Here is a 47,796-nt window from a genome sequence, read left to right as displayed (position 1 = left end):
CGTCTCGTCCGCGGCGCTGGGCAAGCTCGCCAGGCGCGGCTGGGTGGACGACAACTGGCGCCGGCGCCGGCGCCGGAACCACGACCGGCACCGGCGACCGGCACTCGCCGCCGTCGCCCGTCCGGCCAGGCGGCAGGGCGGCCTCCCTGTGGAGGCTGAAGTCCTACCTGCGCCCCTACGCCACCCGCATGGTCGTCATCTGGATACCGGCCTTCGCCGCGGTCGGGATCGGCATCGTCATCCCGCTGATCGGCCGGGAGATCATCGACGGCCCCGTCGCCCGCGGCGACAGCGCGGGCGTGCTCCCCCTGGCCCTGCTGGCGCTGGCCCTGGGCGTGATCGAGGCCGCGCTCGTCTTCATGCGGCGGTGGATGCTCGCCGACGCCGTCCTGGGCCTGGAGACCAGTATCCGCGACGACCTCTACGCCCACCTGCAGCGGTTGCCGATGGGCTTCCACGCCGCCTGGCAGTCGGGGCAGTTGCTGTCCCGCGCCACGACCGACCTGTCGGCGATCCGCCGCTTCCTCGGCTTCGGCCTGCTCTTCCTGGTCATGATCACCGTTCAGATCGTCACGGTGACCGCGCTGCTGCTGCACATGTACTGGCCGCTCGGCCTGCTCGTGGTCGTCTCGACCGTGCCCATCGCGGTGACCTCGCTGCGCTTCGAGCGCCGGTACATCACCATCTCCCGCAGGGTCCAGGACGAGCAGGGCGACCTCGCCACGGTCGTCGAGGAGTCCGCGGCCGGCATCCGGACCGTCAAGGCCTTCGGCCGCGCGCGCTACGTCTCCGGGATCTTCGAGGAGGGTGCCCGGAAGGTGTACGGGACGTCGATGGAGAAGGTGGGCCTGTCGGCCAGGTTCTTCACCTTCCTGGAGGTCATCCCGAACGTCACCCTCGCCCTCGTCCTGCTGCTCGGCGCCCTCGCGGTCGGTTCCGGCACCCTCACGCTGGGGACGCTGGTGGCCTTCGCCACCCTGATGCTCCAGCTCGTCTGGCCCATCTCGGCGCTCGGCTTCATCCTCACGATGGGGCAGGAGGCGATGACCGCGGCGGACCGGGTGATGGAGGTGCTCGACACCGAGCCGGAGATCGTCGGCGGGACGGGGACGATCGAACGGCCCCGCGGGCACCTGCGCTTCGAGGGCGCGGAGTTCCGCTTCCCCGGCGCCGCCGAGCCGGTGCTGCGCGACGTCCGGCTGGAGGTGCGGCCGGGTGAGACGGTGGCCGTCGTGGGCGCGACGGGCTCGGGCAAGAGCACGCTGGTCTCGCTGGTCCCCCGGCTGTACGACGTCAGCGCCGGGCGGGTCACGATCGACGGTGTCGACGTGCGCGACCTGCCGTTGCCGGTGCTGCGCTCGATGGTCGCCACCGCGTTCGAGGAGCCGACCCTGTTCTCGATGAGCGTCAGGGAGAACCTCACGCTGGGACGGCACGACGCGAGCGAGGAGGAGATCGCCGAGGCGCTCCGGGTCGCCCAGGCCGGGTTCGTCCACGAGCTGCCCTGGGGGCTGGAGACCAGGATCGGCGAGCAGGGCATGTCGCTGTCCGGCGGCCAGCGGCAGCGGCTCGCGCTGGCCCGCGCGGTCCTCAGCCGTCCCAGGATCCTGGTGCTGGACGACACCCTGTCGGCGCTCGACGTCGAGACCGAGGCCCTGGTCGAGGAGGCGCTGCGGCACGTGTTGCGCGAGGCCACCGGCATCGTCGTCGCCCACCGCGCCTCGACCGTGCTGCTCGCCGACCGGGTGGCCCTGCTGCTGGACGGCACGATCGCGCACGTCGGCCGCCATCACGAGCTGATGGCGAGCGTGCCCGAGTACCGCGCGCTGCTGTCGGCCGACCCGGACACCGAGGAGGCGCTGCGATGAGCAGGACCGAACCACCCGCGCGGGTCGGGACCGGGGACGGAACGGGAACGGAGACCGAGAACGGCAACGGCAACGGCAACGGCAACGGCAACGGTGACAGGCTGAACGGTCCGAACGGGCGGAGCGATCGCAACGGGCGGGGGGAACCGAGGAACGCGCGGGACGGCCGGAACGGGCGAACCCCGGACGGGAACGGCCCCGGAGACGCGGCACGGGAGTGGCGCGGGGTCGCCGCCGAGGATCAGGACGAGCTCACGGAGCAGGTGTCGTTCCTGCTGCGCAGCAGGTCCCGGCGGCTGCTCGGCGACCTGCTGAGCCCGTACCGCAGGCAGATCGTCGTGCTCGTCGCGATCATCGTGGCCTGCAACGTCGCCTCGCTCTCCATTCCCTACCTGGTCAAGGTGGGCATCGACGCGGGCATCCCGCCGATGGTGGCGGGGTCCGGGCCGGGGACGCTGGTCACGGTCGTGTCGGCGATCCTGGTGGCCGCCGCCGTCCAGCTCGTGACCCGGCAGGTGTTCCTCAGGATGGCCGGGCGCATCGGCCAGGGCATCCTGCTGGAGCTGCGGCGGCGGGTCTTCGGCCACTTCCAGCGGCTGTCGCTCTCCTTCCACGACGGCTACACCTCCGGCCGGGTCGTCTCCCGGCTCACCTCGGACATCGACGCGATCTCCGAGATGCTGCAGTCGGGGTTCGACGACCTCGTCACCGCCGTGCTGACCCTGGTCGGCACGGCCGTGCTGCTGCTGACGCTGGACGTCCACCTCGGCGTGGTCGCGCTGCTGCCGTTGCCGGTGCTCGCGCTGTTCACCCGCTGGTTCCGCAGGCAGTCGAGCATCATCTACCGCCGGACGCGGGAGACGGTGGCGCTGGTGATCGTCCACTTCGTGGAGTCGATGACCGGCATGCGCGCGGTGCAGGCGTTCCGCAGGGAGCCCCGCAACCAGGCGATCTTCTCCCGGCTCAACAACGACTACCGGGACGCCAACCTGCGGAGCATGCGGCTGATCGCGGTCTTCTCGCCGGGCGTCAAGCTCATCGGGAACGTGACGATCGCGGCCGTGCTCCTGTACGGCGGCACGCTGGCCATCCAGGGCGAGGTGACCGTGGGCGTGCTGGCGGCGTTCCTGCTCTACCTGCGCCAGTTCTACGAGCCCATGCAGGAGATCAGCCAGTTCTATAACACGTTCCAGTCGGCGGGGGCGGCGCTGGAGAAGCTCTCCGGGGTGCTGGAGGAGCGCCCGGACGTGGCGGAACCGGCCGCGCCGGTCGCGCTGGACGAGCCGCGCGGCAGGATCGAGTTCCGCGACGTGGAGTTCTCCTACCTGGACGGCACCCCGGTGCTGCCCCGGCTGGACCTGGTCGTCCCCGCCGGGCAGACGGTGGCGCTGGTCGGCACCACCGGGGCGGGCAAGACCACGCTGGCCAAGCTCGTCTCCCGGTTCTACGACCCGGTGGCCGGGCGGGTGCTGCTGGACGGGGTCGACCTGCGCGATCTCGGCGAGGAGACCCGGCACGCCGCGATCGTCCTGGTGACCCAGGAGAACTTCCTCTTCAGCGGCTCTGTGGCGGACAACATCAGATTCGGCCGGCCGGACGCGAGCATGACCGACGTGGTGGCCGCGGCCCGCGCGACCGGCGCCGACGCGTTCGTCTCGGCGCTTCCCGAGGGGTACGACACCCAGGTCGGCAAGCACGGCGGCCGGCTGTCGGCCGGGCAGCGGCAACTGGTCGCGTTCGCCAGGGCGTTCCTGGCCGATCCCGCGGTGCTGATCCTCGACGAGGCGACGTCCAGCCTGGACGTCGCCGGCGAGCGGCTGGTGCAGCGGGCGATGCGGACCGTCCTGGCCGACCGGACGGCTCTGATCATCGCGCACCGCCTGTCGACCGTCGAGATCGCCGACCGGGTGCTGGTGATGGACGGCGGCAGGATCGTCGAGGACGGCCCGCCCGGCGAGCTGATCGGCGGGGCGGGCCGCTTCGCCGACCTGCACCGCGCCTGGCTGGAAAGCATCTCCGAGCACGGCGACGTGCCCGGCTGATCCGTTCTCCGGGCCGGTGCGCCGGACGCCCCGGGCACGGTGACGGCCCGGCCGGTCCGTCCCGGGACCCGGACGACGGGAGCCCGGGAGCGGCGGCCGGGGATCTCGTGCCCGGATTCTCCGCCGGCGCTGAACCTCCGCGGCGGAACCCGCGTATCTCACGGTGGAACGGCACGATCGATCCTTCCCACCCGAGCGAAAGGGGTAGTGATCCCGATGAGCACCCGGCGGTCGCGCAGACGACGGTCCCTGGCCGCCACCCTGCTGGTCTCCGCCATACTGACCGCCGGGTGCTCGTCGGCGGCCGTGACGCCCGCGCCCGCCGTCCAGGCCATGGGCGTGGCCGCCGGACGCGGCGACGCGGACGTCCGTTTCTCCCAGGAGATGATCACCCATCACCGCCTGACGATCCGGCTCGCCGCCCTGGTGGAGGGCCGGACCGGGAATCCGTACGTGCGCGACCTGGCGGCCGCCCTGACCCGGGACGAGAGGGCCGACATCGAGCTGATGTCCGGCTGGCTGCGGTCGTGGGGGGCCGAGGTGCCGCAGGACGCCGGGTACGCCGCGCACGCCTCGCACTCCGCGCACGACATGCCGGGCATGCCGTCGGCCGCGCAGATCTCCTCCCTGGAGAGGCGCTCGGGGGCCGCCTTCGACAGGCTGTGGCTGACCGTGCTGGGCAGGCACCTGGGCGGCGGCGTCCAGATGTCCCAGGTCGTGATCGCGCTGGGCACGCACCGGCCGACCGCCCGGCTCGCGGACAGGCTCGTCACCGAGCAGCGCGCCAGGATCGCGGAGATCACCGAGAAACTCGCCTGAACACGGCGCCGCGGCGCACGGCCGGAAGCGAGCCGGACGAGGCCGAGCGGAACCGGGGCCGGACAGGCCGAACGGGCGGGCCGGACGGGACAGGGCCGAACAGGGCCGGACAGGGGTAGACAGGGCCGGGCCGGACGCGCCCTCGCCGTGGCGAGGAGGCGTCCGGGACGGAAGGGGCGCCGGAGCGCCCGCCGGCTCAGCCGACGGACCCCGCGGTCTCCTGCTCGGCGGCGCGGCGCCGCTCCTCGGCCTCGATCGCCTCGGCCGTCTCGTTGTCACGGTCGCGGCGGTACTCGCGCACCGAGTAGGCGATGGCGCCGGCCCAGATGACGGCGATGGTGATGTAGGCGATCGACTGGACGGCTCCGGAGGCGTCGATCCAGTCGCTGCGCAGCAGGGTGCGCACGTTGGTCAGGATGATGACGCCGCCGACCGCGGAGCCCAGGATGCGCGGCGGGATGTGCCGGACCAGCCAGGCGGCGATGGGGGCCGCGATGACGCCGCCGATCAGCAGGACGGCCACCCAGGCGAAGTCGATGTTCTCCGAGCCGATGCCGAAGAAGAAGCCGACGCTCGCGGCGATGGCGACCAGGAACTCGCTGGCGTCGATGGAGCCGATCACCTTGCGCGGGGCCAGGCGGCCGCTGGCCAGGATCGCCGGGGTGCCGACCGGGCCCCATCCGCCACCGCCGGTGGCGTCGACGAACCCGGCCACCAGGCCGAGGGGCGCGAGGAAGCGCTTGCGCAGCGGCTTGCCCAGGTTGCCCCGCGGGAGCCCGAACGCGGTGAAGCGGATCAGGACGTAGAGGCCCAGGACGAGCAGGATGATCGACATGACCGGGGCGGCGACCTCGGTGGACAGGCCCGACAGGAAGGTGGCTCCCGCGAACGCGCCGATCGCGCCGGGGATACCGATCTTGCCGACGACCTTCCAGTCGATGTTGTTGAAGCGCCAGTGGGAGACGCCCGAGGCGAGGGTGGTGCCGATCTCGGCGAGGTGAACGGTGGCCGAGGCTGCGGCGGGGTTGGTGCCGATGGCCAGGAGCAGCGTCGTCGAGGTGACACCATAGGCCATGCCCAGGCTGCCGTCGACGAGCTGCGCGGCGAAGCCGACAAGACCTAAGAGGATGAGCGCACGCACGACGCCCCCCTTCCTGTTTTTCCTACTGTGCTGATAGGGATTATCGTGATTGAAGCGTACGGCCCCGTCAAGTCACGTTTCAAGCAGGCGTCTCACGTCATGGACAACCCCGTCCCGGCGGACGGCCGGTAGGCGGTTCGCAAGCGGGCCGCAACCGGCCCCTCGTACAACGGGTCCCGTTCCCGTACGGTCCATCAGGCGGGTCCGCCGTCGTTCACGCCGGCCCGTCCATGAACCCCCGCCCGGCGCAGCCTCTCCCCCGCCGGCCAGGGGCCACGCGTCCCGGGGGGAGACAGTGAGAGAGACATGCCCAGCCCTGCCCCCCTGGTCGCCGGTGCGGCGATCCTGTTCGCGGTCCTGACCCCCGGTGCCGCGTCCTCCGGTCCCGCCTCCCCGTTCCTGACCCCGGACGCCGCCGCGTCCGCCGTCCCCGCCCTCCAGGCCGCCCGCACCGCCGCCCCCGCCTCCGCCTCCGGGGTCCAGGACACGTCCGCCGCCCGGTCCGCGGGTGCCGGTGCGGCGTGCAGGCCGGGCGGCGGGCCCGACCTCGCCGGCAGGGACCTCACCCGGGTCGCACTGCCCGCCGACCTGTCCTGCGCCGACCTGCGCGGGGCCCGGCTGGACGGCGTGGTCGTGCGCAGCGTGCTGACCCGCGCCGACCTGCGGGGCGCCTCGCTCAGGGGGGCCCGGCTCCCGCAGGCCGAGATGGCCGGGGCCAGGCTGGGCAAGGCCGACCTGACCGAGGCCGAGCTGTACTACGCGAACCTGCGCGGCGCCGACCTGCGCGAGGCGGTCATGGACGACTCCCTGCCGTACGGGTCCCACTTCGAGGGCGCCGACCTGAGCGGGGCCTCGATGGTGCGCGCCAAGACCTACGGCGCCCAGTTCGACGACGCGAAACTGGCCGGCGTCGACCTGACCGACGCCGACGCCTACGGCGTGGACATGCGCCGGGCCGACCTCACCGGCCTCAAGGCGGCCAAGGCCCGCATGTACGACTCCACGCTGCTGCGGGCCGTGCTCAAGGACGCCGATCTGCGCGGCACGCAACTGCGCCAGTCGGCGATGAACGGCGCGACGTTCAAGGGCGCCGATCTCACCGGGGCCGATCTCGGCGACGTCACGGGCGCGCGCCTGGAGGGCAGCGAGGGCGTGCCCAAGGCCCTGCCTGCCCCCGACCCGGCGTGCGAGCCGGGCAGCGGGCAGCGGTACGCGGGCTGGGACCTGACCAGGGTCGCCGAGTTCCCCCGCGACCTGAGCTGCGCCGACCTGACCGGTGCCAGGCTGGAGGGGGTCGACCTGGGCCCGGTCAAGCTGGACCGGGCGATCCTGCGTGACATCGTGGCCACCGGGGCGACGATCCGCTACGCCAAGGGGGCCGACCTGCGCGGCGCCCTGCTGGAGCACGCCAAGCTCGGCAGCGCCGAGCTCATGGGCGCCGACCTGACGGGGGCCCGCATGTCCGGGGCACAGCTCGGCAGCGCCAAACTCGCCGGGGCGAACCTCACGAGGGCCGAGCTGTCGGGGGCGGCGTTCGGCAGCGCCGACCTGACCGGCGCCAGACTGGTCGGCGCCGACCTGCGCGACACCGAGTTCGGCAGCGCCAGGGCCGACCGGGCCGACTTCACCGGCGCGAGGATGGAACGGGCCGACCTGTCCAGCGGCGAGTTCCGCGGCGCGATCTTCCGGGGCGCGAAGCTGGGCGGCGCCGACGCGCGGTTCAGCGAGATGCGGGGCGCCGTCTTCGTGGACGCCGAGGTCACCGGCCTGAAGGCCGATCGCGCCGAGGGCATCGACCTGTCGGGGTCGTCCAGCAGGATGGCGACCGGCTGGGTGGTCTTCCTGTCCCTGACGGGGCTGGTGGTCCTCTGGGTGGTGTTCAGGGTGATCGCGCGCGGCCGCCGCCGGGCGAGGCTCGCCAGGGCCGAGCTGGCCGAGCAGGCGGTCCGCTTCGAGGAGGGCCGGGCGGCCCGGGAGGAGAACGTGACGCGGCTCGGCGAGGAGATCGACCGCCTGGCCGACGAGGGCGGGGAGGTCCTCGACTGGAACCGGGCCCTGGACTGCTACGACGCCGCCAAGGAGGCACTGGCGGCCGCGCGCGACCACGCGGACCTCAAGGCCGTGGACGTCACCGTGGCCCGGGGCCGCAACGCCCTGACCCGGCCCCGGGCCGGGTAGGCGCCGAGGCGTCGCGGCGACGGGCGGGGCCCGGTTGTGAAAGGGGCGGCGGCTCGCGCATGATCGGGGGAGAGCCGGTCGTGAGCAGGCCGGCCGTCCCCGGCCACGTGCCATCCCCGACCAAGTGAGTGATATGACACTTCATCGGAACATCGACCCCGGCCTCGCCGTCGCCGTACGGGAGGGGGCGCTGCCCGTCGTCGACCTCGAAGGCGTGGCGGTGGAGGACCTGCCCGGCCTGCGCCTGCGGATGAGCGAGGCGTTCGCCGCGATGGAGCCGCTCCCGCCGGACGAGCGGGTGACGGTCGAGGACCGTACGGTGCCCGGGCCGGACGGCGCCCCCGACGTCCGGCTGCGGATCTACCGCCCGGCCGGCCGCGAGGGGGTCCTTCCCGTCCTGTACTGGATCCACGGCGGCGGCATGATCTTCGGTCAGGTCGAGATGGAGGACCCGCGCCTCAACCACTACGTCGCCGAGCTGGGGTGCGCGGTCGTCTCGGTGAACTACCGCCTGGCGCCCGAGCATCCGGATCCGGCGCCGGTCGAGGACTGCTACGCCGGGCTGGTGTGGACCGTCAAGAACGCCGCCGAGCTCGGCGTCGACCCGGCGCGCGTCGCGGTGGGAGGGATCAGCGCCGGTGGGGGTCTCGCCGCGGGGACCGTGCTGCTGGCGCGTGACCGCGGCGGCCCGGCCGTGGCGTTCCAGCTGTTGATCTGCCCGATGCTGGACGACCGCAACACCACCCCGTCCAGCCGGGAGTTCACCGACGCCGTCGTGTGGAACCGGACCGCGAACCTGCTGGGCTGGAAGGCCCTGCTGGGCGAGCGGGCGGGCGGCCACGACGTCTCCGCGTACGCGGCACCGGCCAGGGCGGCGGACCTGTCGGGCCTGCCGCCGGCCTACGTCGACGTCGGCGAGCTGGAGGTCTTCAGGGACGAGTGCGCCGACTACGCGCTGCGGCTGGCGCAGGCGGGCGTCTCCACCGAGTTCCACCTCTACCCGGGGGCCTTCCACGGCTTCGACGGGCTGGTCCCCGGAGCGGAGATCAGCCGCCGGGCCGCCGCGGAGCGGCTGGTCGCGCTGCGCCGGGCCCTCTTCGGCTGACGGGCGGGAGCGGGCGGCCCGCGTTCGGCGGGCCGCCCGCTCCGGTGGTCACCAGCGGTCGTGTACCCGCGGGCGGATCAGCTCGTCGTAGATCTCCCGGACGCCCCGCAGGGTGGCCTCGGGCAGCGGGCCGGCCTCGGCGGCGGCGGCGTTGGCGCGGGCCTGCTCCGGGTTGCGGGCGCCGGGGATGACCACCGAGACGCCGGGCTGGTCGATGATCCAGCGCAGCGCGAACTGCGCCATGGTCATGCCGTGCGGCACCAGCGGGGCCAGGCGGCGCACCGCCTCCAGGCCGGTGGCGAAGTCGACGCCGGAGAAGGTCTCGCCCACGTCGAAGGACTCGCCGTGCCGGTTGAAGGTGCGGTGGTCGTCGGCGGCGAAGACGGTGGACTCGTCGTACTTGCCCGACAGCAGGCCGCTGGCCAGCGGGACGCGGGCGATGATGCCGACCCCGGCCTCCACGGCGGCGGGGAGCACCTTCTCCAGCGGCTTGAGCCGGAAGGCGTTGAGGATGATCTGCACGGTGGCCACGCCCGGCCGGGCGATGGCGGTGAGCGCCTCGTCGCAGGTCTCCACGCTCACCCCGTAGGCGGCCACCCGGCCCTCCTGGACCAGGGTGTCGAGGGCGTCGAAGACCTCGTCGGAGGAGTAGACCGGGGTCGGGGGGCAGTGCAGCTGCACCAGGTCGAGGGTGTCGACGCCGAGGTTGGCGCGGGAGCGGTCGGTCCAGGCCCGGAAGTTGTCCAGGGTGTAGGCCGAGGGCTCCTGGGGGACGCGGCGGCCCATCTTGGTGGCCACGGTCAGGCCCGGCCTGTCCTTGATCAGCCGCGAGACGAACTGCTCGCTGCGCCCGTCGCCGTACACGTCCGCGGTGTCGACGAACGTCACCCCCGCGTCCACGGCTGCGCCGAGGGTCTCCAGCGCCTCGTCCTCGCCGACCTCACCCCAGTCGGCCCCCAGTTGCCAGGCGCCGAGTCCGACGACGCCGACGTGCTTTCCCGTCCTGCCCAGCTCACGCTTGTCCACATCGGCGATGGTAGCCCGCGTGCCGTCCCCGGACGGCACCGCCCCGGCGCGGCACCGCAGTAGGGTCGGACGCGCCGGGTCCGCCCGGCCCGGGGTTTCCTTCGCGAACCGACACGGGGACGGTGAGGTCATGCACGCGCTCGACGTTCTCGGCGACCCGGTCAGGCGCCGGATCCTGGAGCTGCTCGCCGACGGCGAGCGGGCGGCCGGCGAGATCAGCGCCGTGGTGCAGGAGGAGTTCGGGATCTCCCAGCCCGGCGTGTCGCAGCACCTGCGCGTCCTGCGTGAGAACGGGTTCGCCACCGTGCGCGCCCAGGGGACGCGCCGCCTGTACGCCGTCGATCCCGCCCCGCTGCGGGAGGTGGACGCCTGGCTGGACCGCTACCGGCACTTCTGGACCCAGCACCTCGACGCGCTGGGCACCGAGATCGCGCGCGGACGGCGGGCGCGGCGCGCCGGGCAGGCCGCGGACCCGCCCCCCTCCGGTGGCCCCGTGCCCCCGACGCCGGCTCGTAAGACCGGGGGCGACGCCTCCGCCGACGTCCTCGACGACACCCGCTCGTAACGTAACGCGAGACGCCGTCTCTATTGACGGAATCAAAGGGGCGGTCTAGCGTGGTGGGAGAACCACGAGCCGCAGGAGAGACGCCATGACCCAGGAAGCCGTGCCAGGCTCCGGGTCCGTCCTGTCCGGCCGTAGGGATCCGATGCGGGTCAACCCGCCGCGCAAGGGCCTGCGCCCAGGTACCGCCGCCGGGGATCCGCAGACCCCCTTCTGACTCCGCCGCGGCGGCGGGTGCCGCCGCGCGGACGTCCGCGCGACCCCTCCCGCCGTCTCCGGCCGGAATCACGCACCGCCCAGGCGGGCCCTTCCTGAGACGACCCCGAGCATTCGGAGCGCATCGACCATGACCACAGACATCTCCATGTCCCCCATCACCGGACCCTCCGCCTGGCGCGGCGACGAGCTGGCCGGATCCACCGAGTGGATCTATCTCCTCGGCGACGCCGAGCGCGAGGAGCTGGAGGCCGTCGGCCGCCGGTTCGTCGAGGACGACCCCGACCTGCGCACCGTCTCCGCCGAGAGCTACCCGCTCACGGTCTCCCACGCCATGATCGACGAGTGCGCGCGGCAGATGGACTCCGGCCGCGGCTTCGTGCTGGTGCGCGGCCTGCGCACCGACGAGTACGGCGACAGGCTGGCCGGCGCGATCTTCTTCCTGATCGGTCTGCACCTGGGCACGCCGATGGAGCAGAACCAGCTCGGCGACGTGCTCGACCACGTCATCGCGACCTCCAACAAGACGCTCGACGACGCGGGCGCGCTGCCGTCCCGGGTGCGCGACCGGCTGCCCTTCCACTCCGACAGCTCCGACGTGGTCGCGCTGATGTGCCTGCGCGCGTCCAAGGAGGGCGGCTCCAGCAGCCTGGTGAGCGGCACGACGATCTACAACGAGATCCTGCGCCGCCGCCCCGACCTCGCCCCCCTGCTCTTCGAGCCGTGGCACTGGGACTGGCGCGGCCAGGACCCCGACGCCCCCGCCGACACCTACGTCTCCCCCATCTGCAGCTACGTCGACGGGACCTTCAGCACCTACGCGGGCAGCTCGATGATCTTCTCCGCGCAGAAGTACGACGGCGTGCCGCAGCTGACCGACGCGCAGGTCGAGCTGCTGCACCTCTACGACGAGATCACCCAGGAGCCGGGCCTCGCGCTGGACATGGACTTCCAGCCCGGTGACGTCCAGTGGCTGCTGAACTACGCCGCCCTGCACTCGCGCACCGGCTACGTCGACTGGCCCGAGCCCGAGCGCCGCCGGCACCTGCTGCGGCTCTGGCTCAAGCGCGACGTGGGCCGCCCGCTGGTGGACGGGTTCGGCAAGAACGTGGTGAAGGAGCGCGGCGAGGAGGCCAGGCAGCCGCTGCCGGGCGGCAACTTCAGGATCGCCGAGGCGGTCGTGCCCAACATGGACTGGGGCAACTGACCCCGCGGATCGCACCGGAACGGCCGGCGGGGCTCCCCGCCGGCCGTTCTCGCGTCCGCGCGCCTCGCGTCCGCGCGCCTCGCGTCCGCGCGCCTCGCGTCCTCGTGCCCCCGCCCTCCCCGCCCCGGTACGCCCGCGTCCGCGAGTCCCGCGTCCTCTCGCCCCCGGCGCGGCCCCCGGGCGCACGCTGACGGCCTCGCACGCCACCGCCGCCCGTAGACGCCAAAAGCCGACAAAAACCCCTTAGAGGGCTTTTGTCGGCTTTATTGGCTCCACCGGGCGGTCAGGCGGCGGGTCCTCTCACGCCGGAGGGTCGAGCTGCCGCCGCACCTCGCCGCTGTCCCAGTAGTCGACGCGGTGGGCGATCAGACCGTCGGGACCGACCCGGAACCTGAACACCCCGCGCACCCGCACCTTCCCGGCCCCGGGCGCGGCCGGGCGGAACGACATCAGGTACGCCAGGGCCGCCCGGTCGTCCTCGACCACCAGGTCCTCGACGTCGTAGCGCAGGTCCGCGAAGTCGGCCAGGAAGACCGTGAGGTTGGCCCGGTAGCCCGCCCTGCCGGTGACGTTCCGCCCCATGGCCGAGGTGTGCTCGTTGACGAAGTCCTCGCTCACGCGGGCCGCGATCGCGTCGGCGTCGTGCGCGTTGAGCGCCTCGACGTACCCGAGGACCGCGGCCCGGGTGCGGCCCGCGTCCGGACCTGTGTCCGGACCTGTGTCCGGACCGGCGTCCGGACCGGTGTTCGGCGCGGTGTACGACGCGGTGTCCCGGTCGGCGTTCAGGAGGGGGTCGCCCACAGCCTGCGTACCGTGTTGAAGACCTGCTGGTTGTGCGAGATCTCCACGACGTTGCCGTCGGGGTCCTTGAGCGCGCAGATGTAGCCGACCGGGTCGGGCATGTCGCGCGGCTCCCAGTGCAGGCAGCCCATCTCGCGGGCCCGCTCGGCGATGCCGTCCACGTCGGTGCGCTCGGGCACCTCGATGCCCAGGTGCGCGAACGGCGTCAGCAGCCCGAGCTGTCCGCCCTTGTCCTTGTTGAACGAGACCAGGACCAGGACCATCGGGGTCTCGGCCTGCTTGGCGTTGGACAGCCAGGCGCTCTCGCCGTCGGCGTCGCGGAACCGCTCGACCACCACCAGCGGGGTCAGCGAGGTGTAGAACGCGATCGCCTTGTCGAGGTCGCCGGTGGGCAGCGCGACGTGCGTCCAGCGTGCCTGGGTGAGATCACTCATGGTTTCCTCCATTTGTTCTGTTTATACCTATATGTCATTCAGAGTCCGGACGTGTCAGGTCGAACCCCGTGCGAAGGGTTGCCCCAGGGCCCTGGGTTCGCGGTGCTGGTTGGCGAAGAACAGCATCGCCAGCAGCGCGAGCAGGTAGGGGGCGACCACGAGGAGCTGGGAGTTGAGCGTCAGGCCCAGGGCGGGCAGCGCCAGGCGCATGGCGTCGGCCAGGCCGAACAGCACGCAGCCGAGCAGGGTCCGGCCCAGCCGCCAGGCACCGAAGATCACGGCCGCGATGACGATGTACCCGCGCCCGGCGGTCATGTTCTGGTTGAACGAGCCGACCTCGCCGACCGCCAGGTACGCGCCGCCGAGCCCGGCCAGCGCGCCGCACCACAGCAGCGCCTGGCGGCGGCGCAGGTTCACCCGGATGCCGGTGACGTCGGCCGCCTGCGGCTGCTCGCCGACCGCCCGCAGTTCCAGGCCCCACCTGCTGCGCTCGACCAGCCACCAGGTCAGCGGGATGATCACGATCAGCAGGTAGACCGGCCAGCGCTCCACGAACAGCGGGGCGCCGATCAGCGGGATGTCGCGCAGCCAGGGGATGCTGACCTGCGCGACCTGGTGGGAGTCGAAGGAGCTGATCGTGATCAGGAAGCTGGTCAGCCCGAGCACGAGGGCGTTGAGCACCAGGCCGACCACGAAGGTGTTGATCGCCAGCCGGTGCGAGAGGTTGCCGTGCACGAAGCCGATCACCAGCCCGATGACCACGCCGGCCACCAGCCCGGTGGTGGCGCTGCCGGTGGCGCTGGCCACGGCGATCGAGCCGAACGCGGCGCTCAGCATCATCGCCTCGAGGGAGATGTTCATGGCGCCGGCCCGCTCGGCGAGGTACTCCCCGCACGCCGCGAACGCCAGCGGCACGGTGAGCCGGATCCCGCTGGACAGGATGGTGGAGATGTCCTCTGTGCCGATCACAGGGCGGCCCCCTCGGCGACGGGCGCGGGCCGCTGCTCGGCGCGCGCGGTACGGAGTCCGGACCGCCTGCGCCGGAGCGCGGCGACGACGACGGGAGGGGCGACGAAGGCCAGCACGAGCAGGGCCTTGACCACGTCCACCAGGAACGGGGGCACGCCGGTCGCGGCGAGGAAGCCGCCGCCGGAGCGCAGCACGCCGAAGAGCAGGGCGACCGGGACGGTGAGCAGCGGGCGGTTGCGCGCGACCAGGGCGACCAGCAGGCCGTCCCAGCCGATGTTCATCGCGACGCCCGGCTGGAGCCGGTGCACGCCCACCGGGCTGGTCAGCAGCACGGCCCCGGCCAGGCCGGCGAAGGCGCCGGAGATGGCCAGCGCCACCCCGCCGAGGGCGTTGATGCGCACCCCGGCGTGCTTGGCGGTGAGCGGGTTGAGCCCGAGCATGGTGAGCCGGAAGCCCCAGCGGGTGCGGGCGATCGCCACCGCGACGATCACGGCGCCGGCCAGCCCGAGCAGCAGTCCGCCGTTGAGCTGGAGGTTCGGGTACTCCCCCACCGAGCCGAGCAGCGCGCCCGCGGGCAGCGGGTTGGACTGCGGGGAGACGATCGCGTCGCCGACCCGCGACTCCTGCAGCAGCCACGGGGTGTTCACCGAGAACGCCACGAGCTGCTGGGCGATGAAGATCATCAGCAGTGTGCTGACCACGATGTTGACCCCGCGGAGCCGGTACATCAGCGCGCTGAGCGCGGCCCACGTGCCGCCGGCCAGCGCGGCGGTCACCAGCACGACGACCAGCAGCAGCGGGCCGGGGAGCGCCAGGCGCAGCCCCACCCAGGCGCCGAACAGGGCGCCGACGAGGACCTGGCCCTCCTGTCCGATGTTGAACACGCCCGAGCGGGCGCTGACGCACGCGCCCACGGCGACGAGCAGCAGCGGCGCCGCGTACAGCAGCGTGGAGGTCCAGGCCGTCCAGTCGGCCATGCTGCCCTGGAAGAGCGCCTGCACCGAGGCGAGGGGGGACCCGCCGGTCGAGGCGATCAGCAGCGAGGCCAGGGCGAGCGCCACGATCACGGCGGCGACGGTGGCCAGGGCGGTCTGCCGGCCGGCCGCGCCCGGGGTGAGGAGGGCGAGCAGGCGGCGCCCGGAGGCGTCCGGGAGAGCGGGGCGGGATTCGTTCACGCGGCCACCCCGCCCACCAGCATGCCGAGCCGCTCGGCCGTGGCCTGCCCGGTGGGGAGCACGCCGGCGATCCGCCCCGAGGAGATCACCGCGATCCGCGAGGCCAGGGCCATGACCTCCTCCAGTTCGGTGGATATCAGCAGCACGGCCACCCCTTTCGACGCGACGTCACGCAGTCGCACGTACATGTCCTCGATGGCGCCGACGTCCAGGCCGTGGGTGGGCTGCGCCGCGACCAGGACGGCCGGGTGGGCCGAGAGCTCGCGGGCCAGCACGACCCGCTGCTGGTTGCCGCCGGACAGGCTGCGCACCGGCGTGTCCACCGACGGGGTGACGATGTTGAACTCGGCCACCAGGCGGCGGGCCACGGCGTGCGCCTTCCTGCGGCTGACGAAGCCCCGGCCGCTGACCGCGTCCAGGGACTTCATGACCAGGTTGTCGGCGACGCTCATGTCCAGCACCACGCCCGAGCTGTGCCGGTCCTCGGGCACGATGCCCAGGCCGGCGGCGTGCAGCGCGCCCGGCCGGTTCAGGTCGACCGGGGTCCCGGAGACCTCGACCGACCCCTTCTCCGGGGTCAGCAGTCCCGACAGCAGGTCGCCCAGCGTCGCCTGGCCGTTGCCCTCGACCCCGTACAGGCCGACGATCTCACCGGGCGCGACGTCCAGGCTGAGGTCGCACAGCACCGGCACGCCCTCGAGGGTGACGGTCAGGTCGCGCAGTCGCAGCGCGGGCACCGCGGCCGCCTTCCCGTCCCCGTCCGTGCCGCCGGACCGGGCGGCCTCAGGCCCGCCGGCGCCGGGGTTCTCGACCGGCAGCATGCCCAGCGCCGCGGCCTCGGCCCCCAGGGAGACCTCCCTGCCGACCATCTGCCTGGCCAGTTCCTGCGGGCCGGTCTCGGCGGTGGCGCTGTGGAAGACGACCCTGCCCCTGCGCAGCACGGTCACCCGGTCGGTGGCCGCGGTGATCTCCGCCAGCTTGTGGCTGATCAGGATGACCGCGCGGTTCTCCGAGCGGACCACCCGGCGCAGCACGCCGAACAGCTCCGCCGACTCCGCCTGGGTCAGCACCGAGGTCGGCTCGTCGAGGATGAGCACCGAGGGGTCGCGGCGCAGGCACTTGATCAGCTCGACCCGCTGCCGCTCGCCGGCCGAGAGCCGCGAGACCCGGGCCAGCGGGTCGATCGGCAGGCCGTAGCGGGCGGAGACCTCCCGCACCTGCTCGCAGGCGGCGGCCCTGTCGATCCTGCCGGTGTCGCCCAGGATGACGTTCTCCCAGACCGTGAGCGGGTCGATCAGGCTGAAGTGCTGGTGCACCATGCCGATGCCGAGCGCCACGGCCTCCTGCGGGCTGGTGATGTCGACGGCGCCGTCATGGTGCAGGATGCTTCCGGCGTCCCGGTGGACCAGGCCCAGCAGGATCTTCATGAGCGTCGACTTGCCGGCCCCGTTCTCCCCGAGCAGGCCGTGGATCTCGCCCTGGTGCACGGCGAGGTCCACGGCGTCGCAGGCGACGACCGGACCGTAGCTCTTGCTGATTCCCCGCAGCCGCAGCGCGGGCGCCGAGGGCGGGGTCAGCTCCCTCGCCCGTTCGTCGTCCGTCATCTCAGGAACCGAGCCTCTTCACTTCCGCCTTGGTGTCGATCTTCTTGCTGCCCACGTCGGCGATGAAGGCCTCCAGCTTCTCCTTCTGCTCGGGGGTGGGCTTGCAGATCTTCACCGTGGGGAACGGGTCGACGCCGAGCGTCCAGACCTTCTCCACGCCCATCTGCAGCTTCGCCTCGGAGAAGTCCTCCAGGGCGGCCCTGAAGTAGTCGCCGGGGCTGAACAGCACCGAGATGTCGAAGACCGGTTTGGTGGAGGCGCAGCGGTCGGTGCCCGGGGTGAGGGTGAGCACGTCCTTGCTGTTGGCCAGCTCCGCCGAGGCGTCGGTGGCGCCGCCCAGGTAGGGGTAGATGACCTTGACGCCCTGGCTGATCTGGGCCTGGGTGGCCTCCTTGGCCTTGGCCGAGTCGTTGAGGTCGCCGGTGTAGGTGGTCACCATGGTGCCGTTCGGGATCACCAGCTTGATGCCCGCCCTGAACGCGGCGGCCGCGTTGGTGGTGAAGTCGGCCTCGGGGCCGGTCACGAAGCCGGCCTTGGTGTGGCCTGCGTCCTTCATGACCAGGCCGGCGGCGTACCCGGCGGCGAGCATGCTCTGGTCGGCCTCGTCGGTGGAGAGCACGATCTTCGGGGTCTGCTGGATGTTGTCGGACGAGGGCACGTACCAGGCGGTCTTCGCGCAGACCGGCTCCTCCGAGGCCGGGATCGCGTCCCGCAGCTCCGAGGCGCCCAGCGCCACCATGTCGACCTTCTGCTGGCACAGCGCCCGCGCGGCGTTCAGCGCCTCGCTGGTGTTGACGCTGCCGCGCTTGATGATCGTCCAGCCCTGCGCGGTGGCGAACTCCTGCGCGGTGTCGACGAAGCTCTGGTAGTAGCCCTTGTCGTTGATGTCGCCGGGGCTCAGCACCCCGATGACGACCTTGCCGTCACCGTTGACGTCGGGCTGGCCCGCGAGCACGGTGCCGCCGTCGGTCTTGGCGCCCGCGTCGCTCGGGGCGGCGGCCGGGGCCGGCGCCGTGGCGTCGTTGCTCGCGCAGCCGGCCAGCGCCAGCGCGCTCAGGCAGGCGGTCAGTGCGGCCGTGGCCCGGCCCCTTCGATAGTATGCGGCCATGACGATCCTCTCGATCTGATGCACGCGCGCCGCCCGACGGCGCGCAAGGGGGGAACGAACTTTGTCGCCGGCGGGGATGCGGGCTTTGCCGAGCCCCTCCCCCGCCCGCGAGGCGGGTCAGGCGAGCACCTCCTCCTCGCCGGCCGGCAGGTCGGCGTAGGCGACGCGTTCCTGGTGGAAGACGGTCTCCTCGGTCGCCGCGACGAACCAGGGGAACCCCATCCGCCCGACGGCGTGCACCTTGGTCGGGTCGATCCTGCCGGGGGAGGACATGATCGATTCGTCCGCGGTGATGCAGACCACCTCGGCGATCACGATGTGCACCCCCGAGAAGCAGGAGGTCGGGTCGCCCCGGTCGATGACCTCGCGCACCCGGCACTCCAGGTGGGCCGGGCTGTCGGCCAGCGAGGGCGGCGCCACGACCTGTGACGGCACGGTCCGCCAGCCCACCAGCCCGGCCTCGTCCACGCCGGCCGGGTACTCCCTGGCCACCGTCTCGATGTGCTCGGCCAGGGCCGTGGTGGTCACGTTGATCACGAACTCGCCCGAGGCGCTGATGTTGACCCAGCTGTCCTTGGGCTCGTCGGTCGCCTCCCTGACCGTGCCGATGGTGACCGCGACGAGCGGGGGCTCGCCGCAGATCGGCATGTAGTAGCTGAACGGGGCGACGTTCACGGCGCCCAGGGCGTCCAGCGTCGTGATCATCGCGATCGGCCGCGGTACCACGAGCTGGGAGAGCAGCCCCTGCTTCTGCGCCGGCGTCCGGTCGGCGAGGTCGATGATCATCCGCGTACTCCCTGGATGTGTTCCTCCGCGGGCAGGGCCTGCCAGCGGTGCGGGACCTCGATGCCGGTCCGGGCGAGCAGCGCGGCGGAACGTCCCCGCGCCTCCTCGGCCAGGGCGTCGAGGTCGACGGTGGTGATCCGGCGGTCGCGCACGACCACCCGGCCGTCGACGAGGACGTCGCGGACGGTGTGGCTGGGGGCGCCCCAGACGAGGTGGGTGGCGAGGTCCCCGCGGGGGATCCAGGCGGGGTCGCGGGTGTCCATCACCACGAGGTCGGCGGCCTTGCCGACCTCGATCGAGCCGATCAGGTCGCCCATCCCGACCGCGGCGGCCCCGTCGATCGTGGCCAGGGCGAACGCCCGGTCGGCGCCCAGGACGGGCCGCGTGTCGCGGTCGCGCTCCAGCGCGGCCAGCAGGCGGGCGGCGCCCAGCAGGTCGGGGGCGTCGCCGGCGTTGTGCGAGTCGCAGCCCAGGGCGACCCTGCCGCCCCGGTGGACCAGCTCGGCGTGCCGGCCGGCACGGGCGTAGCCCTGACCCAGGCGCAGGTACGCCCCGGGGCAGGAGGCCACCGCGGTGCGCGTCTCGACGAGGGCGTCGAGCTCGGCGTCGTCCAGCCAGACGGCGTGGCCGAGCACCAGGTCCGGCCCCAGCACGCCGAGATCGCGGAAGTGCAGCACCGGCCGGGTGCCGCAGCGGCGGGCGTAGGCGTGGACGTCGGCCTCGCCCGGCGAGATGTGCCAGGTCAGGCCGACCCCCAGGCGCGCGGCCAGCTCGGCGGCGCCGACGAACAGCTCGTCGCTGGCCAGGTCGTGGCCGACCAGCGTGACCCAGCCGGTGACGGTCCCGCCGGGCGGCAGCGCCCGTACGGTCTCCTCCTGCAGGGCCAGGGTCTCGGCGGCGGGCAGCGCGTGGACGGCGCCGGGCACGTCCCAGCCCCAGCGGCCGACCCGGGCGCGGACGCCGGCGGCGCGCAGGCCCGCGGCGACCCGCAGCGGGTGGGCGACCGTGCCCGGCTCCAGCAGGGTGGTGACCCCGCGCAGCAGCGACTCGGCGGCGGTCAGGGTGGCCGACAGCTCGTCGTCGTCGCCGGTGACCTTGCCGTGCAGCGGGACGATCCAGTCGAAGATCGACTCCTGGGAGTCGATGTCGTCGGGGATCATGCTGCGGACCAGCGGGTCGGCGGTGGTGTGCTGGTGGGCGTTGACCAGGCCCGGGATGACGACGCAGCCGGTCGCGTCGAGCTCGGGGGCGCCGGGGAAGGCCTCCCGCAGCACGGCGGCGGGGCCGATCGCGGCGACGCGTCCGCCGGCGACGGCCACGGTGGCACCGGTGATCACCTCGCGGCGCGGTGACATCGTCACCACGTCCCCGCCGACGATCAGCAGGTCGGCACCGGGACGTTCGCGTCCCGCCTCGCCCGGTCCGGGGAGAAGGCCGTCCCGCCCGGGGGCCGGGTACGCGCGCGGCGCGGTCACGGCCGCACCAGGACCCTGCCGACCAGGTCGCGCGAGCCCTCCAGGTCGAAGGTCTCGTACAGGTCCTCCAGGCCGCACTCGGCGGCGCGGACGACACGCAGGCCGCCGGCGGCATAGGCGGCGAGCATGGCGGAGAAGTCGGCCGGGGTGTAGGCGCCGGCTCCCAGCAGGCGGATCCCGCGGTGGTACATCTCGGCGAGGGAGAGCGTGACCTGGTCGCCGCCGGTGTTGCCGAAGGTCACCAGGCGTCCCCCGATCCGCAGGCAGTCCAGCGACCGGCGCCAGGTGGCGGCGCCCACGTGGTCGAGGACGACGTCGGCGCCCCGGCCGCCGGTGTGCTCGCGGACCGCCTCGGCCAGCGGCTCGTCGTTGCGCACCAGCAGGTCCGCTCCGAGCCCGGCCGCCACGGCGAGCTTCTCGTCGCTGCCGGCCACCGCCACCACCCGGGCCCCGGCCCGCGTGGCGAGCTGGACCGCGGCGATGCTCACCGAGCCGGCCGCGCCCTGGATCACCACGACGTCACCGGCGCCGACCGCGGCGACGGTGTGCACGGCGTGCCAGGCGGTGCTCCACGGCGTGGGCAGGCAGGCGGCCTCGTCGAGGCCCACGTGCCCGGGGACCGGGTGCGCCAGGTGGGCGGGGACCGCCACGAACTCGGCGTAGCCGCCCGGAACGTTCCCGCCGATCACCCGCAGGCCGGCGCAGTGGCCGCTGTCGCCGGCCAGGCAGTGCGGGCAGGTGCCGCAGCCCAGCGTGGGATCGACCACGACCCGGTCGCCGGTCCCGGCCGTGGTGACCGCGCTCCCGGTCGCCGCCACCGTCCCGGCGATGTCCATGCCGGCGATGTGCGGCAGGCTGAAGCCGGGCAGGATGCCGGGGCCGCGGCGCTGGAGCAGGTCGAGCCGGTTGAGGGCGCACCCGTCGACCTGGACGACCACGTCGAGCGGGCCGGGCTCGGGATCGGCGACCCGCTGGACGCTCACCGCCTCCGGACCGCCGAAGGCCGTCTGGACCAGTGCTCGCACGCTACCCTCCAAGCGATCGTAATTCACGATGGCGTCTCGCATTGTGATTCTGGGCCGCAATGCGTCGTACTCTGCCTCCGCTCCGGGGACCTGTCAATGCCTCCGGAGCCAACTGCTCCTCGCGTCACACGCTTGTTACATCCGCGTCGTCGGCGCCAAATATCCGCAGGTTGGAACGGTCCCACAGGACCGCGGCCGGGCGAGGACCCGGGCTGCGGCCCCGCCGAGCGCCCGCCGGGAGTCGCGGGAGCGGCCCGGGGCGCCCCCTGGCACCCGGACCCTCCGGACGCTCGGGCGCCCGGAGGCCCTCCGGCCTCGGGGCGCTCGGGCGCGTCCCCGTCCGGCGGCCCCTCAGCGCGGGGGCGTCCCGTCGAGCAGGCGGATGGCGACCGCCTTCTCCTGGGTGTACTCCCGCATCGCCGCGTACCCCCCGCCCCGGCTGAACCCGCTGTCCCTCTGCATGTTGAAGGGGAAGCCGATGACCCCGGCGTCGGCGAACTGGTTGACCGACACCTGGCCGGAGCGTACCTCCTGCGCCAGGCGCAGCGCCCGTGAGACGTCACCGGTCCAGACGCAGGCCAGCAGCCCGAAGTCGGTGTCGTTCATCATCTCCAGCGCCTGCCGGTCACCGGAGAACTCCTGGACCGCCAGCACCGGCCCGAAGACCTCCTGCCGCGACAGCCGGGAGCGCGGGTCCACGCCGTCGAAGAGCGAGGGCTGGACGAACCAGCCGCCGCCCTCCCCCTCGGGGGCGGGACCGCCCCCGGTGACCAGGCGGGCCCCCTCGGCCGGGGCGCTCTCCAGGAAGCCCAGCACCCTGCGGTACTGCGCCTCGTTGACCAGCGGCCCCATGTCGAGATCGGCGTCCCACGGGCCGATCCGGACGGCCCGCATCAGGGCGGCCACCCGCTCCACGACCTCGCCGGCGACGGAGGACTCCACCAGCAGCCTGGAGCCGGCGTAGCAGTTCTGCCCGGCGTTCTCGGTGATGGAGCCGACGATCGCCGGGACGGCGACGTCGAGGTCGGCGTCGGCGAAGAGCACGTTGGGCGACTTGCCGCCCAGCTCCAGCTTGACCGGGATCAGGTTCTCGGCCGCGGCCCGCATGATCGCGCGCCCGGTGGTCGTGGAGCCGACGAAGCTGATGTGGTCCACGCCGGGGTGGGAGGTGAGCGCGGCGCCGGTGTCGGCGCCGACCCCGGCGAGCACGTTGAGCACGCCGGGCGGCAGGCCGGCCCTGCGGGCCAGCTCGGCGAGGGCGAACGGCGCCAGCGGCGCCACCTCCGAGGGCTTGAGCACCACCGTGTTGCCCGCCGCCAGGGCCGGCGCCACGTTGGCCGCGGTGAGCACCATGGGAACGTTCCAGGGGATGATGACCGCGCAGACGCCGTACGGCTCCTGCAGGGTGTATCCGAGGTAGTCGGGGGTCCGGGTGGGCAGCGTGACACCGGTGAGCTTGTCGGCGGCGCCGGCGAAGTACTCCACGATGCCCTGGGTGATGAAGACGTTCGTCCGGCCGCCCGACAGCGGCTTGCCGACGTCCATGGCCTCCAGCCGGGCCAGGTCCTCCACGTGCTCGCCGATCAGCTCCGCCCAGCGGTGCAGCAGCCTGCCGCGCTCGGAGGCCGAGGTCGCGGCCCAGCCGGGGAAGGCCCGCCGGGCCGCCGCGACGGCGTCGCCGACGTCGTCGGCGCCGGCGCGGGCCACCGTCTGGATGGTCCGGCCGGTGGCCGGGTCGACGACGGGCAGTTCGCTGGCGTCCCGGGCGGCTGTCCACTCGCCGTCGACGAGCTGCTGGGCGGGTGGGATGAGGAGTTCGGCCATGATGGGAATCCTTGACCCCTTCCGTTCTGCATGTCAAGATGCCATCTCATTTTATGAAAACACTTGGGGGGTCCGTGCGTATCACCGCAGCCGTTCTGGAGACCGCCGGGGGGCCCTTCGTCCTCCGGGACGTCGACCTTTCCGAACCCCGGGCCGACGAGGTGCTGGTCCGCCTGGTCAGCACCGGCATCTGCGGCACCGACCTGGAGTTCGCCGGGTTCTTCCCCACCCCCGCCGTGCTGGGCCACGAGGGCGCCGGGATCGTCGAGCGGGTCGGCTCGCGGGTCACGTCGGTCTCCCCCGGCGACCACGTGGCGATGAGCTTCACCTCCTGCGGCGCCTGCCCGGCCTGCCTGACCGGCGCGCCGGCCTACTGCCGCGACTTCGACGCCCTCAACTTCGGCGGCCGGCGGGCCGACGGCTCCTCGGCGCTCTCCCTGGACGGCGCCCCGGTCAACGCCCACTTCCTGGGACAGTCCTCCTTCGCCACCCACGTCGTCGCCCCCGAGCGGGCGGTCGTGCCCGTCGACGCGAGCCTGGACCTGACCCACGTCGGCCCGTTCGGCTGCGGCCTGCAGACCGGCGCGGGCGGGGTGTTCAACGTGCTGCGCCCCGGCCCCGGCTCCTCCGTCGCCGTCTTCGGGGCCGGCGCGGTGGGCGTGGCGGCGATCATCGCGGCCTCCCTCAGCGGCTGCTCGGTCGTCGCCGCGGTCGACGTCAACCCCGCCAAGCTGGAGGCGGCCCGCTCCTACGGCGCGACGCACACGGTCGACTCCTCCGCGACCGACCCGGCCGCCGCGCTGCGCGAGATCGCCCCGCACGGGTTCGAGTTCACCGTCGACACCACCGGACGCCAGGAGGTGCTGCGCACCGCCGTGGAGGCCCTGGCCCCGCTCGGCCGGTGCGGCGTGATCGGCGTGGGCCCCAGCCAGGACATCAGCCTCGACTGGCGCAGCGTCCTCAACGGCCGCACCGTCACCGGCATCATCGCCGGCTCCAGCCTGCCGCAGGTCTTCCTGCCCCGGCTGCTGGACCTGTACGCCGCGGGCCGCTTCCCGGTCGAGAGGATGATGACCGCCTACCCCTTCGAGCGGATCGGCGACGCGATCGCCGATCTGCGCGCCGGTACGACCGCCAAGGCCGTCCTGACCTTCTGACCTCGGATTATCCTCTCGCGACGCTGTGATGTCGCTGCGACATGCGAGACATTGTCTCGTGATCCGCATCGGGTTAGACTTCCCGGACCCAGAACACCCAGTGGCGCGGCTGGGCAACACCGCGCATCGTTCGTATGGATATGGGGCCTGTGCGCCATGACCCAGCAGACTGAGTTCGACCACCACTCCGCGGCCTGCACCGCCGACCCGGTCGACTACTACCGGTCCTTCCGCGAGCAGTGCCCGGTCGGCAGGACCGCGGCCCACGGCGGATTCGTCTACACGACCCGCTACGCCGACGTGGCCAGGATCGCCCGCGACGACGACGTCTTCTCCTCCTCCCGGGCCTCCTCGGGCGTCGACCGCGTCGCGATCGTCATCCCCAGCGGGCCCGGCCTGGAGCAGTACCCGATCGAGCTGGACCCGCCGCGGTCCACCGGGTACCGCGACCTGATCAACCCCCTGCTCACCCCGGACGCCGTCGAGACGCTCCGGCCGATGATCGCCCGGCACGCGACGCGCGTCGTCGACGCGTTCATCGAGCACGGCTCGGCCGACTTCGTCCGCGACCTGACCAACCCGCTGCCCGCGGCGGTCACCCTGGACTGGCTGGGCTTCCCCGAGGAGGACTGGGCCCGCCTGGCCGGCCCGATCCACGACATCTTCGCCGCGCCCGCCGACAGCGACCGGGCCCGCCGGGGCGCCGAGGGCCTGGCCTACATGGAACGGCGGATCCGCGAGATCGTCCGGGAGCGCCGGGCCGAGCCCACCTCGGACGCCACCAGCGTCCTGGCCGCGCAGACCGGCCCCGACGGCCTCCCGTACGGCGAGGACGAGCTGGTCTCGGTGATCGGGCTGCTCATCGCGGGCGGCGTGGACACCACCACCTCGCTGACCGGCTCGGTGCTGGTGCACCTCGGCCGCCACCCCGACCAGCTCCGCCGCCTGATCGACTCGCCCGACCTGCTCGACTCGGCGACCGAGGAGTTCCTGCGGGCGTTCGCCCCCTCGCAGTCCATGGCGCGCACGGCGCGCGCGGACACCGAGATCGGCGGCTGCCCGGTCCGGGCCGGCGAGCGCGTGCTGATCCCGTGGGTGGCCGCCAACCACGACCCGGCCGTCTTCCCCGACCCGGCCGAGGTGCGCCTGGACCGCGACGCCGCCCGCCACCTCAGCTTCGGCATCGGCACGCACCGCTGCGCCGGGGCGCACCTGGCCCGCGCCATGTTCCGCGAGATGATCACCCAGGTGCTGACCCGGCTGCCCGGCTTCCGGGTCCTGGAGGAGGGGCTCGTCGCCTACCCCACCCGGGGCAACCAGTCCGGCTGGGACGCGATCCCGGCCGTCTTCCCCGCCGGTCCCCGGATCGGTCCCGGCACGGTACCGGGCTCCCTGTCCGGCGCCGTCGCGGCGCCGCTCTTCGGGCAGGCCGCCTCCTTCGAGGCCGTCGTCGTCGGGGCCGAAGCGGTCGCCGACGGCGTGCTGGCGCTGACGCTGGCCAGGGCCGGCGGCGGGGACCTGCCCGCGTGGGAACCCGGCGCGCACCTGGAGTTCCGCCTGCCCTCGGGCCGCGTCCGGCAGTACTCCCTCTGCGGCGACCCGGCCGAGCGGGACCGCTACCGGGTGGCGGTCCTGCGCGAGGAGAACGGCCGCGGCGGCTCCGCCGAGGTGCACGAGATCGCCCGCGAGGGCGTCGTCGTCGGCGTGCGGGGACCGCGCAACCACTTCCCGCTGGTACCCGCCGACGACTACCTGTTCGTCGCCGGCGGCATCGGCGTCACGCCGATCCTGGCCATGGCGCGGGCCGTCGCCCACCGGGGCGGCGCGTTCCGCGTCCTGTACGGCGGGCGCTCCCGCGCGACCATGGCCTTCCGCGAGGAGCTGGCCGGGTACGCGGGCGACCGCGCCGAGCTGGTCCCCCAGGACGAGCTCGGCCTGCCCGACCTGGACGCCGTCCTGGCGCCGGCCGGTCCGGGCACCGCGATCTACTGCTGCGGCCCGGCCGGGATGATCGAGGCGGTCGAGCGGGCCTGCGAGCGGCTCGGCCTGACCGAGCGGCTGCACGTGGAGCGCTTCGCCGCCGGGGACGACCTGGAGACGGTCTTCGACCCGGCGGCGAACACCGCCTTCGACGTGCACCTGGCCAGGACCGGGCGGACCGTGCGGGTCCGGCCCGACCAGCGGCTCATCGAGGCGGTCCGCGAGGCCGTCCCCGGCCTGTCCTACGACTGTGAGAAGGGCTACTGCGGGGCGTGCGAGACGCGGGTGCTCGCGGGCACGCCCGAGCACCGCGACTCGCTGCTCACCGCGGAGGAGCGGGAGGCCGGGCGGACGATGATGATCTGCGTCGGCCGCTCCTGCTCACCGCGTCTCGTCCTGGACCTGTAGGGGCCGGTCCTCGGCCTGTACGGCCTTCGGGGGGCACCGTACGATGCGGCCATGCCGAATCTGGGACCGACCGAGTTAGTGATCATCCTTCTGCTGATGGTGATCCCCCTTGTGCTGGTGGTGGCGGCCGTCAGGAGGGCCTCCCGCAGGTCCTCCGCGGCGTCCCACGGGGCGCCGGGCGCGCCGCTGGGGACCGCCGCACCGGCCCCGGGGGACCTGCGCGAGCTCGTCACGCTGCTGACCCGCCAGGGGAAGAAGATCGAGGCGATCAGACAGGTGCGCCGGCACACCGCGCTCGGCCTGGCCGAGGCCAAGGCGGTCGTCGACGCGGTGGACGCGGGGCACGACATGTGGGGCCACCCCCTGATGGCCCGGTTCCGGCCCGTCGACCCCGCGATCCCGCCCTCCGCCGGCGCGAACGGGGCCGGCGACCTGGCGAGCCGGGTGCGCGCGCTCAAGGCCGCCGGGCGCGCCGAGCAGGCGGTCCACCTGGTACGCGGCGAGACCGGCATGGGCGAGCGCGAGGCCGTGCTGTTCGTCGAGGCGCTCTGAGGCCGGGCCGCCGGAAGGCGTCGCCGCGGTGAGGCGTCCCCCCGGCGGGCAGGACCGGCCGGGGCAGTCGCGCCACCCGCGGGACGAGCGGGGCCGTCGCGCCGCCGCGCAACGAACGGGGCCGTCCCCGGCGCCGTCCCGGAGACGGACGTCGGCGACGGCCCCGGGGGGCCGCGGTCGTTCAGTCGCCCAGCGGCTCGACGTAGCGGCCGTCGAAGTGGAGCGAGCTCCGGCTGGCGAGGCCGCTGTAGGCGTAGTCGACCGTCACGAGGGCCACGTGCTCGCCCACCTTGAACTCGACGGGCTTCTTGCTCAGCAGCAGGCGGCTCTCCTCCACGACCTGGCCGTCGAGCTTGACCACGATCTTGCCGGTCATGGAACTGTGCTCGACCTCGATGTCGCGCTCCTGCCCGTCGACGTCCAGGCGCCAGACGTTGTTCGCTTCGCTCATGCTCGCTCCCATGTTCTCGCCGGATTACGGCCGCCACCGCGGCCCGCATCTGGACGGTCCCTTACCAGCTTTGCCGGACTTATACCTTCCATCAGGCAATGAGTCCGCGCCGGAACGCGACGAGAACCGGACGGGAACGCGGCGGGAACTCGGCCGGTGAGCCCGTCAGGCGGCCGTGCCGAGCATCCCGTTCGGGTCGAGGACGAACTTGGACGCCGCGCCCTGGTCGAAGTCCTCGTACCCCTTGGGCGCCTGCTCCAGCGGGATCGGCACGGCGTTGACCGCCTTGGCGATCTGCACCCTGTCGTGCAGGATCGCCTGCATCAGCCGGCGGTTGTAGCGCATGACCGGGGTCTGGCCGGTGGTGAAGGAGAGCGACTTGGCCCAGCCCAGGCCGAACTGCAAGGAGAGCGACCCGTGCTTGGAGGCCTCGTCGTGGGCGCCGGGGTCGCCGGTCACGTACAGGCCGGGGATGCCGAGCGCCCCGCCCGCGCGGGTGACCTGCATGAGCGTGTTGAGCACGGCGGCGGGCTGCTCCTCCCCGGACCCGGCGCCGTGACCGCGCGCCTCGAAACCGACGGCGTCGACGGCGCAGTCGACCTCCGGCTCGCCGAGGATCTGCTCGATCTGGTCCGGGAGTTCCCCCTGGGACACGTCCGCGGTCTCGCAGCCGAAGCTGCGGGCCTGCGCCAGGCGCTCCTTGTTCAGGTCGCCGACGATCACCGCGGCGGCCCCGAGCAGGAGCGCCGAGACGGCCGCGGCCAGCCCGACGGGACCGGCGCCCGCGATGTAGACGGTCGATCCCGGCCCCACCCCGGCGGTGACGCAGCCGTGGAAACCGGTCGGGAAGATGTCGGTGAGCATGGTCAGGTCGAGGATCTTCTCCATCGCCTGGTCCCGGTCGGGGAACTTCAGCAGGTTCCAGTCGGCGTAGGGCACCAGGACGTACTGGGCCTGCCCGCCGACCCAGCCGCCCATGTCGACGTAGCCGTACGCCGAGCCGGGCCGGTCGGGGTTGACGTTCTCGCAGATCCCGGTCTTGCCCTCCTTGCAGTTGCGGCAGCGGCCGCAGGCGATGTTGAAGGGCACCGAGACGAGGTCGCCCACCTTGACGAACTCCACGCCGGGGCCGACCTCGACGACCTCGCCGGTGATCTCGTGGCCGAGGATCAGCCCGTGCGGCGCGGTGGTGCGGCCCCGGACCATGTGCTGGTCGCTGCCGCAGATGTTCGTCGCGACGGTCTTGACGATCGCGCCGTGCGGGACCTTGCGTCCCACGTTGGCCGGGTTGACCCCCGGCCCGTCCTTGAGCTCGAACTCGGGGTAGTCGATGTTCTCCACCGTCACCTTGCCCGGCCCCTGGTACGAGACGGCCTTGTTGCTCGGCATGACGCTCTCCCTTTCCCTCGTGGTGCCCTTCCGCGCGCGGTCGCTGCCTGCGGGGGGTGAGGGGGGGTCCGTGACGACCGAGTCCGGGCCGGGAACGATCGTTCCCGGGCGTGGTGCTCCACGCGTGGTTCTCCCCGTTTTCACTACGTTTTCCACTTTATACCTGGCGTTTTCGGCGACGCGCCTGGCACTCAGGGGGTCCGGCAACGCCTCAGGACGCCGTCGAGCCGCTCGGTGAACCCTTTCCGGTCGAGGTGTTCCAGGAGCGGCACCGCGACCCTGCGGCTGGTGCCGAGGGCCTGCCGGGCCTGGCTGACCGTGAACGGCTGCGGCAGCCGGGCGAGCACCCGCGCGGCCAGGGCGTCCGCGCCGGGCAGCAGCACGACCCCCTCGGCCACCCGCAGCAGCGCCCCGGCCCGTACGGCCGCGGCCACCTCGCGGGGGCCCAGCCCCAGCCGGGCCAGGCGGTCGGCCTCCGGCGCCCGGAAGGGGCCGGAGGCCAGGTCGGCGCCGAGACGTTCGACGGCGCGGGCGACCGGTGCGGGAAGCCCGCCCCGCCCGGCCGTCACCCGCCCCCCGGCCAGGGCGAGCGGCGGCCGGACCAGCGCCGCGACCAGCCCGCGTTCGGGCAGGCCGAGCTCGTGGCGGACCGCCTCCACCGGCATGCCCGGCTCCAGCGGGTGCGCCGCCGCGTACCGCCGCACCACCTCGGGCAGCCGCTCCCCCAGCCCCGACCAGTACGCCGGGTCGGCGTGCCAGTCGGCGCAGACCGGCCCGGTCTCCGGGGACGGCCCCAGGGAGCGCAACTCACCGGCGCGCAGCAGCAGGTGGGTGCGGAGCAGCGAGGCCGCGTCCGGCGGGGCCTGTTCCAGCTCGGCCGCCCGTTCCCGTGCCGCGCCCCGGCGGCGCAGCTCCGGCGGCCGGGGGTCGAGCACGCGGGCCCCGGCCAGCACCCGCACCTCGCCCCGGCTGCGCCCGGGGTCGCGCAGCAGCAGCACGTCGCCGGCGTGCAGGGGCAGCGGGCGGGCCAGGCGGAGCCGGGCGATCCGCCCGCCGAGCGGCCGCACGGTGCAGACCACCGCGGCCGAGCCGAGGTGCGCGGTCAGGCGTCCCGGCAGGTCCGCGGCCCCCCACTCCTCGCCGGGGCCCTCGGAGGCCGGGTCCGGGGGCGAGGGGGTGTCCTCCCCCGGACTCCCCGGACTCCCCGGACTCCCCGGACTCCCCGGACTCCCCGGACGCCCCGGACGCCCCGGACGCCCCGGACGCCGCGTCGCCTCGCGGCGGGGGACGGCGGACCCGACCGGGCCCAGGCGCACGTCGACCAGGTCGGTGCGCGTCCACGCGCCCGGGGTGACCAGGGCCGCGCCGCGTTCCACGGGCCCCTGGCAGCGCAGGTTGAGCGCGACCCTGGCCACGCCGTTCACCGAGGTCACCGGCTCCTTGAGGCACTCCAGTGCCCGGACGCGCGCGGGGACGTCGCCGAGGAGCAGCTCGTCCCCGGCGGTGACGGTGCCCGCGGGCAGCGTGCCGGTCACCACCGTCCCGCTGCCGCGCACGGTGAACGCGCGGTCGATCCAGAGCCGTACCGGCGCGGCGGGGTCGGCGACGGGCAGGGCCGCCACCAGCCGGTCCAGCGCCCGCCGAAGCTCGTCGAGGCCCTGGCCGGTGCGCCCGCTCACCGCCAGCGTCTCGACCCCGGCCAGGCCGCCCGCGGCCAGGCGGTCCCGTGCCGTCCGGGCCGCGGGGGCGGGGTCGGCGAGGTCGGCGCGGGTCACCACGAGCAGGCCGTGCCGCACGCCGAGGGCCTCCAGCGCCACCAGGTGCTCCTCCGACTGCGGCATCCACCCCCCGTCCGCCGCGACCACGAACATGACGGCGGGAGCCGGGCCGGCCCCGGCCAGCATCGTGGCCAGGAAGCGTTCGTGGCCGGGCACGTCGACGAAGGCCAGCCGCTCCCCCGAGGGCAGCGTCGTCCAGACGTGTCCGAGCTCGATCGTCAGGCCCCGCCGCCGCTCCTCCTCCAGCCGGTCGGGTTCCATCCCGGTCAGCGCCCGCACCAGCGTGGACTTGCCGTGGTCGACGTGCCCGGCGGTGGCGACGACGCGCATCAGGCGCCCGTTCCCGGAGCCGCCGCCGCCAGGACCGCCCGCGCCACGTCGCCGTCGGCCCCGGCGGGCACGGCGCGCAGGTCCAGCAGCAGCCGGCGGCCCTCCACCCGGCCCACCACCGCGGGGTCACCGGTCCGCAGCGGGCGGGCGAACCGCTCGGGCAGGCTGACCGCCGCGCTCGGCAGCGTCACCCCGGGCGCCCCGCCACCGCCGACCGCGGCCTCGCTGGGCACGGCGCGGGCGTCGATCCCGGCCTCGGCCAGCCGCCGGGCGAGCGCGGCGGCGCGCTCGCGCAGCACCTCGGGGTCGGCGCGCAGCGCCCGCGTGACCGGGGGTTCGGGGCCGCGCAGGGTGGCCTCCAGCGCGGCCAGCGTCAGCTTGTCCACCCGCAGCGCGCGGGCCAGGGGGTGGCGCCCGCACGTCTCGACCAGGTCGCGACGGCCCAGCAGCAGCCCGGCCTGCGGCCCGCCGAGCAGCTTGTCGCCGCTGGCCGTGACCAGGGCGGCCCCGGCCGCCAGGGCGCTCGCCGCGTCGGGTTCGTCGGGCAGCAGCGGCTCTCGCGCGAGCAGGCCGGAGCCGATGTCGGCCACCACGGGCACGCCGAGGCCGGACAGCTCGGCGATCTCCACCGAACCGGTGAAGCCCTCGATCCGGAAGTTCGACGGGTGCACCTTGAGGACGAACCCGGTCTCGGGGCCCACCGCCGCGCGGTAGTCGGCGTAGGAGGTGCGGTTGGTGGTGCCCACCTCGCGCAGCCTGGCCCCGGTGGAGACGAGCAGGTCGGGGATGCGGAACCCGTCGCCGATCTCCACCAGCTCGCCCCTGCTGACCACGATCTCCCGTCCGGCGGCGAGCGCGGTGGCCACCAGGACGAGCGCGGCGGCGTTGTTGTTGACCACGTGCGCGGCCCCGGCGGCGGGCACGGCCCGCGCGAGCGCCTCCAGCGCGCCCCGTCCCCGGCGGGCGCGGGCACCCGTGGCCAGGTCGAACTCCACGTCGGTGGGACCGGACGCGGCGAGGGCGGCCGCCCGCGCGGCGTCCGACAGGGGGGCGCGACCGAGGTTGGTGTGGACCAGCACCCCGGTCATGTTGATCACCGGTCGTGGGCTCGCCGGATACGGCGGCAGCGCCGCCAAGGCCGCGTCCGCCACCTCGTGCGGGCCGAGCCCGCCCTGGCGTACGCGCTGCTGGGCCGAGGTCACGGCCTCCTTGACGACGGACCGGCCGAGCCGCTCCGCCGCCGCGACGAGCCGGAGGTCGGCGAGCACGGCGTCGGTGCGCGGCACGAGCCTTCGTGAGTCCACACCTCGAAAATAGAACGCGGACCGGCGGGAATCGAACCCGCCGGGCCGCGATCTCCGGCCCGGCCGGTTCCGGGCCCGCCGGACACGACGCCGGAACCGCCGGCGCCGGGCTCGTCCGGCACGCCGGGCGGACACCGTCGGGACCACGTCGGGACCACGTCGGGACCACGTCCTGGAACGGCTCCCGTGATCCGTCGGGGGACGGACGCCGGGAAGGTCCTACACCGTCTCCGGTGAGCGGGGACCGGGTGCGTCACGCCCGGGGCCGGGGAGGGTCCTCGGCGTCCGGCGCAGGGTGAACGCCCCGAGCGCGCCGTGCAGGAGGCTCGCGATGACGGCGACGGCGTGCAGACCGGTGACGAAGGCGGTCCTCGCGTCGCCGGTCGCGACGGGCGCGAGACCGGGGATCCGGAGTGTCTCGTCGAGGGTGCCGGCGAGGCCGGGTCCCTGGAGCCGGAAGATCAGGGCGGCCAGCGAGCCGAGGAGCGCGATGCCGAGGGCGTTGCCGATCTCGTTGGCGGTCTCGGCGATCGCCGCCGCGGACCCGGCGCGTTCGGCGGGAACCGCGGCGACGGCGGTGTCGGCGACGAGGCTGAAGGAGATGCCGTAACCGACGCCGGTGACGACGGTGGACGCCGCGTACCAGCCGATCCCGCCGGAGACGCCGGTGGGCAACAGCAGCAGCAGGCCCGCGGCGATGAGGAAGTGGCAGGTGACGAGCGCCGCCCGGGTGCCGGCACGCGCGACCAGCGCGGGTGTGACGACGCAGGTGACGGTGAGCACGGCGGCCCCGGGGAGCGCGACGAGGGCGGCGTCCAGGACGGGCAGATCGAGGACCGACTGGAGGTAGACGCCGCCGAGGTAGGCCGTCGCCGACCACGCGGCCAGGGGCAGCAGCCCGGTGACGGCCGCGATCGTGAACACCCGGTCGCGGAAGAGGCGGAGGTCGATCAGCGGGTGTTCCAGGTGGAGTTGCCGCCGGACGAACCATCCCAGGACGACGACGCCGGTCACCCCCGTGGCCGCCGGGATCGTGACCCCCCCTCCGGCGGCGGCGTGCTTGACCGCGTGGACGGTCAGCAGGATGCCCGCGGCGGAGAGCAGAACGCTCAGGACGTCGACGCGGCCGGCGCGGGTGGCGCGGACCTCACGGAGCAGGATCGGGGCGAGGACCAGGAACAGCAGGACGACGGGAAGATTGATCAGGAAGACCGATCCCCACCAGAACCTGCTCAGGAGCTGTCCGCCGACGACCGGGCCGACCGCGAACCCGGCGGCGAAGGTGGCCGCGAAGATCCCGATGGCCCGCGCCCGCCGGCGCGGGTCGGGGAACAGCTCGCCGAGTACCGCCAGCGCCGACGGCAGCAGCGTGGCACCGGCCACGCCCATCAGCGCCCGGAAGACGATCAGCGCTTCCGGGCCAGGTGCGAACGCCGCTCCCGCCGAGCCGGCGCCGAACACCGCCGCGCCGGTCATCAGCAGCTTCAGCCGGCCGTACCGGTCGCCGATGCCGCCGAACGCGATGAGCAGGGACCCGACGGCGAACCCGTAGACGTCCAGGATCCACAACGCCTGGTCGGCGGTCGGTGACAGCGCCTCGGCGACCTTGGGCATGGCCAGGAACAGGACGGAACCATCCATCGCGACCAGAAGGACCGGGCCGAGGACCGCCAGCAGGCCGAGCCGTTCCCGCGTACCGGGTGAGTGAGGGACACGCCGTTCGTTCATGCCCCCGACGGTGCCGCGCCGCCCGGCCGGCGACCAGGCCCGCGTCATGGGTACACCTCGCGGGGACACCCGGGCAGGGGCCGTCGCGCATACGCTCACGGTCATGGAGTTGGAGAGCCTTGGGACGTACCTCAAGAGCCGCCGTGACCGGGTCACGCCCGCCGACGCCGGACTACGCGCCTACGGCACCGCCCGCCGCGTACCCGGCCTGCGGCGTGAGGAGCTCGCGCAGCTCGCCGGCGTGAGCGCCGGCTACTACACGCGGCTGGAACAGGACCAGGCGGGTACGGCCTCCCGGCAGGTCCTCGGCGCGCTGGCCGGCGTGCTCCGGCTCGACCCGGCCGAGACGGCCCACCTGCACAACCTCGCCCGCAGGCCCTCCGCGTCACGCCTGGCCCGCCCCCGTCCGGAAAGACCGCACCCACGGGTGCTGGCGCTCCTGTCGTCCCTGAGGGAGACCGTGCCGGCCGTCGTGCTCGGCCGCCGCGGCGACGTGCTGGCCTGGAACCGCACCGGGCACGCCCTCGTGGCGGAACACGTCGGCTTCGACGCGCCCCAGGATCTCGCGCGGCGGCCGTCCGTCCCCCGGATGTTCTTCCTCGACCCCCTCACCCGCGACCTGCACCGGAACTGGGACGAGCTCGCCGGCGTCCATGCCGCCTACCTGCGGTTCACCGCGGGCAGGTACCCCGCCGACGCCCGCCTGGCCGAGCTGATCGGCGAACTCGCCATGCGCAGCGGTGACTTCGCCACGCTGTGGGCCACGGGTGACGTCGCGGACTGCACCGTGGGCACCATGCGCCTGCGGCACCCGACGGTCGGGGCGCTCGACGTCGACTACCAGGTGTGGCTCCAGCCCGACAGCCCCGACCACCGGCTGGAGGTCTACACGCCCGCCGACGGCGCCTCGGCCGACGCGCTGCGGCTGTTGTCCGTCCACGTCGCCGCCGGCGGACCCGCCCGGGACGCCTGAGCCCGGTTCGGGGGGGCTCGGTCACGGGAGTGCGTCCGCCGTCCGCGTCCGGCCGGGCGGCCTCGGAGAGGTTCGGGGCCGGCCGTCCTGATCTTCAGGGTTTCATTCGCCCAGGACCAAGTATCTCCTGGTCCTCGCGGGTATTCCTGATATCGGGAAGCCAGGAATATGACGAACGATCCTTCACGTGTCCTTGTCCTGGGCGGGGCCGGCAAGACCGGCAGCCGTGTCGCCTCCGCGCTGCGCCGCCGCGGGACATCCGGACGCCGCGGCCGAGAAGATGGTCGCCGTCCTCCGCCACATCCGCCTGGAGCGCGGCCGGGAGCCGACCGGCGGGGTCCCGGAGGTGCTGGGCCGCCCACCCCTCGACTTCGCCGGCTACGTCGCCCGGACCGAGTTCGGCACCGGCTGACCGGCGATCACGGAGGCGCGTGAAGTAGATCCACAAAGGATAGTCTGCAACGAATCTATCTGCTACGGTCTTTTCTACTCCCTTCCGGAGCAGGAGACGGTCACGGTGCGTACCGGGACTTCCCCCACGACCCGCCCTCGTCGGCACCTTCCGATCGCACCGACCCGCGCCCACCGGCGCGGCCACCGCGGCGCCGACGACGGTTCCGGGTGGCGGCATCGTGAACGTGTCGATGCCGGTGGTTCACCCCGAAGCCGCCTGATCACCACAGGCGGCCCGACGAAACACAGTGCAGACAGGAATCGATTCGGATGACCGAGCCAACCGCCACGAACGAGAACGACCAGGTCTCCGGCCCCGCGCCGCGGGTCCTCACCGACGGGGAACTGGTGAGCCTGCTCGGCGGGCAGCGGTTCGGCGTGCTGGCGACGGTGAGACGCAGTGGCCACCCCCATCTGTCCACCGTCCTCTACGACTGGGATCCCGGCGAGCGAGTCATACGGATCTCCACGACGAACGACCGCCTCAAGGCACGTCTGGTACGCGACGATCCCCGCCTCGCTCTGCATGTGAGCGGGCCGGACGTCTGGTCGTTCGCCGTCGCCGAGGGTGATGCGGAGGTGTCGGAGATGACGACCACGCCCGGGGACGCGGTCGGCAGGGAACTTCTGGCCCTCACTCCGGGTTTCGAGAACCCGGCGCAGGAGGCGGCGTTCCTCGGGCAGACGGTGAGGGAACGACGCGTGGTGATCAGGCTGCGGGTGTCGCGCCTGTACGGAACCGCCCTGGACATCCCGGCCGAGGACCGATAGGGCGTGGCCGTGGGTCGTCGGCAGGGAAGACGCCCGGGAGTAGGGCCGAACACGAGGGCCTGGCCTACCGTCACATCCACCGCCACCACCTCGCCGCACCATGCGCGCATCGGTTGATCTTAGATCCGTTCCGGACTCCCTTCCCCCTCCGGTTCGCCTCGGCCCGGAGAAGGTGACGACGTGTTCCACGCGAGGAGGCTCCGACGGTGCCCCGCGCCCGGCACCACGCGTCACGCGGGTGGCGGAGGTGGACGGGAATCGAACCCGCCAGGCCGGGAGACCCGGCCTCGTCGGTTTTGAAGACCGCGGGGGCCACCAGGCACCCGGACACCTCCGGGGGAGAACATACTCCCCGGCGGGTATGGGCACCGAGGCGGCATGCCGGACGGCGGTGTGCCCGGGCCCGTCAGGGGTGATGTGGCATGACGGACACCGAGGCGGGGCGGCGCCCTCCTCTCACGGCGGGCGGCGCGGTGCGGCTGACACGGTACGCGCACGGCGGCGGCTGCGCCTGCAAGATCCCTCCCGGGGAGCTGGAGGCCGTGGTCGCGGGCCTGCTGGAGGAGCCGGGCGGAGCGGGGACGCGGGGCGGGCCTGACGGGCCTGACGGTTACCGGCCGTTCAATGCCGAGCTGGTCGTCGGACTGGACGACGGCGACGACGCCGCCGTGGTCCGCGTCGAGGGCGGACGGGCGATCGTCGCGACCGCCGACTTCTTCACGCCGGTGGTGGACGACGCCCGCGACTGGGGGAGGATCGCGGCGGCCAACGCCCTGTCGGACGTCTACGCGGTGGGCGGGGAGCCGCTGGTCGCGGTCAACCTGCTCGGCTGGCCGCGGGAGGTGCTGCCGATGGAGCTGGCCAGGGAGGTGCTCCGCGGTGGTCTGGAGGTGGCGCGGGCGGCGGGCTGCCACGTCGCGGGCGGCCACAGCGTCGACGACCCCGAGCCGAAGTACGGCATGGCGGTGACCGGGCTGGCCGACCCCGGACGGCTGCTGCGCATCGACCGCGGCCGGGCGGGCCTGCCCCTCTCGCTGACCAAGCCGCTGGGGGTCGGCGTGCTCAACACCCGGCACAAGGCGACCGGCGAGGTCTTCCCGCAGGCGATCGCCGCGATGACCGCGCTGAACCGGGACGCCTCCCGCGCCGCGCTCGCCATCGGCGCGGAGTGCGCCACGGACGTGACCGGGTTCGGCCTCCTGGGACACCTGTTCAAGCTGGCCAGGGCGAGCGGCGTCACCGCGGTGGTGGACGTGGCGGCCGTGCCGTACCTGGAGGGCGCCCGCCAGGCGGTGCGGGACGGCCACGTCAGCGGCGGCACCCGGCGCAACCTGGCGTGGGTCGGCCCGCACCTCGCCCCGGGCCGGACCGGTGAGGAGGACCTGCTGCTGCTCGCCGACGCCCAGACCTCGGGCGGCCTGCTCGTGGCGGGGGAGGTCCCCGGCGCCCCCGTGGTCGGTGAGCTCGTCCCGTTCGACGGGGCGGCCCTGCGGCTGCGCTGAACGACGGGACGCGGGCGCTCAGGCCTCCGCGTTCTCCCGGCGCGCGGCCTCCTGGCGTGCGGCCTCCAGCCGTGCCCGCTGGGGCACCACCGTGTACCTGGGGTCGGCGGCCGAGGCCTTGCCGGCCCGCAGCACGCCGAAGCGGGTGCACAGTGCGCCGCCGGTGAGGGCCAGGCCCGAGAGCGCGGTGAGGGTGCGGCCGCGTCCGGCGAGCGGGGCGAGCAGGCCCCCGGCCACCGTGAGGACGCGGGCCGCCCGCATCAGGCGGCCGGAGACGCCCTGCCGGTACGGTTCGCCGAGCATGCCCATGCGGTGCTCCATCACCGCCCCGGCGACGGTCTCGACGGCGGCGCCCAGCGCGGCGACGGTGCGGGCCGGGCCGGCGTCCCGGCGCGGGGTGGCCAGCATGCTCGCGGCGCCCGCGCCGGCCAGCGCGCTCCCGGCGAACAGGAACGGCAGTTCCCGGTGGCCCTCGTGCCAGGCGGGCACGGCGGTGTCGGCCACGAGCACGGCGGTGTAGGTCGCCATCAGCGGGCCGGTCAGCACGGCCGCCAGACCGGCCGCGTCACCGGCGGCGGGCAGCAGCGCCACCACCCGGGAGGGCAGCGCCGCGGCGAGCCGCGAGGCCCGCGGGCCCGCGGGCGGCTCGCGCGGCGTGACCAGCGCCGAGCCGGCGGCGAGCGCCGTCAGCCCGCTGTGGACGGCCAGCACCCAGGAACCGACGCTCATCGGCGAGGTGGGTTTGAAGACGCGCAGCATGTTGAGGAACCTCCCGGGCCTGCCGAGCTCGGCGACCAGGAAGGCGGCGCCGCCCGCGGCTCCCCCGGCCGCGACGACCCTGGCGGTCAGCGCCAGCCGGTCGCGCCCGGTGAGGGCGGCCATGGCGGCGATCATCGACGCGGCGCCGGACGTTCCCCCCAGGTACAGGTAGGCGGGCATGTGGGGTTCGTGCCAGATCGGCGCCTTGATGATCGGCTGCCCGTAGTAGGAGCGGAACTCCGCCCGCGGGACCATCTCCTGCTCGCCCCGCCTCATCGCGACCGGCCCAGGAAGGAGATCGCGACGGCCCCGGCCATGGAGAGCGCCGCCCCGGCGGCCCATCCCCACATGGCGGGAAGGTCCCTGGTGGTGACCACCGGGTCGGGGGGCAGGCCGTACACCTCGGGCTCGTCCAGCAGCAGGAAGAACGCCCCGTCCCCGCCCACGCCGTCGCCGGGGTCGGCCCCGTACAGGCGGGCCTCGGACCGGCCGTCGGCGTGCAGACGCTCCAGGCGCTCGGCGGCGCGGGCGCGCAGCTCGTCCAGCGGCCCGAACTGGATGGAGTCGGTGGGGCAGGCCTTGGCGCAGGCCGGTTCCAGCCCGCCGACCTGGCGGTCGTGGCACATCGTGCACTTGAAGGCCCGGCCGTCGCGTTCCCTGCGGTCGATGACCCCGTACGGGCAGGCGGGCACGCAGTAGCCGCAGCCGTTGCAGACGTCGGCCTGGACCACCACGGTGTCGAACTCGGTGCGGAACAGCGCGCCGGTGGGGCAGACGTCCAGGCAGGCGGCGTGCGTGCAGTGCTTGCACACGTCCGACGACATCAGCCAGCCCTCGATGTCCTCGAACCCGCCGTTCGATCCGGCACCGTTCGATCCGGCACCGTTCGATCCGGCCGATCCTGTGCCGTCCGGCCCGCCGGGTTCCCGGCCGTCCCGCGCCCGGCCCGGCTGCTCGATGAAGGCCACGTGCCGCCAGGTGTCGGCCCCCAGGCTGCCGGTGTTGTCGTAGGAGGTGGCGCGGAAGACGAACCCGTCGTCGGGTACCTGGTTCCACTCCTTGCAGGCGACCTCGCAGGCCTTGCAGCCGATGCAGATGCTCGTGTCGGTGAAGAAACCCATCCGCTCAGCCACGGCGGTACTCCTCGATCAGGTCGAGCAGCGCCCTGCCGGTGGGCCGCCTGCCGGGCCGCAGGTCACAGGTCATGGCCTTGCTCTCCTGGATGTAGACGTTCGGGTCGAGCACGATGGGCATCAGGTCGTTGACGGTGTCGCCGGTCACCAGTCCCCCGCTGCCCCAGCCCCAGTGGTACGGCAGGCCGACCTGGTGGACGGTCCCTTCCCGCAGCCGCAGCGGGCGCACCCGCCCGGTCACCAGGACGCGCGCCTCGATCGCGGTGCGGCTCGTCACGATCGTCGCCCAGCCGCCGTTGACCAGCCCCAGCTCGGCGGCCAGTTCCGGGGAGACCTCGCAGAACAGCTCGGGCTGCAGCTCGGCGAGGTAGGCCAGCGGCCGGCTCATGCCGCCCGCGGTGTGGTGCTCGGTGAGCCGGTAGGTCGTGAGCACGTACGGGAAACGCGAGGACATCGGCGGGTTGTAGGGGCTTTCTGGCCGCCGGTACGTCTGGCGGCCCGGGTTGGCCTGCTGGGCGTACAGCGGGTTGCGCACCGGGGACTCGTGCGGCTCGTAGTGCGCGGGCAGCGGCCCGTCGGCCAGGCCCGAGGGGGCGAACAGCCAGCCCTTGCCGTCGGGCTGCATGATGAACGGGTCGGTCCCGGCCAGCGCCGCCTCGGCGAGGGCACCCTCGGGCGGCAGGTAGCCGGGCGGCTTGTTCCGCTCGAAGTCGGGCACGTCCAGGCCGGTCCACTCCCCGCGTTCGGCGTCCCACCACACGTAGGCCTTGCGCTCGCTCCACGGGCGGCCCTCGGGGTCGGCGGAGGCGCGGTTGTAGAGGATGCGCCGGTTGGCCGGCCAGGCCCAGCCCCACTCGGGGGCCACCCGGTTCTGCTCGCCGCGGGGCTTGCGCCGGGCGGCCTGGTTGACCTCGTCGGCGTAGACCCCGCAGTAGATCCAGCAGCCGCACGTGGTGGAGCCGTCGGGTTCGAGCTCGGTGTAGGCCGACAGGGCCCGGCCGCCGGGGCCGGTGCCGTTGATCTCGCGCAGCACGGCGTCGGCCGACGGCTCGGCGTGCTCGCCCTCCTCGGGGTAGTCCCAGGTCAGCTCGCGCAGCGGCCGGTCGATCTCGTCGTCGGTGATCCGCCGCCTGATCCGCTTGCCGAGGTGGTAGTAGAACGACAGCTCGCTGCGGCACTCGCCCGGCGGCTCGACGGCCTTGTGCCGCCACTGCAGCAGCCGCTGGGTGTTGGTGAAGGTGCCCTCCTTCTCCACGTGGCCGGCGGCGGGCAGGAAGAACACCTCGGTGGCGATGTCCTCGGTGCGCATCTCCCCGGTCTGCAACTCCGGGCCGTCCTTCCAGAACGTGGCCGTCTCCACCAGCGTCAGGTCGCGCACCACCAGCCAGTCGAGGTTGGCCAGGCCCAGGCGTTGCGCCCGGCCGCCCGAGGAGCCCACCGCCGGGTTCTCCCCCACCACGAAGTAGCCCTTGACCGTGCCGTCGATCTGCGCCATCACCGTGCTGAAGTGGCCGTGGTCCCCGGTGACGCGCGGCAGGTGGCCGAAGCAGAAGTCGTTATCGGCGGTGGCGGCCTCGCCCCACCACGCCTTGAGCAGGCTGACGGTGTAGGCGCGCTTCCTGCCCCAGAAGCCGGTGTCGGCCCCGACGCCGGCCAGGTAGTCGTCCAGCCCCTCGTGGCGGTGGGCGTGCGGCATCGGCAGGTAGCCGGGCAGCAGGTTGAACAGGGTGGGGATGTCGGTGGAGCCCTGGATGCTGGCGTGGCCGCGCAGCGCCAGGATGCCACCGCCGGGACGGCCGATGTTGCCCAGCAGCAGCTGCAGGATCGACGCCGCGCGGATGTACTGGGCGCCGACGGTGTGCTGGGTCCAGCCGACCGCGTACGCCCAGGCGGTGGTGCGCTCCCGGCCGGAGTTGGCGGTGATCGCGTCGGCGAGCTCGGCGAAGTCCTCCGGGCGGATGCCGCACGACTCCTCGACCAGCTCGGGCGTGTAGCGGGCGAAGTGCCGCCGGAGGATCTGGTAGACGCACCGGGGGTGGCGCAGCGTCGGGTCGGCCGGCGGCCGGGACGGGGCCGGGGCGCCGCCCGAGCCGTACTGCTCGCCGCCGGCGGCCTCGGAGTGGTGCCGCCCGCCCTCCAGGTGCTCACCGCCCCCGGACGCCTCCTCGCCCGACCCCTCGTAGGACCAGCTCGACGGGTCGTAGGCGCGCGTCTCGGCGTCGAAACCGGAGAACAGCCCGCCGAGGTCCTCGGTGTCGCGGAAGTCCTCGGAGATGATCGACGAGGCGTTGGTGTAGGCCAGCACGTACTCGCGGAAGTCCAGCTCGCGCGTGAGGACGTGGTTGATCAGCGCTCCGAGCAGCACGATGTCGCTCCCGGCGCGGATCGGCAGGTACCGGTCGGCGATCGCGCTGGTGCGGGTGAAGCGCGGGTCGATGTGGAACACCTTCGCCCCGCGCGCCTTGGCCTCGACCACCCACTGGAAGCCCACCGGGTGGCATTCGGCCATGTTGGAGCCCTGGATGACGATGCAGTCGGACTCGGCCAGATCCTGCTGGAAGTCCGTGGCGCCGCCACGCCCGAAGCTGGTCCCCAGACCGGGGATCGTGGAGGAGTGTCAAATACGGGCCTGGTTCTCCACCTGGATCGCGCCGAGGGCGGTGTACAGCTTCTTCATCAGGTAGTTCTCTTCGTTGTCCAGCGTCGCCCCGCCCAGGCTCGCGATGCCCATGGTGCGCCGGACCGTTCTCCCCTCGTGCTCCTGCTGCCAGGTCGCCCGCCGGGTCGCGACGACCCGGTCGGCGATCATGTCCATGGCGGTGTCGAGGTCGAGCCGCTCCCAGTCGGTGCCGTGCGGTCTGCGGTAGAGGACGTGCGTCTGCCGGCCGGGGTGGGTGACGAGCTGCTTGCTCGCCGCGCCCTTGGGGCAGAGGCGGCCGCGGGAGATCGGCGAGTCGGGGTCGCCCTCGATCTGGGTGACGCGGCCGTCCTTGGCGTAGACGAGCTGGCCGCAGCCGACGGCGCAGAACGGGCAGATCGACCGGGTGACGGTGTCGGCCTCCTCGGTGCGGGGGCGCAGCGCGTCGGTGCGCGCCGAACGCGCGGCGTCGCGCCTGCCGTCCTCTCCCCTGAGCTGCCGGAGCACCGGCCAGCGGGAGATGAACCTCCCCGGTCTCACGGGGGCGGTCCTACCCCGGCTGGCCCGCCCTAACCCCGCCGCGGGTCCGGCGCCCGCCGACCGGCCGCCCCGGCCCCGTCGCCGGTCCGGCGCCCCCGCCCGGCCCGCCCCGGCCTCGCCGCCGCCCGCGCCCGGCCGGTCTAGCCGGCCATGGCCGCGCCGGCCATCGTCGCCGGCGCCGCCTTCCACGCCGTCCCCGGCTTCCTGTCCCCCGCCGTCTCCCGGCACCCGTCCCGCTCGGGTACGTCCCTGTCCCGCTCCGGTACGGAGACGGCCCGGTAGGCGCCCGAGTGGAAGACCAGCGGCTCGCCGCCCGGCGCCCCGTGGAAGTGCTCGACCTCCCCGATGAAGATCAGGTGGTCGCCTCCGTCGTACGTGGTGACCGTGCGGCAGGCGAAGTGGGCGAGGGTGCCCGCCAGCACCGGCACCCCGGCGGAGGTGAGGCGGGTCTCCACCCCGGAGAACTTGTCGGGCAGCGGCGTGGCGAACCGCCGCGAGAGGTGTTCCTGCCCGGCGGCCAGCACGTTGACGGCGAACCGGCCGGCCTCGGCGAAGGCGGGCGCGCTGGGGGCCCGCCTGGACAGGCACCACAGGACCAGCGGCGGGTCGAGCGAGACCGAGGTGAAGGAGTTGACGGTGACGCCCAGCCGGTCACCCCGGCCGGTGGTGGCGGTGATCACCGCGACCCCGGTGGCGAACTGCCCGAGGGCGTCGCGCAGGGCCCTCGTCGCTCCCACGGCTCCCACGGCTCCCGTCGCTCCCACGGCTCTCATGGCTCCCGTCGCTTTCGTCGCTTTCGTCGCTCTCTTCGTGCGCATCACGCCGCCCCCCGCCCCGCCCGCGCCAGGTACCCGGCCGTACCGGCCGGGTCCAGGAACCAGTCGGCGAAGTCGGAGGGGTCGTCGAAGCCGTTGACGAAGCGGGAGGCCACCTCGGGCAGTTCCCCGGCGGCGCCCAGGATGTCGACCACGTGCGGCGGCGGGGGCGCCAGGAGCGCGTTCGTCCAGGTGGTGGCGTGCCTGGCGTCCCGCCAGTAGAGCTCGAAGGCCCGCGCCATCCAGGCGGCGTCGAACGGGCGCTCGCCGTGCTCCAGGATGCTCGCCAGGTAGGAGGCCGCGCACTTGGCGGCGTTGTTGGCGCCCTGTCCGGTGATCGGGTCGTTGAGGACGACCACGTCCGCCACGCCCAGGACCGCCGCCCCCGACGGCAGCGTGGCCACGGGCCTGCGCACGACCGGGGTGAAACGGCCGGACAGCGTGCCGCCCTCGTCGGTGAGCTCGACGTCGCCGCAGCGCTCCGCCTCCCACGGCAGGAACGTCTCCAGCACCCACCGGCTCCTGGCCAGGTGCTCGGCGGGGGTGCGGACGTCCGCCCAGCAGTCCATCGGCCCGCCGGGGACGCCCTCGAACACCATGATCTCGCACGGGCCGGTGACGGTGAGCGCGGGGAAGACGAAGTACTCCCCGACCCCGGGGACCACGTTGAAGCAGACCGCGGAGTACTCGGGCCGTGGCGCGAGACCGTTGACGTAGGTCAGGGCCAGGGCCCGCTGCGGCGCCCGGTACGGCGAGCGCGGCGCGTCCCGCTCGAAGAGCGAGGCGATCGGCCCCTTGCCCGCGGCGACCAGGACCAGGTCGTACTGGGTGGCGTACTCCTCCAGGTCCTCCACGCCCGCGTCCTGGATGACGATCTTGCCGCCGAGGCGTTCCACCTCGGCCATCCAGGCGGGCATCTTCAGCCGCTGGTCGACCGAGCGGGCGGGGGTGTCGAGCCGGGCCGCCCAGCGCGGGGCCGGGCCGTCCGGACCGGCCATGGCGAACTGGATGCCGTCGATGGACGGGCACTCCCCGGCCCACAGGTCCAGGCCGAGGGCGCGCTCGTGGCCGAGGGCGGTGCCGAACATGGCCTGGCTGGAGGTGACCCGGCCGTCGCGGATCTCCTCGGGGGTGCGGTTGGAGACGACGGTGACGTCGTAGCCGTTCCGCAGCAGGCCGAGGGCGAGGTGGAGGCCGGCCTGACCGGCACCGACGATGAGGATTCTGCGCATGATGGAGGTGTCCTTCGCGAGAAGCGGGATGGTGGGGAACGATCGAACGGCGCCTGAGAGAACGGTATGCCGGGCGCCACCGCCCCTGCCATCCGCTCAGCGCGGGTTACGTCCGTCTGGCGCGGACTTCTCCGCGGCGGCGGCGCCGCCGATCCTCGTGCCGCCACCGCCGCCCTCGACGCCACCGCCACCGCCGCCGCGCAGCGTCTGTGACGGGGCCTGGCCGTGGCGCGCGCGGTACAGCGCGGCGAAGCGCCCCTGGTGCAGGAAGCCCCACCGGGCCGCCACCCCGGTCACCGTGCATCCGGCCGGGTCACCGGCCGCCAGTTCCCGGTGGACACGGTCCAGGCGCACGTCCCGCAGGTAGGCCATCGGGGACAGGCCGAGGTGGCGGCGGAAGCCCTCCTGGAGGGAGCGCCCGCTGACCGCCACGGCGCGCGCCACGTCGTCGGTCGTCAGCGGCAGGTGGGCGTTGTCCTCGATGTGGCGCATCGCCCGGCGCACCACCTTGGGCACGGCGGCGGGCCGGGGCGCGGTCAGCCGGTCCCGGTAGTTGGACGGCTGCCCGGTCAGCAGGGAGGCGATCATGGCGTTCTCGAGGTGGGCCACGGCCAGCGGCTGCGCGGCGATCCCGTCGCCGTGCTCGGCCTCGCTCACGACCAGGTCGGCCATGGCCCTCCAGGCCCGTGCCCAGCCCGCCGTCATGTCCACGCCCAGGTCGAACACGACCGGCCGGTCGAGCCGCTCGCCGAGCATCCGCTCCAGGGCGCCCTCGACGGCCGGCCGGTCGAGCTTCACGATCAGCTGGGGGCAGCCGGCCGCCCAGCGCATGTCCAGGTACTCCGACGGCGACGGCAGCGACGCCGTCCGCGGCGTCGACACGATCTCCTGCCCGCCGCACCGGATCAGGCTCCGCCCGGCCAGCGGGATCTGCACCAGGAAGAAGGACTCCAGCTCCCCCGGCTCGATGCGGACGTCCGCCCCGTAGTCCAGGTAGTTGACCCGCAGCGAGCCCAGCCGGGCCGAGTTGAGCCGCGCGGCCAGCCGGGAGGCGTCGCCGGTGAGCTCCAGCCGGTGGGGGCAGAACACCGCGGCCACCCGCTCGCGGGCCTCGTCGAGATCCCCGGTGTCGAAGACCGGGCTGTTGCCGAGCGGTGTCCGATCCCGCGCCTCGCTCATCGACGCCTCCGCCTCAGTACCCGTCACGCGCCCATCTCCGCACCGGAGCGGGCGCGCCGTCCACGTACAAATGCACAGAACCGCGAACGGGCCCGGACGGGAGGAGCCGGGCGGGACCCCGGGCGGCGGCTCCCGCGTTCCCCACCTGCGCGGACGTCGCGTCTCCCGCCGGACCCGGCCGGAGGCGGCCGGGCGGCGGCTGGCAGGATCGAGGCCGTGAACCATCGCACGCTTGGCCGTACCGGCATCCAGGTCAGCCCGCTCTGTCTCGGCACGATGATGCTCGGGGCGTGGGGGAACACCGACCACGACGAGTGCGAGCGCATCGTCGGCACCGCGCTCGACGCGGGCGTCAACTTCATCGACACCGCCGACATCTACGCGTTCGGCGAGAGCGAGACGATCCTCGGCAAGGCCATCAAGGGCCGCCGGGACGAGGTCGTGCTCGCCACGAAGTTCCACAACGCCATGGACGACTCGCCCAACCGGCGCGGCAACTCCCGCCGCTGGATCATGCGGGCCGTGGAGGACAGCCTTCGCCGCCTGGACACCGACTGGATCGACCTCTACCAGGTCCACCGCCCCGACCCGCGCACCGACATCGACGAGACCCTCGGCGCCCTGTCGGATCTGGTACGCCAGGGCAAGGTACGGGCGATCGGCACCTCGTCCTTCCCCGCCGAGGAGCTCGTCGAGGCCCAGTGGGTCGCCGAGCGCCGCGGCCGTGAGCGGTTCTCCACCGAGCAGCCCTCGTACTCGATCCTCGCCCGGCACGCCGAGGCGGCGGTGCTGCCGGTGGCCGAGCGCTACAACCTGGGGGTGATGGTGTGGAGCCCGCTGAACGGCGGGTGGCTGACCGGCAAGTACCGCCGGGACGCGCCGCTGCCGGCCGACTCCCGCGCCTCCCGCGACGGCGACCACTTCGACTTCAAGGCCGAGGAGATCCGCTCCCGCAAGCTCGACGTCGTCGAGGGGCTGGTGGCCCTGGCCGACGAGGCGGGCATCTCGATGATCCAGCTCGCGCTGGGCTTCGTGCTCTCCCACCGGGCCGTGACCTCCGCGGTGATCGGGCCGCGCACGCTGGAGCAGCTCACCAGCCAGCTCGGCGCCGACGAGGTCACGCTCCCGGCGGACGTGCTGGACGCGATCGACGAGCTGGTCCCTCCGGGGACGAGCATCAGCCCCTCCGACGTCGGGTACGCGCCGCCCGCGGTCACCGAGGCGGCGCTGCGCCGCCGCTGACGGCGGGGCTCCCGGGAGACGGGCCGCTGACGGCGGGGCTCGCGGGAGGCGAGGCGTCGACGGCGGGGCTCGCGGGAGGCGAGGCGTCGACGGCGGGGCTCGCGGGAGGCGAGGCGT

Annotated in this window: 38 protein-coding genes and 1 tRNA gene; 15 read left to right on the top strand and 24 right to left on the bottom strand. The window is 73.8% G+C overall.

Annotation, left to right across the window (positions count from 1 at the left end):
- Window positions 1-188: 188 nt before the first annotated feature.
- The 3 genes from AB0G16_RS23455 to AB0G16_RS23445 all read left to right on the top strand — a co-directional run bounded on the left by AB0G16_RS23455 (window position 189) and on the right by AB0G16_RS23445 (window position 4,729).
- Window positions 189-1,868: an ABC transporter ATP-binding protein gene (locus tag AB0G16_RS23455; RefSeq protein WP_362808600.1), complete on the top strand. Its 1,680-nt coding sequence runs from the start codon at window positions 189-191 to the stop codon at window positions 1,866-1,868.
- Window positions 1,865-3,910, top strand: coding sequence for an ABC transporter ATP-binding protein (locus AB0G16_RS23450; protein ID WP_362808597.1), 2,046 nt, complete (start codon window positions 1,865-1,867; stop codon window positions 3,908-3,910). Before AB0G16_RS23455 ends, AB0G16_RS23450 begins: the two co-directional genes overlap by 4 nt.
- Before the next feature lie 216 nt (window positions 3,911-4,126).
- On the top strand, window positions 4,127-4,729 hold the full coding sequence (locus tag AB0G16_RS23445; protein WP_362808595.1) for a DUF305 domain-containing protein: 603 nt from the start codon (window positions 4,127-4,129) through the stop codon (window positions 4,727-4,729).
- A gap of 196 nt (window positions 4,730-4,925) precedes the next feature.
- Here AB0G16_RS23445 and AB0G16_RS23440 read toward each other — a convergent pair whose 3' ends face one another.
- Window positions 4,926-5,870, bottom strand: coding sequence for a sulfite exporter TauE/SafE family protein (locus tag AB0G16_RS23440; protein WP_362808592.1), 945 nt, complete (start codon window positions 5,868-5,870; stop codon window positions 4,926-4,928).
- Window positions 5,871-6,176: 306 nt separating this feature from the next.
- Between AB0G16_RS23440 and AB0G16_RS23435 the strand changes: the two genes are divergently transcribed.
- On the top strand, window positions 6,177-8,048 hold the full coding sequence (locus AB0G16_RS23435; protein WP_362808589.1) for a pentapeptide repeat-containing protein: 1,872 nt from the start codon (window positions 6,177-6,179) through the stop codon (window positions 8,046-8,048).
- 133 nt (window positions 8,049-8,181) lie between these two features.
- A complete protein-coding gene (locus AB0G16_RS23430) occupies window positions 8,182-9,153 on the top strand; it encodes an alpha/beta hydrolase (RefSeq protein ID WP_362808586.1) in 972 nt (323 codons plus the stop codon).
- A 48-nt stretch (window positions 9,154-9,201) separates the two neighbouring features.
- On the opposite strand, the gene AB0G16_RS23425 is transcribed toward AB0G16_RS23430, so the two are convergent.
- Window positions 9,202-10,179 (bottom strand): aldo/keto reductase, encoded by a 978-nt coding sequence (locus tag AB0G16_RS23425; protein WP_362808583.1) that lies wholly within the window; start codon window positions 10,177-10,179, stop codon window positions 9,202-9,204.
- A gap of 130 nt (window positions 10,180-10,309) precedes the next feature.
- Between AB0G16_RS23425 and AB0G16_RS23420 the strand changes: the two genes are divergently transcribed.
- Window positions 10,310-10,744 (top strand): metalloregulator ArsR/SmtB family transcription factor, encoded by a 435-nt coding sequence (locus AB0G16_RS23420; RefSeq protein ID WP_362808580.1) that lies wholly within the window; start codon window positions 10,310-10,312, stop codon window positions 10,742-10,744.
- Between the two features lie 343 nt (window positions 10,745-11,087).
- Complete coding sequence (locus AB0G16_RS23415; RefSeq protein WP_362808577.1) at window positions 11,088-12,164, top strand: TauD/TfdA family dioxygenase; 1,077 nt, start codon at window positions 11,088-11,090, stop codon at window positions 12,162-12,164.
- 300 nt (window positions 12,165-12,464) lie between these two features.
- On the opposite strand, the gene AB0G16_RS23410 is transcribed toward AB0G16_RS23415, so the two are convergent.
- The 10 genes from AB0G16_RS23410 to AB0G16_RS23365 all read right to left on the bottom strand — a co-directional run bounded on the left by AB0G16_RS23410 (window position 12,465) and on the right by AB0G16_RS23365 (window position 23,365).
- On the bottom strand, window positions 12,465-12,965 hold the full coding sequence (locus tag AB0G16_RS23410; RefSeq protein WP_362808574.1) for a nuclear transport factor 2 family protein: 501 nt from the start codon (window positions 12,963-12,965) through the stop codon (window positions 12,465-12,467).
- Entirely contained in the window at window positions 12,947-13,399 is a 453-nt protein-coding gene (locus AB0G16_RS23405) for a VOC family protein (RefSeq protein WP_362808571.1), read from the bottom strand. The genes AB0G16_RS23410 and AB0G16_RS23405 overlap by 19 nt, the downstream gene beginning before the upstream one ends.
- Before the next feature lie 54 nt (window positions 13,400-13,453).
- On the bottom strand, window positions 13,454-14,368 hold the full coding sequence (locus tag AB0G16_RS23400) for an ABC transporter permease (protein WP_362808568.1): 915 nt from the start codon (window positions 14,366-14,368) through the stop codon (window positions 13,454-13,456).
- The gene (locus tag AB0G16_RS23395; RefSeq protein ID WP_362808565.1) at window positions 14,365-15,543 is read right to left on the bottom strand and encodes an ABC transporter permease; all 1,179 of its coding nucleotides are present in this window, start codon (window positions 15,541-15,543) and stop codon (window positions 14,365-14,367) included. The genes AB0G16_RS23400 and AB0G16_RS23395 overlap by 4 nt, the downstream gene beginning before the upstream one ends.
- Window positions 15,540-17,147, bottom strand: a complete 1,608-nt coding sequence (locus AB0G16_RS23390; protein ID WP_362808562.1) for an ABC transporter ATP-binding protein — start codon at window positions 17,145-17,147, stop codon at window positions 15,540-15,542. Before AB0G16_RS23390 ends, AB0G16_RS23395 begins: the two co-directional genes overlap by 4 nt.
- Window position 17,148: 1 nt before the next feature.
- Window positions 17,149-18,255: a BMP family ABC transporter substrate-binding protein gene (locus tag AB0G16_RS23385; protein ID WP_362808559.1), complete on the bottom strand. Its 1,107-nt coding sequence runs from the start codon at window positions 18,253-18,255 to the stop codon at window positions 17,149-17,151.
- 117 nt (window positions 18,256-18,372) lie between these two features.
- Complete coding sequence (locus AB0G16_RS23380) at window positions 18,373-19,041, bottom strand: flavin reductase family protein (protein WP_362808556.1); 669 nt, start codon at window positions 19,039-19,041, stop codon at window positions 18,373-18,375.
- Entirely contained in the window at window positions 19,038-20,516 is a 1,479-nt protein-coding gene (locus AB0G16_RS23375; protein WP_362808553.1) for an amidohydrolase family protein, read from the bottom strand. The genes AB0G16_RS23380 and AB0G16_RS23375 overlap by 4 nt, the downstream gene beginning before the upstream one ends.
- Window positions 20,513-21,541 carry a zinc-binding dehydrogenase gene (locus AB0G16_RS23370; protein WP_362808550.1) on the bottom strand — a complete coding sequence of 343 codons (1,029 nt, stop codon included), beginning with the start codon at window positions 21,539-21,541 and terminating at the stop codon, window positions 20,513-20,515. The genes AB0G16_RS23375 and AB0G16_RS23370 overlap by 4 nt, the downstream gene beginning before the upstream one ends.
- A gap of 351 nt (window positions 21,542-21,892) precedes the next feature.
- Window positions 21,893-23,365 carry an aldehyde dehydrogenase family protein gene (locus AB0G16_RS23365; protein WP_362808547.1) on the bottom strand — a complete coding sequence of 491 codons (1,473 nt, stop codon included), beginning with the start codon at window positions 23,363-23,365 and terminating at the stop codon, window positions 21,893-21,895.
- A 74-nt stretch (window positions 23,366-23,439) separates the two neighbouring features.
- On the opposite strand from AB0G16_RS23365, the gene AB0G16_RS23360 reads away from it, so the two are divergent.
- The 3 genes from AB0G16_RS23360 to AB0G16_RS23350 all read left to right on the top strand — a co-directional run bounded on the left by AB0G16_RS23360 (window position 23,440) and on the right by AB0G16_RS23350 (window position 27,462).
- Window positions 23,440-24,522, top strand: a complete 1,083-nt coding sequence (locus tag AB0G16_RS23360; protein ID WP_362808544.1) for an NAD(P)-dependent alcohol dehydrogenase — start codon at window positions 23,440-23,442, stop codon at window positions 24,520-24,522.
- A gap of 156 nt (window positions 24,523-24,678) precedes the next feature.
- Window positions 24,679-26,910 carry a cytochrome P450 gene (locus AB0G16_RS23355; protein ID WP_362808540.1) on the top strand — a complete coding sequence of 744 codons (2,232 nt, stop codon included), beginning with the start codon at window positions 24,679-24,681 and terminating at the stop codon, window positions 26,908-26,910.
- Window positions 26,911-26,961: 51 nt separating this feature from the next.
- Window positions 26,962-27,462: a ribosomal protein L7/L12 gene (locus tag AB0G16_RS23350; RefSeq protein WP_362808537.1), complete on the top strand. Its 501-nt coding sequence runs from the start codon at window positions 26,962-26,964 to the stop codon at window positions 27,460-27,462.
- 181 nt (window positions 27,463-27,643) lie between these two features.
- Here the strand turns inward: AB0G16_RS23350 and AB0G16_RS23345 are convergent, their stop codons facing one another.
- The 5 genes from AB0G16_RS23345 to AB0G16_RS23325 all read right to left on the bottom strand — a co-directional run bounded on the left by AB0G16_RS23345 (window position 27,644) and on the right by AB0G16_RS23325 (window position 34,442).
- Window positions 27,644-27,913, bottom strand: a complete 270-nt coding sequence (locus AB0G16_RS23345; RefSeq protein ID WP_362808534.1) for a hypothetical protein — start codon at window positions 27,911-27,913, stop codon at window positions 27,644-27,646.
- 165 nt (window positions 27,914-28,078) lie between these two features.
- Window positions 28,079-29,302 (bottom strand): formaldehyde dehydrogenase, glutathione-independent, encoded by a 1,224-nt coding sequence (fdhA, locus tag AB0G16_RS23340; RefSeq protein ID WP_362808531.1) that lies wholly within the window; start codon window positions 29,300-29,302, stop codon window positions 28,079-28,081.
- A gap of 191 nt (window positions 29,303-29,493) precedes the next feature.
- Window positions 29,494-31,410, bottom strand: a complete 1,917-nt coding sequence (locus AB0G16_RS23335) for a SelB C-terminal domain-containing protein (protein ID WP_362808527.1) — start codon at window positions 31,408-31,410, stop codon at window positions 29,494-29,496.
- A complete protein-coding gene (gene selA / locus AB0G16_RS23330) occupies window positions 31,410-32,714 on the bottom strand; it encodes an L-seryl-tRNA(Sec) selenium transferase (protein WP_362808524.1) in 1,305 nt (434 codons plus the stop codon). The genes AB0G16_RS23335 and selA overlap by 1 nt, the downstream gene beginning before the upstream one ends.
- A 219-nt stretch (window positions 32,715-32,933) precedes the next feature.
- Complete coding sequence (locus tag AB0G16_RS23325; RefSeq protein ID WP_362808521.1) at window positions 32,934-34,442, bottom strand: MFS transporter; 1,509 nt, start codon at window positions 34,440-34,442, stop codon at window positions 32,934-32,936.
- Between the two features lie 103 nt (window positions 34,443-34,545).
- Between AB0G16_RS23325 and AB0G16_RS23320 the strand changes: the two genes are divergently transcribed.
- The 3 genes from AB0G16_RS23320 (at window position 34,546) to AB0G16_RS23310 (ending at window position 36,639) form a co-directional block, all read left to right on the top strand.
- Entirely contained in the window at window positions 34,546-35,415 is an 870-nt protein-coding gene (locus AB0G16_RS23320; RefSeq protein WP_362808518.1) for a helix-turn-helix transcriptional regulator, read from the top strand.
- Window positions 35,416-35,641: 226 nt separating this feature from the next.
- Window positions 35,642-35,827, top strand: a complete 186-nt coding sequence (locus tag AB0G16_RS23315) for a hypothetical protein (RefSeq protein WP_362808515.1) — start codon at window positions 35,642-35,644, stop codon at window positions 35,825-35,827.
- Between the two features lie 311 nt (window positions 35,828-36,138).
- Window positions 36,139-36,639: a TIGR03618 family F420-dependent PPOX class oxidoreductase gene (locus tag AB0G16_RS23310; RefSeq protein ID WP_362808512.1), complete on the top strand. Its 501-nt coding sequence runs from the start codon at window positions 36,139-36,141 to the stop codon at window positions 36,637-36,639.
- Window positions 36,640-36,878: 239 nt separating this feature from the next.
- Here the strand turns inward: AB0G16_RS23310 and AB0G16_RS23305 are convergent.
- Window positions 36,879-36,974: transfer RNA gene (locus AB0G16_RS23305), tRNA-Sec, on the bottom strand.
- Between the two features lie 87 nt (window positions 36,975-37,061).
- Between AB0G16_RS23305 and selD the strand changes: the two genes are divergently transcribed.
- A complete protein-coding gene (gene selD / locus AB0G16_RS23300) occupies window positions 37,062-38,141 on the top strand; it encodes a selenide, water dikinase SelD (RefSeq protein ID WP_362808509.1) in 1,080 nt (359 codons plus the stop codon).
- A gap of 18 nt (window positions 38,142-38,159) precedes the next feature.
- On the opposite strand, the gene nrfD is transcribed toward selD, so the two are convergent.
- From nrfD to AB0G16_RS23270, 6 genes are all read right to left on the bottom strand, one after another.
- Window positions 38,160-39,155, bottom strand: coding sequence for an NrfD/PsrC family molybdoenzyme membrane anchor subunit (nrfD, locus tag AB0G16_RS23295; protein ID WP_362808506.1), 996 nt, complete (start codon window positions 39,153-39,155; stop codon window positions 38,160-38,162).
- Between the two features lie 17 nt (window positions 39,156-39,172).
- Window positions 39,173-40,021 (bottom strand): 4Fe-4S dicluster domain-containing protein, encoded by an 849-nt coding sequence (locus AB0G16_RS23290; RefSeq protein ID WP_362808603.1) that lies wholly within the window; start codon window positions 40,019-40,021, stop codon window positions 39,173-39,175.
- A 4-nt stretch (window positions 40,022-40,025) separates the two neighbouring features.
- Window positions 40,026-43,211 (bottom strand): formate dehydrogenase, encoded by a 3,186-nt coding sequence (fdh, locus tag AB0G16_RS23285; RefSeq protein WP_362808503.1) that lies wholly within the window; start codon window positions 43,209-43,211, stop codon window positions 40,026-40,028.
- Between the two features lie 140 nt (window positions 43,212-43,351).
- On the bottom strand, window positions 43,352-43,984 hold the full coding sequence (locus AB0G16_RS23280) for a flavin reductase family protein (protein ID WP_362808500.1): 633 nt from the start codon (window positions 43,982-43,984) through the stop codon (window positions 43,352-43,354).
- A 44-nt stretch (window positions 43,985-44,028) separates the two neighbouring features.
- A complete protein-coding gene (locus AB0G16_RS23275) occupies window positions 44,029-45,258 on the bottom strand; it encodes a styrene monooxygenase/indole monooxygenase family protein (protein ID WP_362808497.1) in 1,230 nt (409 codons plus the stop codon).
- A 96-nt stretch (window positions 45,259-45,354) separates the two neighbouring features.
- Entirely contained in the window at window positions 45,355-46,464 is a 1,110-nt protein-coding gene (locus tag AB0G16_RS23270) for an AraC family transcriptional regulator (protein WP_362808494.1), read from the bottom strand.
- Window positions 46,465-46,653: 189 nt separating this feature from the next.
- Between AB0G16_RS23270 and AB0G16_RS23265 the strand changes: the two genes are divergently transcribed.
- The gene (locus tag AB0G16_RS23265; protein ID WP_362808492.1) at window positions 46,654-47,679 is read left to right on the top strand and encodes an aldo/keto reductase; all 1,026 of its coding nucleotides are present in this window, start codon (window positions 46,654-46,656) and stop codon (window positions 47,677-47,679) included.
- Window positions 47,680-47,796: the final 117 nt, after the last annotated feature.

The organism is Streptosporangium sp. NPDC023615 (genome assembly GCF_040640155.1).
In the GTDB taxonomy this organism is placed as follows: domain Bacteria; phylum Actinomycetota; class Actinomycetes; order Streptosporangiales; family Streptosporangiaceae; genus Streptosporangium.
The sequence above is the reverse complement of the archived record's forward strand: the minus strand, read 5'-3'. Positions and strand labels throughout refer to the sequence as shown.

Coding starts and splice junctions, on each gene's coding strand:
- AB0G16_RS23275 (WP_362808497.1), bottom strand. CDS start 45,258: ATGCGCAGAATCCTCATCGTCGGTGCCGGTCAGGCCGGCCTCCACCTC.
- AB0G16_RS23430 (WP_362808586.1), top strand. CDS start 8,182: ATGACACTTCATCGGAACATCGACCCCGGCCTCGCCGTCGCCGTACGG.
- AB0G16_RS23455 (WP_362808600.1), top strand. CDS start 189: ATGGTCGTCATCTGGATACCGGCCTTCGCCGCGGTCGGGATCGGCATC.
- selD (WP_362808509.1), top strand. CDS start 37,062: ATGACGGACACCGAGGCGGGGCGGCGCCCTCCTCTCACGGCGGGCGGC.
- AB0G16_RS23335 (WP_362808527.1), bottom strand. CDS start 31,410: ATGCGCGTCGTCGCCACCGCCGGGCACGTCGACCACGGCAAGTCCACG.
- AB0G16_RS23450 (WP_362808597.1), top strand. CDS start 1,865: ATGAGCAGGACCGAACCACCCGCGCGGGTCGGGACCGGGGACGGAACG.
- AB0G16_RS23320 (WP_362808518.1), top strand. CDS start 34,546: ATGGAGTTGGAGAGCCTTGGGACGTACCTCAAGAGCCGCCGTGACCGG.
- AB0G16_RS23310 (WP_362808512.1), top strand. CDS start 36,139: ATGACCGAGCCAACCGCCACGAACGAGAACGACCAGGTCTCCGGCCCC.
- AB0G16_RS23280 (WP_362808500.1), bottom strand. CDS start 43,984: ATGAGAGCCGTGGGAGCGACGGGAGCCGTGGGAGCCGTGGGAGCGACG.
- fdhA (WP_362808531.1), bottom strand. CDS start 29,302: ATGCCGAGCAACAAGGCCGTCTCGTACCAGGGGCCGGGCAAGGTGACG.
- AB0G16_RS23435 (WP_362808589.1), top strand. CDS start 6,177: ATGCCCAGCCCTGCCCCCCTGGTCGCCGGTGCGGCGATCCTGTTCGCG.
- AB0G16_RS23420 (WP_362808580.1), top strand. CDS start 10,310: ATGCACGCGCTCGACGTTCTCGGCGACCCGGTCAGGCGCCGGATCCTG.
- AB0G16_RS23325 (WP_362808521.1), bottom strand. CDS start 34,442: ATGAACGAACGGCGTGTCCCTCACTCACCCGGTACGCGGGAACGGCTC.
- AB0G16_RS23415 (WP_362808577.1), top strand. CDS start 11,088: ATGACCACAGACATCTCCATGTCCCCCATCACCGGACCCTCCGCCTGG.
- AB0G16_RS23290 (WP_362808603.1), bottom strand. CDS start 40,021: ATGGGTTTCTTCACCGACACGAGCATCTGCATCGGCTGCAAGGCCTGC.
- AB0G16_RS23385 (WP_362808559.1), bottom strand. CDS start 18,255: ATGGCCGCATACTATCGAAGGGGCCGGGCCACGGCCGCACTGACCGCC.
- AB0G16_RS23445 (WP_362808595.1), top strand. CDS start 4,127: ATGAGCACCCGGCGGTCGCGCAGACGACGGTCCCTGGCCGCCACCCTG.
- AB0G16_RS23405 (WP_362808571.1), bottom strand. CDS start 13,399: ATGAGTGATCTCACCCAGGCACGCTGGACGCACGTCGCGCTGCCCACC.
- AB0G16_RS23350 (WP_362808537.1), top strand. CDS start 26,962: ATGCCGAATCTGGGACCGACCGAGTTAGTGATCATCCTTCTGCTGATG.
- AB0G16_RS23355 (WP_362808540.1), top strand. CDS start 24,679: ATGACCCAGCAGACTGAGTTCGACCACCACTCCGCGGCCTGCACCGCC.
- AB0G16_RS23390 (WP_362808562.1), bottom strand. CDS start 17,147: ATGACGGACGACGAACGGGCGAGGGAGCTGACCCCGCCCTCGGCGCCC.
- AB0G16_RS23380 (WP_362808556.1), bottom strand. CDS start 19,041: ATGATCATCGACCTCGCCGACCGGACGCCGGCGCAGAAGCAGGGGCTG.
- AB0G16_RS23345 (WP_362808534.1), bottom strand. CDS start 27,913: ATGAGCGAAGCGAACAACGTCTGGCGCCTGGACGTCGACGGGCAGGAG.
- nrfD (WP_362808506.1), bottom strand. CDS start 39,155: ATGGTCCCGCGGGCGGAGTTCCGCTCCTACTACGGGCAGCCGATCATC.
- AB0G16_RS23365 (WP_362808547.1), bottom strand. CDS start 23,365: ATGGCCGAACTCCTCATCCCACCCGCCCAGCAGCTCGTCGACGGCGAG.